36 protein-coding genes and 5 tRNA genes are annotated in these 41,589 nt (G+C 43.2%); 22 read left to right on the top strand and 19 right to left on the bottom strand.

The genetic code is table 11. The annotated features are described in order from the left end of the window. The first annotated feature begins 312 nt into the window (after positions 1-312). Both F6K49_RS16875 and secA read left to right on the top strand, forming a co-directional pair. Complete coding sequence (locus tag F6K49_RS16875; protein ID WP_293019821.1) at positions 313-1,389, top strand: hypothetical protein; 1,077 nt, start codon at positions 313-315, stop codon at positions 1,387-1,389. A 347-nt stretch (positions 1,390-1,736) separates the two neighbouring features. Beyond that, entirely contained in the window at positions 1,737-4,553 is a 2,817-nt protein-coding gene (gene secA, locus F6K49_RS16870) for a preprotein translocase subunit SecA (protein WP_293098468.1), read from the top strand. A 142-nt stretch (positions 4,554-4,695) separates the two neighbouring features. Here the strand turns inward: secA and F6K49_RS16865 are convergent, their stop codons facing one another. Both F6K49_RS16865 and F6K49_RS16860 read right to left on the bottom strand, forming a co-directional pair. Beyond that, the gene (locus F6K49_RS16865; RefSeq protein WP_293098465.1) at positions 4,696-4,857 is read right to left on the bottom strand and encodes a hypothetical protein; all 162 of its coding nucleotides are present in this window, start codon (positions 4,855-4,857) and stop codon (positions 4,696-4,698) included. Positions 4,858-5,000: 143 nt separating this feature from the next. After that, positions 5,001-5,834 carry a DUF3153 domain-containing protein gene (locus tag F6K49_RS16860; RefSeq protein WP_293098462.1) on the bottom strand — a complete coding sequence of 278 codons (834 nt, stop codon included), beginning with the start codon at positions 5,832-5,834 and terminating at the stop codon, positions 5,001-5,003. Between the two features lie 137 nt (positions 5,835-5,971). Here F6K49_RS16860 and F6K49_RS16855 point away from each other — a divergent pair, with 137 nt between their 5' ends. Beyond that, the gene (locus tag F6K49_RS16855; protein ID WP_293019827.1) at positions 5,972-6,295 is read left to right on the top strand and encodes a PepSY-associated TM helix domain-containing protein; all 324 of its coding nucleotides are present in this window, start codon (positions 5,972-5,974) and stop codon (positions 6,293-6,295) included. A gap of 158 nt (positions 6,296-6,453) precedes the next feature. Here F6K49_RS16855 and F6K49_RS16850 read toward each other — a convergent pair whose 3' ends face one another. From F6K49_RS16850 to argB, 3 genes are all read right to left on the bottom strand, one after another. Continuing rightward, complete coding sequence (locus tag F6K49_RS16850; RefSeq protein WP_293098459.1) at positions 6,454-6,969, bottom strand: hypothetical protein; 516 nt, start codon at positions 6,967-6,969, stop codon at positions 6,454-6,456. Beyond that, on the bottom strand, positions 6,969-7,100 hold the full coding sequence (locus F6K49_RS16845) for a hypothetical protein (protein WP_293098456.1): 132 nt from the start codon (positions 7,098-7,100) through the stop codon (positions 6,969-6,971). Before F6K49_RS16845 ends, F6K49_RS16850 begins: the two co-directional genes overlap by 1 nt. A gap of 79 nt (positions 7,101-7,179) precedes the next feature. After that, positions 7,180-8,073, bottom strand: coding sequence for an acetylglutamate kinase (gene argB / locus F6K49_RS16840; RefSeq protein WP_293082671.1), 894 nt, complete (start codon positions 8,071-8,073; stop codon positions 7,180-7,182). A 71-nt stretch (positions 8,074-8,144) separates the two neighbouring features. Here argB and F6K49_RS16835 point away from each other — a divergent pair, with 71 nt between their 5' ends. The 5 genes from F6K49_RS16835 (at position 8,145) to F6K49_RS16815 (ending at position 13,388) form a co-directional block, all read left to right on the top strand. Continuing rightward, positions 8,145-8,375, top strand: coding sequence for a hypothetical protein (locus F6K49_RS16835; RefSeq protein WP_293098452.1), 231 nt, complete (start codon positions 8,145-8,147; stop codon positions 8,373-8,375). 239 nt (positions 8,376-8,614) lie between these two features. Then, positions 8,615-9,268 (top strand): hypothetical protein, encoded by a 654-nt coding sequence (locus tag F6K49_RS16830; RefSeq protein ID WP_293069400.1) that lies wholly within the window; start codon positions 8,615-8,617, stop codon positions 9,266-9,268. Between the two features lie 297 nt (positions 9,269-9,565). Then, positions 9,566-11,602 carry a PAS domain S-box protein gene (locus tag F6K49_RS16825; RefSeq protein ID WP_293082668.1) on the top strand — a complete coding sequence of 679 codons (2,037 nt, stop codon included), beginning with the start codon at positions 9,566-9,568 and terminating at the stop codon, positions 11,600-11,602. Between the two features lie 20 nt (positions 11,603-11,622). Continuing rightward, positions 11,623-12,072, top strand: a complete 450-nt coding sequence (locus F6K49_RS16820) for a response regulator (RefSeq protein ID WP_293019839.1) — start codon at positions 11,623-11,625, stop codon at positions 12,070-12,072. Between the two features lie 2 nt (positions 12,073-12,074). Next, positions 12,075-13,388 (top strand): ATP-binding protein, encoded by a 1,314-nt coding sequence (locus tag F6K49_RS16815; protein ID WP_293098445.1) that lies wholly within the window; start codon positions 12,075-12,077, stop codon positions 13,386-13,388. Between the two features lie 22 nt (positions 13,389-13,410). On the opposite strand, the gene F6K49_RS16810 is transcribed toward F6K49_RS16815, so the two are convergent. After that, positions 13,411-14,238 (bottom strand): ABC transporter permease, encoded by an 828-nt coding sequence (locus tag F6K49_RS16810; protein WP_293098442.1) that lies wholly within the window; start codon positions 14,236-14,238, stop codon positions 13,411-13,413. 81 nt (positions 14,239-14,319) lie between these two features. Between F6K49_RS16810 and F6K49_RS16805 the strand changes: the two genes are divergently transcribed. Beyond that, complete coding sequence (locus F6K49_RS16805) at positions 14,320-14,499, top strand: hypothetical protein (RefSeq protein ID WP_293069395.1); 180 nt, start codon at positions 14,320-14,322, stop codon at positions 14,497-14,499. A gap of 14 nt (positions 14,500-14,513) precedes the next feature. On the opposite strand, the gene F6K49_RS16800 is transcribed toward F6K49_RS16805, so the two are convergent. The 3 genes from F6K49_RS16800 to F6K49_RS16790 all read right to left on the bottom strand — a co-directional run bounded on the left by F6K49_RS16800 (position 14,514) and on the right by F6K49_RS16790 (position 16,628). Beyond that, the gene (locus F6K49_RS16800) at positions 14,514-15,845 is read right to left on the bottom strand and encodes a TRAP transporter large permease subunit (RefSeq protein WP_293069393.1); all 1,332 of its coding nucleotides are present in this window, start codon (positions 15,843-15,845) and stop codon (positions 14,514-14,516) included. Positions 15,846-15,849: 4 nt separating this feature from the next. Then, positions 15,850-16,389 (bottom strand): TRAP transporter small permease subunit, encoded by a 540-nt coding sequence (locus tag F6K49_RS16795; protein WP_293069391.1) that lies wholly within the window; start codon positions 16,387-16,389, stop codon positions 15,850-15,852. 71 nt (positions 16,390-16,460) lie between these two features. Continuing rightward, entirely contained in the window at positions 16,461-16,628 is a 168-nt protein-coding gene (locus tag F6K49_RS16790) for a hypothetical protein (protein ID WP_293069389.1), read from the bottom strand. Positions 16,629-16,713: 85 nt separating this feature from the next. Between F6K49_RS16790 and F6K49_RS16785 the strand changes: the two genes are divergently transcribed. Then, positions 16,714-16,926, top strand: coding sequence for a DUF2281 domain-containing protein (locus F6K49_RS16785; RefSeq protein ID WP_293069387.1), 213 nt, complete (start codon positions 16,714-16,716; stop codon positions 16,924-16,926). A gap of 358 nt (positions 16,927-17,284) precedes the next feature. Here F6K49_RS16785 and F6K49_RS16780 read toward each other — a convergent pair whose 3' ends face one another. Then, positions 17,285-17,686, bottom strand: a complete 402-nt coding sequence (locus F6K49_RS16780; RefSeq protein ID WP_293098437.1) for a hypothetical protein — start codon at positions 17,684-17,686, stop codon at positions 17,285-17,287. Between the two features lie 1,320 nt (positions 17,687-19,006). Between F6K49_RS16780 and F6K49_RS16775 the strand changes: the two genes are divergently transcribed. The 6 genes from F6K49_RS16775 to F6K49_RS16750 all read left to right on the top strand — a co-directional run bounded on the left by F6K49_RS16775 (position 19,007) and on the right by F6K49_RS16750 (position 33,771). Then, on the top strand, positions 19,007-23,020 hold the full coding sequence (locus F6K49_RS16775; RefSeq protein ID WP_293098434.1) for a hypothetical protein: 4,014 nt from the start codon (positions 19,007-19,009) through the stop codon (positions 23,018-23,020). Between the two features lie 324 nt (positions 23,021-23,344). Continuing rightward, positions 23,345-26,602, top strand: a complete 3,258-nt coding sequence (locus F6K49_RS16770; RefSeq protein WP_293098431.1) for a DUF6603 domain-containing protein — start codon at positions 23,345-23,347, stop codon at positions 26,600-26,602. A 454-nt stretch (positions 26,603-27,056) separates the two neighbouring features. After that, positions 27,057-27,428: a four helix bundle protein gene (locus F6K49_RS16765; RefSeq protein WP_293026405.1), complete on the top strand. Its 372-nt coding sequence runs from the start codon at positions 27,057-27,059 to the stop codon at positions 27,426-27,428. Positions 27,429-28,061: 633 nt separating this feature from the next. Continuing rightward, positions 28,062-30,044: a tail fiber protein gene (locus tag F6K49_RS16760; protein ID WP_293026403.1), complete on the top strand. Its 1,983-nt coding sequence runs from the start codon at positions 28,062-28,064 to the stop codon at positions 30,042-30,044. Positions 30,045-30,515: 471 nt separating this feature from the next. Next, complete coding sequence (locus F6K49_RS16755; RefSeq protein WP_293098428.1) at positions 30,516-32,498, top strand: hypothetical protein; 1,983 nt, start codon at positions 30,516-30,518, stop codon at positions 32,496-32,498. A 424-nt stretch (positions 32,499-32,922) separates the two neighbouring features. Next, positions 32,923-33,771, top strand: a complete 849-nt coding sequence (locus F6K49_RS16750; RefSeq protein WP_293026399.1) for a hypothetical protein — start codon at positions 32,923-32,925, stop codon at positions 33,769-33,771. Positions 33,772-33,811: 40 nt separating this feature from the next. Here the strand turns inward: F6K49_RS16750 and F6K49_RS16745 are convergent, their stop codons facing one another. Then, the gene (locus F6K49_RS16745; RefSeq protein WP_293026397.1) at positions 33,812-34,219 is read right to left on the bottom strand and encodes a hypothetical protein; all 408 of its coding nucleotides are present in this window, start codon (positions 34,217-34,219) and stop codon (positions 33,812-33,814) included. A 276-nt stretch (positions 34,220-34,495) separates the two neighbouring features. Here F6K49_RS16745 and F6K49_RS16740 point away from each other — a divergent pair, with 276 nt between their 5' ends. Further along, a complete protein-coding gene (locus tag F6K49_RS16740) occupies positions 34,496-34,666 on the top strand; it encodes a CopG family transcriptional regulator (RefSeq protein ID WP_293026395.1) in 171 nt (56 codons plus the stop codon). An 11-nt stretch (positions 34,667-34,677) separates the two neighbouring features. On the opposite strand, the gene F6K49_RS16735 is transcribed toward F6K49_RS16740, so the two are convergent. From F6K49_RS16735 to F6K49_RS16720, 4 genes are all read right to left on the bottom strand, one after another. Beyond that, complete coding sequence (locus tag F6K49_RS16735) at positions 34,678-34,833, bottom strand: hypothetical protein (protein ID WP_293098425.1); 156 nt, start codon at positions 34,831-34,833, stop codon at positions 34,678-34,680. 287 nt (positions 34,834-35,120) lie between these two features. Then, on the bottom strand, positions 35,121-35,861 hold the full coding sequence (locus F6K49_RS16730) for a calcium-binding protein (protein WP_293026391.1): 741 nt from the start codon (positions 35,859-35,861) through the stop codon (positions 35,121-35,123). Positions 35,862-36,327: 466 nt separating this feature from the next. Beyond that, complete coding sequence (locus tag F6K49_RS16725) at positions 36,328-36,522, bottom strand: hypothetical protein (RefSeq protein ID WP_293026389.1); 195 nt, start codon at positions 36,520-36,522, stop codon at positions 36,328-36,330. Between the two features lie 671 nt (positions 36,523-37,193). Next, positions 37,194-37,367: a hypothetical protein gene (locus F6K49_RS16720; protein ID WP_293098422.1), complete on the bottom strand. Its 174-nt coding sequence runs from the start codon at positions 37,365-37,367 to the stop codon at positions 37,194-37,196. A gap of 283 nt (positions 37,368-37,650) precedes the next feature. On the opposite strand from F6K49_RS16720, the gene F6K49_RS16715 reads away from it, so the two are divergent. The 5 genes from F6K49_RS16715 to F6K49_RS16695 all read left to right on the top strand — a co-directional run bounded on the left by F6K49_RS16715 (position 37,651) and on the right by F6K49_RS16695 (position 38,105). Beyond that, positions 37,651-37,721, top strand: a tRNA-Cys gene (locus tag F6K49_RS16715). A 51-nt stretch (positions 37,722-37,772) separates the two neighbouring features. Further along, positions 37,773-37,856: transfer RNA gene (locus F6K49_RS16710), tRNA-Tyr, on the top strand. Between the two features lie 4 nt (positions 37,857-37,860). Beyond that, positions 37,861-37,945 (top strand) — tRNA-Ser (locus F6K49_RS16705). Positions 37,946-37,951: 6 nt separating this feature from the next. Further along, positions 37,952-38,024 (top strand) — tRNA-Arg (locus F6K49_RS16700). Positions 38,025-38,032: 8 nt separating this feature from the next. Beyond that, a tRNA-Arg gene (locus F6K49_RS16695) sits at positions 38,033-38,105 on the top strand. 48 nt (positions 38,106-38,153) lie between these two features. Here the strand turns inward: F6K49_RS16695 and F6K49_RS16690 are convergent. From F6K49_RS16690 to F6K49_RS16675, 4 genes are all read right to left on the bottom strand, one after another. Continuing rightward, positions 38,154-38,933, bottom strand: a complete 780-nt coding sequence (locus tag F6K49_RS16690; RefSeq protein WP_293098419.1) for a DNA-binding domain-containing protein — start codon at positions 38,931-38,933, stop codon at positions 38,154-38,156. Then, positions 38,887-39,114, bottom strand: coding sequence for a hypothetical protein (locus tag F6K49_RS16685; RefSeq protein ID WP_293026384.1), 228 nt, complete (start codon positions 39,112-39,114; stop codon positions 38,887-38,889). Before F6K49_RS16685 ends, F6K49_RS16690 begins: the two co-directional genes overlap by 47 nt. Positions 39,115-39,296: 182 nt before the next feature. After that, entirely contained in the window at positions 39,297-40,157 is an 861-nt protein-coding gene (locus F6K49_RS16680) for a DUF692 domain-containing protein (RefSeq protein WP_293026382.1), read from the bottom strand. 717 nt (positions 40,158-40,874) lie between these two features. After that, on the bottom strand, positions 40,875-41,276 hold the full coding sequence (locus F6K49_RS16675; RefSeq protein ID WP_293028472.1) for a DUF2282 domain-containing protein: 402 nt from the start codon (positions 41,274-41,276) through the stop codon (positions 40,875-40,877). Between the last annotated feature and the right edge of the window lie 313 nt (positions 41,277-41,589).

The following is a 41,589-nucleotide window of genomic DNA, read 5'->3' as shown; positions in this document are numbered from 1 at the left end:
TAACGGCCTTGGTGTAAGGGAACGATAAATTTGCCCAAAATCCCGAGTATTAGTCCAAAATTCTCCCCATCTCCCCATCTCCCCATCTCCCCATCTATTTTTTGCGAGAATGAAACAGCCCTGCCCTTAAAAAAGGGGGGAGCCATACTCAAAGTCCCCCTTTTTTAAGGGGGATAATGGGGGATCTCCGAGGCAAGAAAACACGCCCTAACCCTCACCCCTCACTCAAACAGTTAAGAAGTGTGAAGTTTAGAGCTCAAAGATGGTTAAAACAGTAGATAATAATAAATTTGGCAGAAAAAGGATAAAACTATGGCAGATTACCAGCACTGGGAGGAATCACTCGTCGCACCAATTATACGTCAGGCTCAGCAAAAACTGATGTCTCCCAGGAAATTTCATGCTCTCTGCCAACAGGTGATCAAATCAACTGGTCAAAAAAAGCTATACTTTTATCCACCACCTTCCGAGCTACTGGATGTAACTAACGGGATTACCATCAAAGAGTTAAGACAATTTTTAGATAAATTAGCCAAGTATGTCAGTAGTACCTCCTCAGAAGGACACCGCGTCACACTCTACCTAAAAAGAGTGCGGCTTAGATTAGGTAGGGTAAACAAGACAGTTGTTTTAGTAAAAAAAACCAGAGTATGTCAGCACACTCCAAAATCTGTTGTAGAGGCGAAGCCTTCTAGGAAAAAATTAGAGGTCAACTCCAAAGGGTTGTATGCCAAGGCCATGCTTTCCCAGGATTTGCCCTCCCAGGATTTGCCTACACAACCAGCTCCAATTCATCCTGAAATGCTATCTACAGGGGGAATGAAGGTTGAGGTAGAAATAGCTGGAGCTGGCATGGTTGGTCGGGTAGCTCGCCTGAGAATTAATGGCAAAGACCTGGCATTTAAAGCATTTTTTGACCCAGATTTCGTATGGCAACATGGTCCTTGGGCTGAAATTCCCATTGGGATTAGATTGAAATATGCTCAGGTAACGAAAAACTGTGCAGAATTCTTGTTTGCTAGTCAAGATTGGATGGTATCGGAATGGATTTATCCCGATACTAATCCCGAGTTTCGGCACAATGGCATCACTTATGAACAGTTTGCAGAGCAAGAAGGTCTAACTCAACTCAATTCATTAAATATATATAATTACAATCCATACAATATACGTCTTGATCCAGGGGGAATTCAGAAAGAATACTGGGGCAGACGCTGGCAGGATTTTTTAAGAGGAATTGTCTTTTACCTCAGAAAAGTCCAGCGAGAAGGATTAAAATCCCTGACACCATACCTTTCAAAAAGAATGATTACTTACCTATTCCGGCGATTAATTGTTTTAATTTCTCCTTGGAAGAGTGGCTCGATCGGAGGAAGGGAAAAGCGATGATGAGATGATGGGATAATGAGATGATGGAATGATGAGAGAATCGGTATCCCAAGTCAGACAATCAAGCCAGAGAATAAGGTATAGTTGGATCAGTATTCAATTATCTATTAGAGTCAGACTAATTAACCTTAATAAAAATCTCCCCATCTCCCCATCTCCCCATCTCCCCACACCTCCCACCCTCCCCACCCTTCCCACACTTTCATTTTTATTGACAAATATCTTCACCCTTGCCCATTACCCGATCTTCCCCCATCTTTTGACACAGGAGTTTGGTAGGATATCTATAAAAGTGTCCCTAAACGCACAACTATACATCCCACAACTATACATCTCCCTCTCCTGCTATGCTTAAGAGACTAATTGGTGATCCCAACGCACGTAAACTCAAACGGTACCAACCTGATGTTGTAGAAGTTAACCTCCTCGAAGAAGACATCCAGCACCTATCGGATGAACAACTCAGAGGCAAAACCGCAGAGTTCAAACAGCAGCTGGAGAAAGCCAACACTAGTCAAGAGCGTGATGAAATTCTTGATCAAATTCTGCCAGAAGCCTTTGCTGTAGTGCGGGAAGCAGGAAAGCGAGTTCTGGGAATGCGTCACTATGATGTCCAAGTCATGGGTGGCATTGTCCTGCACAAAGGGCAAATCGCAGAGATGAAAACTGGTGAAGGAAAAACCCTGGTGGCTACTCTACCAGCTTACCTCAATGCCATCGATAGTAAAGGGGTTCACATTGTAACCGTTAACGACTACTTAGCCCGTCGGGACGCGGAATGGATGGGACAAGTTCATCGCTTCCTAGGTCTGAGTGTCGGGCTGATTCAATCGGGAATGTCCCCGGTCGAGCGGCAAAAGAACTATGCCTGTGATATTACCTATAGCACCAACAGTGAATTAGGCTTTGACTATCTCCGGGACAACATGGCCACAGCAATGTCAGATGTGGTGCAACGTCCATTTAACTATTGCATCATTGACGAAGTAGACTCAGTACTGATTGATGAGGCCCGAACCCCACTGATTATTTCTGGGCAAGTGGAGCGACCGACTGAGAAGTACATTAAGGCAGCAGACATTGCCCGCATGCTCTATCCAGAAGATCCAGACAATGGTGAACAACTAGGACACTACGAAGTTGATGAAAAAGCCCGTAACATCTTGATGACCGATGAAGGCTTTATCCGAGCGGAGCAACTTCTAGGGGTTAAAGATTTGTACGACCCCAAAGACCCTTGGGCTCATTATATTTCCAATGCCCTCAAGGCTAAGGAACTGTTTCAGAAAGATGTCAACTATATCGTGCGGAATGGGGAAGTAGTGATTGTAGACGAGTTCACTGGCCGAGTGTTGGCAGGACGCCGGTGGAGTGATGGTCTACACCAAGCCATAGAAGCCAAGGAACGGGTAGACATTCAAAATGAAACCCAAACCCTGGCAACCATTACCTATCAGAATTTCTTCTTGCTCTATCCCAAACTCGCCGGTATGACAGGTACCGCGAAAACAGAAGAAGCGGAATTTGAAAAAATCTACAACTTGCAAGTTACCATTATTCCCACTAACAAACCCTCTAAACGTCGAGACGTCTCTGATGTGGTTTACAAGACCGAGCCAGCTAAGTGGAGGGCAGTAGCAGAAGAATGTGCTGAACTCCATGAACAAGGACGTCCGGTGCTAGTGGGAACCACGAGTGTAGAAAAATCCGAGTTGTTGTCCGGTCTGTTAGCCGAAAAGGGCGTACCCCATAACCTGCTCAATGCTAAACCCGAAAATGTGGAGCGGGAATCAGAAATTGTGGCTCAGGCAGGACGGAAAGGAGCCTTGACTATTTCCACCAACATGGCCGGGCGAGGAACAGATATTATTTTGGGAGGTAATGCTGACTTCATGGCACGGCTGAAGCTACGGGAATATTTTATGCCCAAAATAGTGCAGCCCGAGGAAGACGAAGCCTTTTCCCCCATAGCGGTAACTACTGCCAAGCCTAAATCGGACGCTGTTGGGTTTGCTCCAGGAAAGAAACCGAAAAGCTGGAAGGTTAGCCCTCAGATTTTCCCTACCAAATTGTCCCGGGAAACGGAACAACTCCTAAAAGAGGCAGTAACTTTTGCAGTTGAACAGTATGGACAGCAGAGTTTACCGGAATTAGAAGCAGAAGAGAAATTAGCGATCGCTTCAGAAAATGCTCCCACCAATGACCCAGTGATTCAAAAGCTGCGGGAAGTCTATAAAGCAATTCAAGGGGAATATGACGCATTCACCACCCGAGAACATGATGAAGTGGTAGAAAAAGGTGGCCTGCACGTTGTTGGTACTGAACGTCATGAATCCCGCCGTATTGATAACCAGCTCAGAGGACGAGCGGGACGGCAAGGGGACCCCGGTTCTACCCGATTTTTCCTCAGTTTGGAAGACAATCTTCTGCGAATCTTCGGAGGCGATCGCGTAGCAAGGATGATGGATATGTTCCGGGTTGAGGAAGATATGCCCATCGAATCCGGGATGCTCACCAGCTCCTTAGAAAATGCCCAGAAAAAAGTGGAAACCTTCTACTACGATACCCGGAAGCAGGTATTTGAGTATGACGAGGTCATGAACAACCAACGGCGGGCAATTTATGCAGAAAGACGGCGAGTTCTGGAAGGACTAGACCTCAAAGAACAAGTCATCCAGTATGCCGAAAAGACCATGAGTGATATTGTAGATGCCTACGTTAACCCAGAGTTACCACCAGAAGAGTGGGATTTACAGAGCTTGGTAGGAAAGGTCAAAGAATTTGTCTACTTACTGCAAGATCTAGAACCACAGCATCTAGAAGATATGACGGTCGGGGAAATCAAAACCTTCCTCCATGAAGAAGTCCGGAAAGCCTATGATATCAAGGAAGCTCAAGTCGATCAAATCCAGCCAGGACTAATGCGACAAGCTGAGCGATTCTTTATCTTGAATCAAATCGATAACCTCTGGCGAGAGCATTTACAATCCATGGACGCCCTACGGGAGTCAGTGGGATTACGAGGTTATGGCCAAAAAGACCCCCTGATTGAGTATAAGCAGGAAGGCTATGAGATGTTCTTGGAAATGATGATCGATATCCGCCGCAATGTGGTATACTCCCTGTTCCAGTTCCAGCCACAAATGCAACCCCAAGCAGTTTGATGCCTTATGTAGAATTAAGAATGTAGAATTAAGAATGTAGAATGTAGAATGTAGAATTCCTTATGTAGAATGTAGAATGTAGAATTACAAATTCTTAATTCTTAATTCTTAATTCCAAATTCTTTATTCTTAATTCTTAACTCTACGGTTTAATCAACTTCCGTTGAATGCTTAGATGGGCTTTTACCCAGACTTTCAATTTGATAAAATCTCGAACTCTTAAATTTTTTGGTTCGAGGTTTATTTTAAGCATTAGGCTGTTCGCGTAGCGTGAGCCATTCGCGTAGCGTGGCCCAAAGGCCAAGGCTCACGGCTGACAGCATTAGGCTGTTCGCGCAGCGTGCGCGTAGCGCATATGCTTACCAGTTAATGTTGATAAATTTAGTCCTTAAGAAACCAATAGCTATTACTAGTTTCTCTAACTGGTATAACTCTAACTGGTTTAAACTACATCACCTTTGATGGTATTGCTGGTTGATTAGTTTCAGTTCTTTCCCAGGGGAAAGACTTGTATTTTATGTAGAAACCACCTAATACCACCAGTATGATAATAATCATACCAATACCTAGGGAGCTGGGTAGCCAAAATGCCACTTCGATATGGTTGATTTGACCAGGTTGCAGTGTCCAAACTAGCTGATGTCCATCATCGTAAATCGTGGGACGAATGGCATTGGGGGATTTCTCAATACTGTTTGCTCCCCAAGGGGTCTCTAGGCTAAACTGCAAATCGAATAGTGAAGCAGCAGTAACCACAATCTTGCCGTTATCAGAGTTGATTACCCCTAGGCTACGCAAATCCAGGTCATAGCTTAAGTGATTTCGTTGCACCACAAAAAAGTTGTTTTGATCTAGGCGTAAATTAGAGTTAAAACTTGGGTTACTATCACTCTCTGCTGCTAATGGGGAATCTTCTGGGTGACCAACTGGGTTAAAAAACTGCTCAAACTTGGATACTAATTCCTTACCGTTGTTAAAGGGAATTGCGATCGCAATTTCTCGGTCTGAGAGGCGCTGAGTTTTGCCCTGAAGCTGCTTTGCCCGACTTTCGAGACTTCTGAGCCATTCGGTCGCCTCAGCATCGCTCAACTTTGTCAGCTGTTCTCCAAGCTTGATCTGCTGGACAATCTTGCCATGGTGTTCACCGTCAAACCTGACCCCAAGATCATATTTGACACAACCAGACAGTAGCACTGATGCCAGCACAATCACCCCCAGAACCCGTAAATGCCTCAGAGTTCCACTAACCAACTGCCTTAAACTCACAAAATTTAACTTCACCAACCCTTCTCCTTTTTTTCTTAGTGTCCTTAGGGATTTATGAAACAATAGGTCGATTTGTTACATATATAACCTAAAACCAATACAATAGCATGTTGTAATCATGTTATAGAATCTCAAAAACCAGCCCAAATCCTATGAATAAGCCTACTTTACGTAAACTGCATAGTACCTTAGCTCCAATCATCGTACTGCCTTTCATGATCACAGCAATCACCGGGATAGCCTATAGATTAGGGAGAGCCTGGTTTGGGCTTTCTAAAGATCAAACCCACTTTTTAATGGCGATTCACGAAGGAGAATATCTTGGTGATCAACTGAGGCCGATTTATGTACTTTTAAATGGTTTAGGATTAATTTTTATGTTAGTTACAGGTATAGTAATGTATTGGAAAAGTATCAGCAAGAAAGGTATTTTTTCTAGCAAAGTGACAGATAAAAAAACCGCCCCAGATAGTTAATTAACTGACTCTAGCAGTTTTTAATTCGGTGAGGGACTTACTAGAAGTGGGTTTGAGGGAGTCGGGAGCGGTGCGACCCCGCGCTTTTTGCGACGCGGTGCGACCCACCCAACCCTTGGATTTAAGCAAAGTTCAAGAAACAGTCTCTGCTAGTGATATCAAAGCCCAAACCAAATCAATCCACCCAGGGTTAAACTCACCAAACCAACAGCTAGCCAGACAAATTGATTATCCTTAGTGTTAATCTCAGCAGGATCTAGGGGTTCTGGTACCAATCCTAGGTTAGGCTGCTTGCGATCGCTAAAAGACCTATACACATAACTCTCCCGGTCGTCACTTTCTGCGATCGCACCTAAGTCAGGAATGTTGGTCATCCATTCTGCTGGTCTAGTAAGCTGAGGAGCTTGCAGAATATAGAGTAAATCTTTACCTTGTTTGGAGGTGTCTAGGTCAGGATGGCTAGTCAACTGTTGGCAAAGTGCGATCGCTTCCGCTTTTTGCCCAGCTGCCTCATAAGCCATCACCAACCACATTTGCACCTCTCCCCCGAGCCGAGAGGATAGATTTACCAGATTTCTGGCTGTGGTCAAATGCTCTATAGAAGCACGATATTCTCCTCGTTCAAATGCGGCTTTTCCTGACTGGTACTCAAGGGAAAATTTTTCATTAGCCATTAGTCATTTGTTAATATAGCAATTCTACGACTTGTGAGGTACAAATTTCGGGTTTTTAGGGAGCAGGGAGCAGGGAGCAGGGAACAGGTAAGAGAGAAGAGGGAAGAGGTAAAAAATAATGTGTACCTCATAGCTACGAGAAACGCTATCATTAATTATTAATTGACATTTTCAATTAACAATTTCCTAGTTGCCATTTTCCCTGTGTCCTTAGTTAGTAAATTCTGATGCCACGATCATCGAACCGATTCCTTCATCGGTGAAGATTTCCAGGAGCAGGGCATGGGGAATGCGACCATCAATAATATGAGCCGCACGTACCCCTTGAGCAAGCGATCGCACGCAGCAGTTCACCTTAGGAATCATCCCACCAGAGACTACCCCACTCTCAATCAACTGCCGTGATTGTTGAATATCTAGCTGACGAATCAGGCTAGATGGGTCTTTAGGATCCTTCAAAACCCCAGGGGTATCAGTCAGCAAGATCAGCTTTTCTGCTTCTAAAGCAGCTGCGATCGCACCGGCCACCGTGTCAGCATTGATATTGTAAGCTTGGCCAGTATCATCAGCCGCCACACTAGACACTACTGGAATGTAGCCACTATTGACCAAAGACTCTACTAGCCGCACATCCACAGTGCTCACTTCCCCAACAAAGCCAATACCCTCTTGACCTTCTGGGCGTGCTACGAATAAGTTACCATCTTTGCCACACAGCCCGACAGCATTACCACCGGCGTAGTTAATCCCAGAGACCAACTCTTTATTCACCCGACCCACCAGCACCATCTCCACTACATCCATCGTGGCAGCATCGGTAACCCGCAGACCATTCTTAAATTGTGGCTCAATCCCTAATTTCCCCAGCCAGCTATTGATTTCCGGACCACCACCGTGGATAAGGACTGGTCGTACACCTACACAAGCTAAGAATACAATATCCCGGATCACCTGTTCTTTGAGATTGCTGTCTTTCATTGCCGCACCACCATACTTAACCACGACTGTGCGACCAGCAAACTTTTGGATGTAGGGTAGTGCTTCACTGAGTACCCGCACACGGGTTGCTTCAGTTTCCCTTATGTACTCTTGAGTATAGAGCATAGGCAATCACTCAAATCTATAATCACATCCACAGCAGTGTAAATCATTTTCATAGCTTAGGGCTAGATAGAATGGCTCGTTTCTTAAGAATTGGAACAGACAAAGCTTCAGGGGAACAGAGGTATAGCTGTTTTCTTCTCCTAAAAAATAGATGGGTCAAATGGTCAGATGGTGATATAGGTATAATTTTCGACCCGACTCCCGACTCCCGACTCCCGACTCCCGACTCCCGACTCCCGACTCCCTACTCCCTACTCCCTACTCCAATTAACCTAGGACCAGGTACCTCACCCAGATATTGAAATCAGATAGTTTTTAGGAAAAATTGCGGATTTAGAAGCAAAAGCCCAGACTAATTTAACAGAATCAAACAAGGCTACTAGCTTCAAGCAGGGCTTTATCTTAGATTTACCTTAATGGGTAATTAGTAATCAGTAATTTTACCTCACTACTACCCACCAATGACCGATTACCATGAGCTCCTGTGTTAGCTTAAGTATATAGCCCAACAAACAATTGCTTATTTACCTGTTTCACCTCGATGCTGAAAATCCTTCTCAAGCAGCTGCGCCACGATCATTATATTCTTTGGTATAACAGCTTAATTATTATACTATTTTTAATTTTAAGTATTTATGTCAAGATTCAGGACAGGGGTTATATAGTCGTAGGACTTTTTGATGATCCTTTTCTTATCAATCGCCCCTACATCGGCACGTTATCAGCTGTCTCTGAATTAATGTGGTGCGTAGTAGTAACCATTTGTTTATGGTGCTGGTTATTGCTGAACAAAATCCAGCCTAATCAAAAAATAAATCGATTTATTTTTTCCTCTGCAATTGGCATTGGAATATTATTAATTGATGATGTTTTCAGGATTAATTTAATACTAGTAAATCAAGGGATTTCCAAAGCGCCGGTGTATTTTATGTATGGCATAGGTGCCATCCTGTATGGATTAGCTTTTTGGAGGATAATTCGAGCTACACCATATATACTGCTGATGATTGCGGCAATTTTATTTGTAATATCTGGTTTGGTAGACTCGTCCCATTTGTCAGGACAAGGAACCAGAGCCATGCTAGAAGATGCCACTCGGTTATTGGGTATTATGAACATCACTCTCTATTTCAGCCAGGTATGCTGGCAGGTGATGCTGCAATCTTTGGATAGAAAGATAAATCGAGCTACCTAAGTCCCAAATTGGGATTTAAAGTTCTCTGGGCAAAGACTTGTTGTGGGGCAATTTTAAATTCCGTAATTTCACAGATTTACAGTGGGTGGTCAAAAGGTTAACAATATAAGAACTAAGTGTGTCTTAGTGTCGTGGGAGGTGATTACCTTCTTGATACCCAGTTCCACTTCAAAAGGGAATTAACTCCAACGGATAAGTGGGAGATCTGCTACTTGGTACGAAACCAAGCTGGTTAATCTGACCATTGCTGTTACCATCGGTGCTGCTGGAAATTGTTGCCCAATTGACCAACGGCATATGCTCAAAACCTTACAATACATGTTCTCTGGTCATTATATATCCCACGAGCATTGCTATGTCTGGAAGCCTGAATTAGTTGGACTTCATGCTGGATCGGACTTGCTAATTGCCCTATCCTATTACTCTATTCTGCTGTTGCTGATCTATTTTTGGTCTCAAAACCAAGATCTGCCATTACTGAAGATTTTCTTACTATTGAGTGCCTTGGTTTTGTGCTGTGGCACCAGTCACTTGCTGGAGGTCTGGACAATTTGGCATCCAGATTATTGGCTCTCTGGTTTAGTCAAAGGCACTAGTGCCATACTTTCTCTGTCTAGCGCTATCGCACTAGTAGTATTGATGCCAAAAGTCTTAGCATTCTCCAGTAGAGCTGCACTGGAAGCGACTAACACAGCTCTGGAAAAGGAAATTGCTGAACGTAAGCAAACCCTAGAAGAACTACTGAGATCCCAACAAACCTTGTCCCTCCTGGTAGAGCAAACTCCCCTTGGTTTCATTGAGTGGAGCCTGGATGGTGAAGTGATGCAGTGGAACCATGTAGCCGAAAAAATTTTTGGCTATAAGAAGATGGAAGCCTTTGGGCATCGTGCCCATGAATTGATGAAGCCGCAATCTTCCGTAGAGCAGTTCCAGCGAGTTCTGCAAGACTGTTTGAATTTTCAGTGTAGCAACTGCATTACGGAAAACTACCATCCACAAGATGGCAGTAGTATATTTTGCCAGTGGCACAATGCTCCCTTAATTGAATCTGATGGCACCATCATCGGAGTGGTGTCCGTGGTAGAGGATATCACGAAGCGCAAGCTAGAGGATGATGTCCTCAGCCAAGCCTATGAAGAGTTAGAACAACGAGTATTAGAACGGACAAAGCAACTAGCAGAAGCCAATGAAGTCTTAACAGCTGAAATCAGGGAGCGCCGCCAGGTTGAGTCCGAATTAGGCAACAACCTGGAGCTGCTCAACCGATTTTTGGAATATGTACCCGCAGCTATTGCCATGTTCGATCAGCAGATGAGGTACCAGTTTGTTAGTCGCCACTGGTACTCAGAGTACAACATATATGATGACAACATCATTGGCAAAAGCTACTACGACGTATTTCCAGAAACTCCTGAGGGTTGGAAGAAAATACACCAACGGTGCTTAGAGGGTTATTCAGCAGAGTGTGAAGAAGATTTGTTTATTCGCGCTAATGGTGAACAACAGTGGCTCAAGTGGGAAATCCGTCCTTGGGTTGACATTAGTGGGAAGATTAGCGGTATCATTATGAGTACTGAGGTGATTACAGAGCGTAAGGAAGCTCAAGAGGCCCTCAAACGACTTAATCAAGATTTATCCCGATCTAACCGTGAGTTAGAACAGTTTGCTTACGTGGCTTCCCATGATTTACAAGAACCACTGCGAGCGATTAGTAGCTACACCCAACTCTTAGCTAAAAAATACCAGAGTAACCTGGATGCTCAAGCGGATAAGTATATTCATTACATCGTAGATGGCGCTACTAACATGCAGCAGTTAATCCAGGATCTGCTGAGTTTTTCTCGGGTGGGAACCCATGGTAAAGAATTAGCAGCTACTGACTGCGAGGTAGTACTGAATCGGGTTTTAGACAATTTAAATGTGGCGATTATCGAGAGCGATGTCATAGTTACCCATGACTCCTTACCTGTAGTTATGGGGGATGATATACAACTGAGTCAACTTCTGCAAAATCTCATCGGTAATGCTATTAAGTTTCGCAGCCAAGAGCTACCCAGAGTCCATATTTCAGCGGAACTGAAGGGTAAGGAATGGATCTTTTCAGTTCGTGATAATGGTATTGGTATTGAGCCTGAGTACTTTGAGCGCATCTTTACTATTTTCCAGCGCTTGCATACCCGCCGTGAGTATCCCGGCACAGGCATTGGTCTAGCAGTTTGTAAGAAGATTGTAGAGCGTCATGGCGGAAAAATTTGGGTAGAGTCAGAGCTAGGAGTAGGCACAAAATTTTACTTCTCAATACCACAGCATCATCATGAGTTAAACATTATCTAGAAATTTCAGGAACTGGCATCATGAACATTATGACAAATACTCAACCAATTGATATTCTGCTGGTAGAAGATTCGTCGAGTGATGCCGAACTCATTTTAGAGGCATTATGTGATAGCAAGCTATCCAGTAAGTTTCACTGGGTTGATGATGGAGCTAAAGCGATCGCATTTCTCCGTAAGCAGGGAAAATATCAGGAAGCCCCACGTCCAGCTTTAATTGTTCTGGATCTTAATTTACCAAAAAAAGATGGTCGCGAGGTTCTCCAAGAAATCAAGGAAGACCCCCAGATAAGTACAATCCCAATTATTATATTAACCACATCTGACTCTCAGCAAGATATTATCAATACTTACAGACTAAAAGCTAACTGCTACATTTGTAAACCCATAGATTGGGAAAGTTTTATGTCGATGGTGAAGCGGATTGAAGAATTTTGGTTAGACCTTGTTAGACTGCCATTATATCAATAAATATGGACACCAATTCCCTGAAAATACTGCTAGTAGAAGATAACCCAGCTGATGCGGATCTTCTCCAAATCATTTTAACTGATGCTCAAGAGATTCAGTGGTCACTGGTGCAGGTAGAAAAGTTACAAGATGCTATTGATTCCCTCAGTAAACATCATTTTGATATAGTCTTGTTAGACCTATCGTTACCGGATAAACAGGGATTGATTACGGTAACAAAAACCCACGAGGTAGTACCGGATTTACCCATTGTGGTGTTAACGGGTCTTAATGATAGAGTTACTGCCCTAGAAGCATTACGAAAAGGAGCACAAGATTATTTAGTCAAGGGCAAAATTGATAGTGAATTGCTGATGCGCACAATTCGCTACGCTATTGAGCGAGCCAATACTATGAAGCAGCTTCGACAAAGTGAGGAGCAATTGCAACGACTCAATGAAGAATTAGAACATCGCGTTGCAGAACAAACCGATGAATTAAGGCAAAAAAATCAGTACCTGCAAGAGGAAATTTCAAATCGGAAGTCCTTGGAAGAAGAACTTCGTCAGGCGTTGAATAAAGAAAAAGAACTCAATGACCTCAAATCTCGGATTGTTTCAGTCGTTTCTCATGAATATCGCACCCCACTGGCCACAATCCTCTCTTCGGCAGAATTATTAGAACATTACAGTCATAAATGGTCTTCCGAAAAAAAGCGACGTTATTTTCAGCGGATTCAAACGACGGTTCAACATCTGACTAAGTTAGTGAGTGATGTACTGCTATTCAGTAAAGCTGAGGCAGGAAAATTGGAATTCAAACCATTACCTATAGATGTGGTAGCCTTATGTAAGGAAATTGTGGAAGAATTTAAACTAACAGCTAAGACTGGGTTTACTATTAACTTTAACTGTATAGATAATTCAAAGGAAACTTCCTGCTGTAGTAATCAGGGTTGGTTTTGCAAAGCTGATCTAGATGAAAAACTATTGCGGCAAATTCTGTCTAATTTGCTCTCCAATGGGATTAAGTATTCACCGGATGGGGGTGATATCCAATTTGATCTGATCATGAGTGATGATAGTACGATGTTCCGGATCCAAGATTCTGGCATTGGCATCCCCCCAGAAGACCAAGAACGGTTATTTGAGGCTTTCCAGCGCAGTAGTAATGTTGGTATTATCTCTGGTACCGGACTAGGATTAGCAATTGTCAAAAAATGTGTTAACCTCCACGGTGGTGAGATTTGTGTAGAGAGTGAAGTGGGAGTTGGTACAGCCTTTACGGTCACATTGCCATTACACTCATCCCATTATTCAGCAAAGCCTAATACCTAGGTAAGGGTGTAAGTATGCCTAATTAGTCTTGCTGGTGAGCAAATTGGTGAGCACCAAATAGAGAAAGTGCGATCGCAAACCCCAGCAGAATCGGTATCGCATACCAGGGAAACTCAGACAGGGGTAAGTAAGCAGCAGCCCGGAGTCCAGTGCTGGTATAACTTAGAGGCAATAGATAGACAATCACTTTTAGGGCTGTAGGTAAGGTCCCTGGGTCAAAAAACGTCCCACCTAGGAAGGACATTGGAACAATTAAGAAGTTGTTGAAAAGACCAACCATTTCCAGGGATTTGACATTCAATCCCACTATCACCCCTAAACCGGCAAACACAGCACAATTAAGCACTAGCAACAAGAAAAATAAGGGATTGAGAAAACTCCATACTTTCCCAGTAAACAGCACTGCTACCAAAATAACTGAAGCAGATGTCATTAATCCCCGCAAAATCCCCGCCATCATTTTGCCCACATGCAAGGCTAAGGGATGAACTGGCATCAACAAGGTTTCCTCAAAGGTTTTGGTGTATAGCCGATCACCGCAAATGGAAAAGGTAGTGCCAGCAAAGCTAATGGTCATAGACGACAGCGCCACCATTCCTGGCAGAATAAATTCTAAATAGGATTCACCAACTGGGGGAGTCATTGTCCGATCTAAGGTACTCCCTAGGCCGAGACCAAATGCCAATATGTAGATCACTGGGGAGATTAGCCCACTAGCAACGACTTGGGTGGCTCGCACCCGTAACTTTAGCCAGTCCCCCCACAAAACCGTGAGGCTATCTGTGACTATAGTCGGTAACTGGGACGCTTTTAAGGTGTTGTGATGGGGCAGTGATAGATTGGATTTCACAGTATCGGTTTAAATTAAGTTAATTTTCCTTTACATTAGTCAATATTACTACCGACTACCACCAGAGTCATTAATCGTAGGGTGGGCAGTGCCTACCAACTTTGCAAGCTTCATTATCTGTCTGCTGCACTGCCCACCCTACATCAACTACTCCCGACTGGGAATTGTAACAGGCAAGATGCCTGTTCCACTCCCGACTCCCGACTCCCGACTGGGAATTGTAACAGGCAAGATGCCTGTTCCACTCCCGACTCCCATTAACCTAGATTTTCAAATCAAGTACTCAAAGAGGGCAAGAAACTGACTATACCAGGAAAGGCAATAATCAACACTAGCACCAGCAGTTGCAACAGAATAAAGGGAATCGCACCTCGGTAAATTTCCATGGTTTTCACCTCTGGTGGGGCAACACCCCGTAAATAAAACAGAGCAAAGCCAAAGGGTGGTGTCAGAAATGAGGCTTGGAGATTCGCTCCGATAATTACCCCGTACCAGACCAAGTCAAGGTTAAGCTGTTGGGCGACTGGAGCAAACAGCGGTACTACAATAAAGGCAATCTCAAAAAAGTCAATAAAGAAGCCTAGTAGGAAAATAGTTAACATACTGACTACTAGGAAGCCAATGTAACCGCCGGGAAGGTTTAACAGCATCGCTTCCATGACGCGATCGCCATTCAAGCCACGAAACACTAAACTAAATGCTGTTGAACCCAGCAATATAAAAATCACCATGCTGGTAATCCGCATCGTCGCATCAGAGCTCTGTCGCAGGGATGGCAAATTCAACTGACCATTCACACCAGCCAATACCATTGCGCCGAGGCAACCCACAGCCCCTGCTTCTGTTGGAGTGGCAATGCCAAAAAATATACTGCCCAATACTAGCAGAATTAACAATAACGGCGGTATCATTGATTGGATTACCCGCTTTCCCAACGCTTTTCCACTGATATCTCGGACTTCTAGTGGTAGGGCTGGTGCTGCGTCTGGTTTGAGCCATGCTACGATGATCACATGAATGGCAAACGCCCCAGCCATCATTAAACCAGGAATCACGGAACCGATAAACAGGTCTCCTACGGATATTCCTAACTGATCTGCTAATACCACCAGGACTACACTCGGGGGGATAATCTGTCCTAATGTCCCCGATGCTACGATTACCCCAGTGGCTAGTTCCTTGTTATAACCGTAGCGCAACATAATTGGGAGGGAAATCAGTCCCATTGCCACTACTGTTGCGGCAACGACTCCAGTAGATGCCGCCAGCAACGCACCCACAATCACCACCGCTAAGGCCAATCCCCCTCGCAGCCGTCCAAACAGAATTCCCATGGTTTCCAACAGCTGCTCAGCAATGCCAGATTTTTCTAGCATGGAACCCATAAAAATAAAGTAGGGCACGGCTAGGAGAGTGTAGTTGGCCATGATACCGAAAATCCGCTGGGGCATAGCGGTCAGGAAAATCGGGTCAAAGATACCCAAACTCACTCCTATGATGGCAAACAAAATTGCCACCCCACCTAGGGAGAAAGCCACCGGGTAGCCAAGCGAAAGTAATACCAAGGCACCGCCAAACATGGCTGGACCTAACCAGTCATAACCCATGGTTTTAGTCCTCCTCCTGGGGTGCCAAATATCCGGCAAAAATTGCCCAGTTTTTGATCGCTTCTGAGATTCCTTGAAGAATCAGCAACCCAAAGCTGACAATAATCATGGATTTAATTGGATAACGGGGTAACCCTCCTGGATCTGGGGACATTTCTTGAATCGTCCAGGAATTAACAATTGCTCCCCAAGAAAAATAAATTACCATGATGCAGAAGGGAATTAAGAACAATAATGTCCCAATTAAATTAGCGATCGCTTGAGCCTTTGGCTTCAAACTCTTATAAAAAACATCCACTCGCACATGGCCATTATGCTTGAGAGTGTAAGCCGCCCCCAACAGGAATACTAAGTCAAACAAGTACCATTGAGTTTCGATAAACCCATTAGAACTCAAATTTTCTCCTATAAAACGTCCCAAGTAGCGACCAACTACATTCCACACACCAATCAGGATCATCAGTGGCAAAATCCAGTAGGTTAAGCGACCGATTCTCTCATTGAAGCTATCAATTACTCTAGAGATACGTAATAGTTGTTGCAATAGCTACACTCCTCACTTACCAGCTATTGGAATGATATTTTAACATAGCAATTACCCATGACTGCGCTGCATCAAGACATTGTGCTTAAGAATAGATAAGATTGGATAAGTTCTATCCAAGCATTGCTGAATCTTTGAATGAATATGAGTAGAGTGGGCATCCTGCCCGCTCGAAAATAAGGAGGAAACTGGCAAGATGCCAGTTCTACCAAGATGCCAGTTCCACGCAAGATGCCCATTCCACAAAACTCTTAAAATCATTCCATTATTCAGCAACGCCTTCTATCAAGTCAGCAGCTATTAGTGTTTGATGAAAGGATAGTGATGAATTACCAGACGATAGGTTTACCTAAAGATTTTCTCAGAAGCTTGCAGGCATTACCACCACAGCAACAACGCATGGTGTTTGATTTTGTCGAGTTTCTGGCTCTCAAGTATGTTAAATCTGAGCCCAGTCAATCTCAGGCTCCTCGGATTTCAGGCTTGCTAGAAGGACAAGGATGGATCAGTGATGATTTTAACGAGCCTCTATCTTGAGAATTAAGAATTAAGAATGAAGAATTTAGAATGTAGAATGTAGAATGTAGAATGTAGAATTTAGAATTTAGAATTTAGAATTGGGAATTCTGACTTCGGCGTTGCTGAATCAAGGAATGAATATGAGTGGGGTGGGCATCCTGCCTGGGGTGAAAATATCAGAAGCAAGATGCCCGTTCCACAAAATTCATAAAATTATTCCATTATTAAGCAACGCCCGGCCTTCTGCCTTCTGCCTTCTGACTTCACCATTCTTAATTCTCCATTCTTAATTCTTAATTCTCCATTCTCCATTCTCCATTCTTAATTCTTAATTCTCCATTCTACATTCTACATTCTTAATTCTCCATTCTACATTCTACATTCTCTCCTCCTTCAAGCACAATCGCTCCAATAACTCCTTCGGAATAGTCTCAAAATCCTCCAACAAAAAATCCATAATCGCTAGATGGCGCAAGTGACCAGCAGTGGGAGGATAACAGCGACGACTAGTGGAAAACCAGCCATTAACGGTTTGAACGGAACAGGAGCAGATCAAAGCCATATCTTCGCGAGTCAGGTCCCACTTCTGGTAAAACCGTTGCGGTGTCATGCCCAATTGGCAGTAACTGTACAGTAGGATTAGGATTTGCTCTCGTTCCGTGATGGGATAGGGATAGATATTTTCCTCCCTTGGCTCCCTCTGTTGTCCAAGCTGTTCAAGACGCTCCATCCCTTCGTGATAATTGATGGGATGATGAACAAATCGTTTTTTTGCCATATTATAGAGTTACCTAAACTGTGGTTTGGGAAAGAGCCGCGCTTGTGCCGGGTCAAGCAAGAAGCGCGGCTCTTTTTCCAATGATTATATTATAAACATTGGCTAGTATTGTTGTCAAGTGGAAAATCAAAAAAATCGAGATAATTTTTTAATTGTCATAATTATTTACAATTAAAAAATTAGGAGATAGGAGATAGGAGTTAGGAGGTAGGAGTTAGGAGTTAGGAGTTAGGAGTTAGGAGGTGGGAGTTAGGAGATAGGAGTTAGGAGGTAGGAGTTAGGAGTTAGGAGTTAGGAGGTGGGAGTTAGGAGTTAGGAGTTAGGAGGTAGGAGTTAGGAGTTAGGAGTTAGGAGTTAGGAGGTAGGAGTTAGGAGTTAGGAGGTAGGAGTTAGGAGTTAGGAGTTAGGAGTTAGGAGTTAGGAGTTAGGAGTTAGGAGGTAGGAGTTAGGAGTTAGGAGTTAGGAGGTGGGAGTTAGGAGTTAGGAGTTAGGAGGTAGGAGTTAGGAGTTAGGAGGTAGGAGTTAGGAGTTAGGAGGTAGGAGTTAGGAGTTAGGAGTTAGGAGACAGAATATTTTTTAATTCAATTTGGCGACTTCTAACTACTGGTACAATCATTTTTAACTTATGCATCAAACAGTATAGAGAAAAATTGAATTAGAAAACATAATATTTTTTAATTCAATTTGGCGACTTATGACTAACTACTGGTACAATCATTTTTAACTTATAACTTATAACTTATAACTTATAACTTATAACTTATAACTTATAACTCCTCCCTCCTCCCTCCTAACTCCTAACTCCTAACTCCTAACTCCTAACTCCTAACTCCTAACTCCTTACCTCCTATCTCCTTACCTCCTGTCTCCTTACCTCCTTACCTCCTCCAAAGAGTTAGGAGTAAAGACTATTAAAGAAAGAGATGACATTAATCCCATGATCAAAACAATTTTCTTATCATCTCACAATTGGCTGAACCCAAAACTAAAAAAAAGATTAATTATAATTCTGACTTTTATTTACAAAAATTTATACATTAACGTTTCTTTTTGTCCGAGTATTTATATAAGGCTTTGATGCCAATGATATCATGGAAGATACAGTCCAAAATTCACCATCGATTCATTTAATGGCAAGCTCAAAGCCTTATAACTATGTTCAATTTAAGGTCAAAAAAAAAATTATTTTTTTTTAACTTATAAGCTGAAATTATTCCCCAGTAAGGATTTCAGATTGCATGTCACTCCCCCAGCAAAAACACCTATTTTTTTTTGTCACAAAAAAATAGTAAACTGCAAATCGTGTGTAAATAACTACCCATGAGCAACACTCTACTTGTTCCCATTAATCTTGATGCTCTGTGTCTGGCAAACGACCAGGAAGTCCTTGATACCATGGCAGACTACAGCCTACTACCCTATAAATATCAAGGGGAAACCCATGGTTCTGGACAAGCAAACCTCAGTGAACAGGCTCTCGCCCCCTTATTTAACCACCAATTGACTCTGGAAGCGGGTATCCATCTCCATTGGTCTATACCCGATGCCCTCACTACTGGAACCCATAATACCTTCACTACTTTCCCTCAAGTTCCCAATCGTTGGCTGATTATCCGCCAAGGAGGAGACAAGGGAGATAAACAGTGGGTGCTCGAAAGTGACTATCTCTATCCTGAGCGTCCAGTAGAGGATAATAGCCCACCACCAAAGGCGATTAATATTCTCATTGACCCACCGGATGTAGTGGATACAGATCCTGATGATGCCAGCACTTATCAATATCAACGTTACCGCTATATGGGTAAAAGTTGGGAACTGGGAGAATGGGATTCGGATGATGCTAGTAAAGAGTATGCTGCAGCTTTAACTGCCGTGGGCACCAATGCCAATGTACCCGTATTGGATCATGTTAAAGTCACCTTTGCTGCATTTTATCCTAATTCCTATAGCGTTTTTGGCTTCCACGACCCCGATTACCCCACGGAGACTCCTGGGTCAGGTTTACAGTATGATGTGGTGGGTTGGTACAGCGATGGTGGACAGGATTGTATCCAAAAGTTTTTAGAAGAAAATAGTGGGGTTACTGACTCCGAAGAATTACTGGCACTTCTACAAGAAGAATTTAGTTGGACGATTGAGTCAGGAGCAGCCATACCACCCCAGACTATCTATCATTCTCGCATTACCTTCAGTGGGAATGGTGGTTCCGCAGATTTATCCCAACCTAACCTAGCCGTGGGAGATTCTCCCGCCGAAGCCCTGGCTGCTTACTTAGCAAATTCCTATCCCAATAAGGATCAGACTATTGGTGGCAACTCTAACAATACCATTGGCAAAATCGTTGAAGAACAGTTAGAAGCCCTGCAAATATTAGAAAGGTTAGAGTTTAACAAGCTCGATATGTATGCCAAATTCCGAGCAGGAAGACATGAAGTGGGGTTTGGTACGGAGAAAAATGGCTATCTGTGGTCAATTATGCCCCAGGTTTCCAAGAATGAGTCAGACACTACGGATACTTCTTCACAGAATGACTTAACCTTACCAGATGATTTAGCCCAATCACTGAATGAACTGAACATCATCCAAGAGCAATATAATCAGGCTCAGCTAGACATAGAATCCTTGCAGCGTCGGTTATATAGCCAATGGTACCTTTACATGAGGGACGATCCCAACTTCTACGGAGATGTCAATGATTACAGCCTGGTGCCTTTGCGAACAGCCATGGCTACTGCGGGAGAAATAGAATTTTCTGGACAGGGAACCAGCACCACAGTGACAGCGAAAACCTTGCCCTTTGAAGTTGTATCGAGGTTAAGTAGCTACTTCAATGATTACATAGCTGCGATAGATCAGGCCGTTGAGGGAAGTTATAGCAATTTTTCTGATTATATCAAGCCAGAATTTAGAAACTGTGGGATTGAACTATCTGATAATCCAACTGTTAGCATAACTAATCAAGGAGAAGCAAACTTCTATGAAGGAAGGGCTTGGAATATTGAGGATGGAGGACAAACCTATCCCGTTAACGTAGAAGGGGGGATTTTTACCATCTATATTCCCCCTACAGCCTCTCAAATCGCTTATAACCTGGTTGGTGCTATTCGTAACTTAGGAAGTGCGATCGCAAACTACACAACTTCCACCACCCAATACCGCCTCTGCCAAGTTCCTAGTGACAATTACTGGCGTCCTAGCGATCCCTTTGTCCTCTTGACCGGAGACGCAGCCAAAGCTTCCAATCGTTTTGGACAAGATGGACGGTTGCGGGAGGATGGTTTCTTAGAATGCTACCCGATAGATTTTGATGTTACTAACATTACCAATGATGTGGATGGGCTTTTAGCAAAAATTGATAGCCTTAAACCCTCATCAGGAGAAGACTCCATTAACTTTAATACCTGGAGTCAGCAACCTTGGAATCCCTTTGCTTTCCAGTGGAATGTCTTGAACTATCCTAGTCGTGAGATGACGGGGGGAGTGGTTCAAGATTATCAACCCAATCAAATCCTGGATAACTATAGCTTAGAACCCAATGCCATCGACCTCCAACTGAAACCTGGCAAGGAAAGCAGTTTTACCCCAGATGGTAATAGTTATAAGGGGTTCAGCATTTTAACCCCGTCGGCGGGAGAAGAGTTAAGCGGACAACTGACTAGTTATTTAAACGCACAACTTTTGCCCACTTACTACTATCAAAATAATATTCCCGAAGACGAGCAAACCCCAGACTACCTGAGTGAAAATTTTGAGGCGGTTAAATCCTGGTATGAGGGTACGGACGATGTACAAGGAATGACCGAAGAGCAAAAAGCCCAAGATACCATTTACGTAGCCTTGTGGGCTTATGAACAGATGGAAGATTTAGACTGTCAAGCCCAAACTATCGGTGGGTTTAACGACACCATCATGCTCTCCCAACCCACTCTGTCACTAGAAGTGGACGATCCCCTCACTACCAATAACACAGCAAAATTGGTAACGGATCAGGTGCGTTGGACTTTAGGCGATAGCAGCATTCAATACGAATTCCTCTCAGGAGACATTTTCAACCCGATCCGCAGTGGAGGAATGACCATCGATCAATTGTGGTTAGTGGATAGTTATGGACGACATTTTACCGTCATTGACCCAGATGCAGGACAAGCGGATTTGGTAACTAGTAGCCGGATGACTCCCCCTGATAACGTTGACTATCAATTTTTATTGGCACCTCGTTTCGCCCAAAATGCCCGTCTCAACTTCCACTGGTTAGCAGCCGATGCTCCCAGTGAGATTGAAATGACTACCAAGCCAGCCCGAAATCCCGTTTGTGGTTGGATTGTCCCCAATAATCTCGACAGCACCTTGAGTATTTATGACCAGCAAGGAAAAACTTTGGGTTCCTTAGATCGAGCTGGTAATTGGAGGCCTGCCCCTGGAGGCTTTGGTATTCCTGATGTCGCCAGCATCTCTAATCCTCATCTGCGCAAGCTGGTAGACTATCTCCTCAATCAAGGACAAAGTTTTCAACAACAGTTTCTTTCTACCTTAGACAATTCCCTAGCCACCATCGATCCCGAAGGGTTTGCCCTCCATAGCACTCTGGCATTATTAATTGGACGACCCATGGCTGTGGTACGTGCCACCTTTAGCTTAGAGGTTAAAGGGTTACCTGTGTGCGATCCTACGGTGAAAATTGAGAGCGCTGACCAAGAAGTACCCACCTACGGGTATACCGAAGTTAAAGTTCCTATTCGTTTAGGGGATTATCAACAACTCAACGATGGGTTAGTGGGTTATTGGCGAGAAACCCCCGTGGGCACTGATGGGGATTATGACTATGAAGGAAATATTTTCTATGCACCCCAAAGTAACTTAGCAAATGACAGTTTGATTCAAACGGAAGCAGAAGGGTTGGTGTATTTCGAGCAAACCGTGGATGCACCACCCCAAGGAGTGACCATGTTAATCGATCCTCGGGGCACAATTCATGCTACCTGTGGTTTCTTACCCAACCGAGAATTGACCTTACCGTCGGAAAACTACACGACCGCATTACAGTCAATGGAGGTGAATTTCCTGGCTACCCCAATGTTATGCGATCGCCAAACTGATATGACAATTGACATCCACGATGGCGAGCAACTCGATCCCCCAGCCTTTGATGCTAGCAGTGGTTTAGCAATTCCTGTCCCCCAACAAGCTAATGCTGTGTGGTCTTGGGTATCCCTAAGTGGTGAGGAGTGGTCAGAAACCACGGAAATTGAAGGGGTTAACCCGACAGCAACGTTTTCTGAACCCCAACAACTGTATGAGGGTTGGTTGCAACTGAGTCGAGCACAGGAGGAGTAGTTAGGAGTTAGGAGGTAAGGAGTTAGGAGTTAGGAGGTAAGGAGTCAGGAGGTTAGGAGACAGGAGGTAAGGAGGTAAGGAGGTAAGGAGTTAGGAGGTAAGGAGTCAGGAGTCAGGAGTCAGGAGGTAGAAGTGACCAAAGTCCTCACTATACTACATGTAGTCAGAAAAGATTCAATTGTATTCTATCTCCTGTCTTCTTATCTCCTAACCTCCTAAATTCTGTCTTCTTATCTCCTAACCTCCTAACCTCCTAACCTCCTAACCTCCTAAATTCTGATACAAATCATATTTTTCAACCATCAATTCTAAGGAGTCGAAATAATGGGAGCATTAGGTCAAGCTGCACTAGAGACATTAAGTACTATCGTTGATGTTAGTAGTTTCAGAGGTTTTTTAAGTAGCGAACTTGGTATTACCCTAACTAATGATGTTGTTTTAGCAACCATTGCCAATGAATTTAACCTTGGTACAATAGAGTACTACTATGTCGATATAGATGGAACTTTTTTCCATCAATTTGTTTGGTCAGCAACGATTAATGTCGCACCGGATGATGAGGTTTCCGATACCTCAGAAGAACCCCAAAATGTAAATGCAGTAAATGCCAATATCCTAATTCAGGTTGAGGATGCGCCAAATACTGAACAAGACGGGCTCTATGGTGGGACAATTGACATTCCTCTAGATGATTCAGTTACCTATACTCCTACAACCTCTGATGATGGCGAGACAGAATATATCGCACAATATGACGATGGTACCCTCGTCCTAAGATTTACCTTATTCTTCCAAAATAAAAAGTATCCAGGTCAATCCCAGACCTCATCCATTATTACGGCAAGTCTCGCTGCTGACAAAAGTCTAGAGATTGCCCTCCAAGACCTAATTCGTACAATTTCCTTCGGACTCAGTGATTTAATTCCCCTGGAGTTATTGAGTTATTTCAAGGTGAACAGCAGCATCGTGATGGTGATTGATTGCCCTGCTAACCCAAATAATGCTGGTAATTCCAACACCGCAGTTGCTAAGAAACGCTCAATGCTCTTTAGTATTGGTTTCAATGGTGTCGTCAGATTCAACGAGATTCCCTTAGTTTGCGAAGTATTACCTCCTGAACTAATCGACAGTGAGTTTGCCTTTGAATTTTTAGTGGCACTACAAGAATTCTCTCGCAAACAGCTAATGCAAGTTAACTATTTCCTCGAAGAAATAGGAGTACCTCTAAGAATAAAACCCCCCTGCAACAGCACAAATGTCCTGAAACGGGGTGCTTCTATTGGCGCTCACTTTGAAATTGGTCCCTATGCCAAAGCTTGGTTAACCCCCTTATCCCGTCCTAAGACTACTACTCCTCCTCCTGCGAAACCGAGTAGTAGTTTAGTCCCAACTAGCGATGTGCAAGTACTTGCTGCTTCCAGTTCCAATGTCAGCTCCAATGACGAAGAACTTCCCGTTACTATCACCGAAAATGGTGTTTGGTTAACAGTACAAAAATCCTTTGGCCCCCTGCATTTCGAGAAAGTAGGACTCACCTATAAAAATCAAAAAATCAACCTAACGCCTCAATTGGTTGTAGAGGTATCCCGTATGGTAATGACCCTTAATGGGTTGTCCATAGGTTCTCCTTTAATGGAGTTTTCTCCTTCGTTTAACCTGGATGGTTTTGGCTTAGAAGTAATCACCAGTGGACTAGAAATAGGTGGCACTTTCCTACTAGTTGAGGACAGCAACTACGATGGATTTTTAGGAACAGCCGTTATTGGCTTGAAAATTGGTAAGGGGGGCAAAAAATGTCTCTCCCTATCTTCCATTGGGGCTTTTGCTAAATTTACTGACAGCGACAATTTTGGTCTCTTTCTCTACCTAGCACTCAACTATCCCTTGGGAGGACCACCTTTCTTCTTCGTTACCGGCATATCAGGGGGATTTGGTTATAACTACCGACTAATTGTTCCCACCTTGGATGAACTAGTAGCCTTTCCTTTCGTGGATGAGGCAGTTCATGATCAAAAAGCACCGGATCCTGCTGAGAGTGCCCAGGTTCTGGCTGATGAGTTGCTGATTTTGTCTAACTATATGCCTCCGGAAGTTGGGGCTTGGTTTGGGGCAGCAGGGATTAAATTCACCTGCTTTAAGATCATGGATGGCTTTGGACTGTTGAACATTGCCCTGGATTCCAGTGGGTTTGAGATCGATTTCATTGCCATTGTCACTTTAATGCTGCCTACCACCATAACTGGTCCGTTTGAACCAATTGCCGTGGCAGAAATGGTGATGGAATCAAGATTTGCTCCTAGTGAAGGGGTGCTCATGGTGCGGGGACAACTAACCCCTAGTTCCTATGTGTTTAGCCGAGAGTGTCATTTAACAGGGGGTTATGCTTTCGGGCTGTGGTTTGCTGGAGATCGGGCAGGGGATTTTGTCATTACCCAAGGGGGCTACCATCCCCGTTTTTATGCTGCGGATCGTTATCCTGATGTACCTCGCTTAGGCTACAGTTGGCAGATTGACGATAATGCCTTTACCACCGCCCAGGTCTATTTTGCTCTGTGTGGCTATGGAGTAATGGTGGGTGGACTTTTTGCCATTGCCTTTAGGGCGGGGGCTCTGTGGGCTGAGTTTGATGCGGGGATTGATTTCTTAATCAGTTGGAAACCCTACCATTATGATGTTTCCTGGCACTTCTTTGTGCGGGCGGGGATTGGTGCCCTTGCCGTGGGTCTGGGGGTCAATGTTCGTTTTTGGGGTCCAGACTTCGGTTGTAAATTCAAGATCAGAATTATCATTATTACCGTCACCATCAAGATTGGGGATCAAACGTCTCAATATCCCAATCCCATTGACTGGGATGAGTTTAGGGGAGCTTTCTTGCCCCCTGATGATGAAGTGTGCAGCATTGCAGTGGTTGATGGTTTAAGCAAGCAGATCATCCGCGAAACAGACGGCGCAGAAATCTGGGTGATTAATCCTAAAGACTTGGAATTGACCACCGATAGTATTATTCCTGCGAAACAGGTACAAACTTGGGGTGCTGACCAATCTGTGGGTACACAGATGGCATTTGGAATTAATTCCATGGGAATTAAGAAAGATGAATTAACCACCGTCCACAATGTTACTATTACCAGGAATGGTGACGAAGAGGGTGCTAAAGGGAAATTCAAGTTTATACCCATCACCAAATATGCACCCGTTGCTGCTTGGGGTGATCCTATTTCTTCAGAACACATTGTTCCCCCGGAACCTAATGATGACCCATTTATCGAAGATGTGTTCTTTAGTTTCCAGATTGTTCCTGCCGAACAGCCCAAACCTGGAGAAACCGATGTAATCGGCGTTGAACATTTACTCTATGACACTTTACCCATCGATAATTCTTACATTTGGGAAACCATCGCAGCATTTATCCCCGATGCCAGCTTAACAACGGAAGAGGAAAAACGCGATCGCATTAACGAAACTGTGGAGAGTAATTCCCAACGGGATGACCTTTTAACAGCATTAGGCTTTGACACTAGCAAAGTCAGTATCGATCCTGCTGTTTCGGATAGTTTTATCTTTGCACCGCAGGTTAGTTAGGAGGTAAGGAGGTAAGGAGGTAAGGAGGTAAGGAGGTAAGGAGTTTTAGGAGGTAAGGAGGTAAGGAGGTAAGGAGGTAAGGAGGTAAGGAGACAGGAGGTAAGGAGACAGGAGGTAAGGAGATAGAATACAGAGTTTAGGAGATAGAATACAGAATTTAGGAGGTAAGGAGTTAGGAGGTAAAGAGACAGAATAAAACTGAATCTTTCCTGACTAAATGTAGTAGACTAAGGTAGGGGATTTAGTAAATCCCGACTCCTCAACTCCTAATATCCTAACTCCTTATCTCCTTATCTCCTTATCTCCTTATCTCCTTACCTCCTAACTCCTAAACTCCTAACTCCTAACTCCTAACTCCTAACTCCTAACCTCCTACCTCCTAACTCCTAACTCCTTACCTCCTTACCTCCTAACTCCTTACCTCCTTACCTCCTGTTTAAGTTAGGAGGGAAGAATGACAAATCAACCAGCTAAAAGTTTTCAAGATTTGATTGTCTGGCGCAAAGCCCATGAATTCGTTTTGTTGATTTACCCTTTTAGTCAAAGTTTTCCTAACTCTGAAACCTATGGATTAACTTCTCAGTTGAGACGAGCTTCTGTTTCTGTTCCAGCAAATATAGCTGAGGGCTTTAGAAGAAAAACTCTGCCTGATAAGCTGCGGTTTTTGAATATAGCCCAAAGTTCATTGGAAGAATGCCGATACTACTTAATTTTGGCAAAAGACCTTAATTATGGTGACAGCACTAAACTGATGCAGCACTTAGACGAAGTAGGTAAGCTACTAAATTCTTATTCCTACAAAATTGAGCAAAGGAATAGGAGATAGGAGGGAAGGAGGGAAGGAGGTAAGGAGTTAGGAGGTAAGGAGTTAGGAGGTAAGGAGGTAAGGAGACAGGAGGTAAGGAGACAGGAGGTAAGGAGACAGGAGGTAAGGAGGTAAAAAGTAAGGAGACAGAATACAGAATTTAGGAGGTTAGGAGTTAGGAGGTTAGGAGTTAGGAGTTAGGAGGTAAGGAGACAGAAGAAAGAATTTAGGAGGTAAAAAGTTAGGAGGTAAGGAGTTAGGAGGTTAGGAGTTAGGAGGGAGGTAAAAAGTTAGGAGGTAAAAAGTAAGGAGGTAAAAAGTAAGGAGACAGGAGACAGGAGATAGAAAACAGAAGAAAGAATAAAGAATAAAAATAATTCTTTCCTGACTACATGTGGCGAACTATAATCTTTGGTAACTCCCACCTCCAAACTCCTGACTCCTCAACTCCTCAACTCCAAACTCCCAACTCCTCAACTCCTAACTCCTAAACTCCTAACTCCTAACTCCCAACTCCCAACTCCAAACTCCTAAACTCCAAACTCCTAACTCCAAACTCCTAACTCCAAACTCCTTACCTCCTAACCTCCTAACTCCTTACCTCCTAACCTCCTTACCTCCTAAAAATAACCATTCACAACAGGAAATAAAATTATGAGCGAAATGCCCTTTGGGTTTACCTGGTGTTATCAAGAAACGGAGGATGATGATCAACAATGTCTGGTATTAGTTATTGGGGAACCGGAGGATGTTCCCCCACTGGATATCGAGATCAGCAATATCCTCTCAGACAAAACTATCGCTATTCGTCCTATGGGCGGGGTAAGTCAAGCCGATGGGGACAATTACCATTTTAAGTTGGCTTTTTTACCTGGCATCTTAGCCGATCCTAGTGCGATCGCTGTGGAGAGCGCAGATTGGTCAATTAGCTTTGTTTCCAATGCAGATGGAGTCAGTATTTACCTACTCTGGACAGGGACAGAAACTTGGCTGTCTGACCAAGACACGATGAAGGTTATTTTAACCGGAGTTGCGGCTCAATCTTTTGATAAAATAACCTCCGCTGATGTGACAATTAGTTGGGAATTTGACCAGGGAGGTATTGAGGTAATGAGCCCGGCGAAAATCCCTGAAGGCGGTGATTACGATGAAAACATTACTCTGGAATTAACCATGGTTCAATCAAGCGGAAAATCAAACATCCCTCTTTATGTTGGTTTTGTGAATTGTAACAAGGTTCTCAATACCTATGATGAAGCTAGCAGTTTACAACTGCGCCTGACTAATACCAACCTTCCCACTTCAGCAGCTCCTGATATTATCTTCCACTATGATGCAGATATTAATCTTTGCTCTCAGTTGGTAGTAACTTTAGAAGTGGGAACAGCAGCGGATGTACCCTGGGCCTTAGGAACACGAGACCAAGTTAACAATATTACCATCTCCATTGCGGGAGACCAATGGCAACAAAATGGCGATATCGAAACCATTGAAGTAGAGGGAGTTGTTCAAGCTTTGCAGTGGACTTTTATTCCCCAAAGTGCTGATGTGGTATTGGCGGCAAGAAAAACCATGTTAATCAACTTGGATAATATTATTACCTCCCATCCCACAGGAGAGGCTAACCTCTATTTAAGTTATCAGTATGTTCCAGGATATAAGGATGGGCAATTTGTCTGTCAAATTGAAAAAGCACCTCTAGTTGTTGATACGAAAGTGCGTATGGGAACGAGAAAAGAATTAGACGGTTTGCTCAATGTTCAAGATGGCATCACTCTCGATGGCGGTGAAATTCAAAATACAGGTCTTCTAAGATTCCGTTCTGATCTAGGTAAAACCGGCGAAAATTATCCTGTCGTGTTTTACAACCAAGATGATAATTCTAGATACATGCGTTTGGATAGTAACTTTAAACTAGAAATCGCCGGTTTACCAGCAACACCCGAGATTGAAACTGAAGAAATGTTAAAGTTGCGGCGAATTGCAGTTACGGGGGTTAAGAACTCTAACACAGTAGCTTTCAGAGTAGGGGCTTTTGAAACGGAAGAAGGCGGAAGGACTCAACTCGATATTGCCCTTTCTGGGCACCCGGACGACCACAACCATTATGGTACCGATGCCGATATGACGGTGATGAGTTTGTGCGCTGACGGCAATGTAAAAGTTACTGGACGAATTAAAGATAAAACTGGATATGTAATTCCTGTGGGAACAGTTGTCCCTTATGCTGGAAGTTCAGCCCCAGAAGGATGGTTGATGTGTAATGGTGAATCTTTTAAGCAGAGTGACTATCCAGAATTGCATGAGGTTCTGGGAAAAGAGAATTTGCCAAATCTTCAGAATCGATTTATCACTGGTGCTGGCGACCATTACACTCTGAATGCGACAGGAGGAGAAGAAACAGTTCTCTTAGAAGTTAAACACATGCCAAAGCATGATCACTCTCCTGATAATGTTTTCAACCGGCTTTTAATGCATAATGGTTACTATACTAAAGGAGACTACACTGATTCCAACGATGGTTCTGGAAGTGAGCCAAACTTGAGGTATTCTAAAGCTATGGCAACTAAAGGTGGTGATCAACGTCATGAAAATCGACCACCTTTTTACGCCCTTAACTACATCATCAAATGTTAGAGGAAATTAGGAGTTAGGAGACAGAATTCAGGAGGTAAGGAGACAGAATACAGAATTTAGGAGGTAAGGAGACAGGAGGTGAGGAGAGAGAATACAGAATTTAGGAGGTAAGGAGTAAGGAGGTAAGGAGTAAGGAGGTAAGGAGTAAGGAGGTAAGGAGAGAGAATTCAGGAGAGAGAATTCAGAATAAACAGTCAATTTTATTCTTTCCTAATAACTACTAAACTCCTAACTCCTCAACTCCTAATCTCCTAACTCCTCAACTCCTAATCTCCTAACTCCTCAACTCCTAATCTCCTGACTCCTCAACTCCTAATCTCCTAACTCCTCAACTCCTTATCTTCTTAACTCCTCAACTCCTAATCTCCTAACTCCTCAACTCCTAACCTCCTAACTCCTTATCTCCTTATCTCCTGACTCCTCAACTCCTGACTCCCTCCAAGCACTACAAATATCAACAGGAAAAATATCATGACTACAACCACCTCAGGACAACAAGTAAAATTCATTCAGTACCATCAACCAGCCTTAGAAAGTGGGGAATACCACATCAAAGTGGAGCAAACTATTTCTGACACCAAAGGCAGGATTCCTGATGGTGTCTCCTATAGCAAGGAATTAATCTTTTCTGTAATTGGGGAACGATTTGAACCCCTCACTCCCCAAGACATTTACGCCGTTTTCCCTCCACCGGAAAGCTTAGGTGACCATTCCAACGTACTACCCCATATCACTGTTAACCGGAGTACTCTTCCTTGGGAACGTTATCCTGGTCAAAGTGATGAAAATTTAACTTGGCTGGTTTTACTATTATTCCGGGACTCGGATTTTGAGGATGACAATGATAAACCCAAACTAAAAACTATTACCCTGGGAGAATTAGTAGCGGGGGAATCTGGGGTGAAGTTCCCCAGCTATGTCCTTGATGGCGTAGGACAGACAGCAGAGGAGCAAACAGCAGTATTCGATATCAAAAAGAAATATGTAGCTGATATTTTGCCTACTAAAGCTGATATTGCCTATATTTCCCATGTTCGGAAAGCAGAAGACTTAACAGTTTCAGAAGACGCTACCCCGGAAGAGGCGGAGGAAGAAAAGGAATTTGCCACTGTTGTCTGTAGCCGTCTACCCCAACCCAATGGCACAAGTTACGTCCATTTAGTTTCCGTCGAGGGACGCTATAAAGATGACGGTACGTTTGACTTCCAAGGGGCAGGGGATGAAGACCTGATCCGTTTTGTGAGTTTAGCAAATTGGAGTTTTTCTTGTGTAGATCCTAAACAAACCTTTTCCGAAATACTCAAGAATCTGAATCGTACCCCCAGCACTCCCAGACTCCCGGTTAATGAGAATTCCACTGCGGAAAAATCCTTAGCCATGGGCTATGTTCCTTTATCCCATTCCCTCCGGGAAGGAAGTCAAACGGTTTCCTGGTATCATGGTCCTTTAGCAACGGGTTTTCACTCCGATACCTATGAATTTCCTGCCAAAGCTGCGGATGAATTATTACGTTATGATCCTGAGTTAGGACTGTTTGATACTTCCTATGCAGCAGCTTGGCAATTAGGGAGGATGTTAACTCTGCAAAATTCCACCATAGCCACCAGCTTGTATAACTGGAAAAGGGCATTTAGCCAAAGACTGAAACAGCTAGAAAACATTTTAATTCACTTGCCCTTAACTCCCAAGCAGAGTGCAGCACCGATAGACCTTCCCCTCTATGTCTTCAAGTGGTTCAGAGATTTGGAATTGTTGAAAGGTATACCTTTTAACTATTTAGTTCCTGATGAAAAACTACTCCCCTCAGAATCAATCCGGTTCTTCTGTGTAGATTCTTTATGGGTAGACTGTTTACAGGATGGTGCCTTTAGTATCGGTCGGGTAACAGGGGCAGATGTCACCGAAGATAGTGTAACCCGTTCTAGCAACAGTGGTTTAACCCGCAGTGATGATCAAAAGCTTACCGGAATTATTATGCGATCGCAAGTGGTGGCGGGATGGCCCGGATTACTGGTGGATGGTTATGATACAGCAGTGGCGGATGCGGATTCTATTGACGAGACAGAAGGTAATCTTTTACCCCTATTACGGATGGAGAAATTAGCTAAAGATGTTTTAATTTGTATCTTTAAAGGGGAAGTTAAAACCGTCGATATTCACCAAAAACCTGAAGCTATGCATTCTGGGGTCGATCCTTTTGGGATAGATGATACGGAGATTACCAAAGATTTAAGGAATGCACAAGGAGAACTGATTGTAGGTTCACAAATATCTGTACCTTGGAATAATTTTGACACCAGGTTAATTAATTTTGTGCAACTTGCTGAGAATATGAAAACTTGGTTTAATAGCAGTAGTGGGGGAGGGGGTTCTGTAGATAACTTTACCTCGGCTCAATTTGGCTTGCAGATGATGGAAGGGGTGCAAAAAGTTAGGTTTGTAAAGGAGGAATAGGAGTCAGGAGTCAGGAGTTAGAGGAGGGAGCATGTCAACTTTGTAATTAGGTACATAGATCCCCCCTAACCCCCCTTAAAAAAGGGGGGAATTAGATTGAAAAGTCCCCCTTATTAAGGGGGATTTAGGGGGATCAAAATCAGGGGTTAACAAAATTGACATGCACCCGTTAGAGGATATCTCCCAAGTTTTTTTATACTGAGTTTTGCCCCCCTAGGGCGTGTTTTCTTGCCTCGGAGATCCCCCATTATCCCCCTTAAAAAAGGGGGACTTTGAGAATGGCTCCCCCCTTCCGCGCGGGGGGCTGGGGGGGATCTAAATCTTGCGGAAAACTTTGAAAACACGCCCTAGGCTCTTTCTAGAATGTTTATAGGTGTATTGTGGTACTAGTATGATTAACTAGAGACAAATTAGGAAACAAACAATGAGCAACATCTACGTATTTCATCAGGGGCGAGGAGATAGTGGCTGGCTCTGGTATAACGTTTTTGATGGCAATGAGTGGCTTGGAGATGAAAAAGTTCATAAAACTGGGATGACAGGAGATCCATCAGCAGTAGTATACAATGACCTTTTATATGTGTTCCACCAAGGACGGGGAGATAGTGGCTGGCTCTGGTATAACGTTTTTGATGGCAATGAGTGGGCTGGAGATCAAGAAATTGGTAATACTGGTATAAGTGCTGGCCCATCAGCAGTAGTATACAATGACCTTCTCTATGTGTTCCACCAAGGACGAGGAGATAGTGGTTGGCTCTGGTATAACGTTTTTGATGGCAATGAGTGGGCTGGGGATCAAAAAGTTCCTAAGACCGGAATTACCTCTAGTCCATCAGCAGTAGTATACAATGACCTTCTCTATGTGTTCCACCAAGGACGAGGAGATAGTGGTTGGCTCTGGTATAACGTTTTTGATGGCAATGAGTGGGCTGGAGATAAAGAGGTACGGGGCACAGGTTTAACCGATGATCCAGATGCATTAGTCTACAACGGTCAAATATACGTGTTTCACGAGGGCAGAGGTGATAACGGTTGGCTCTGGTGCAATGTCTTCGATGGCAATGAGTGGGCTGGAGATCACAAGATACATAAAACTGGGATAACTGCTGGACCATCAGCAGTAGTCTATAATGACCAAATTTACCTGTTACATCAAGGGCGAGAAGACAGTGGATGGATGTGGTGTAATGTGTTTAATGGCTCTGAATGGGTTGGAGACGAAGAAGTCCCCAATACTGGTATTTCTGAAGGACCAGGTGCAGTGATTTACTAATTAGTTGCGCCTTGCTGAATTAAGAATTAATTCTTAATTCTTAATTCACCATTCTCTCCTCCTTCAAGCACAATCGCTCCAATAACTCCTTCGGAATTGTCTCAAAATCTTCCAACAAAAAATCCATAATCGCCAGATGGCGCAAGTGACCAGCAGTGGGAGGGTAACAGCGACGACTAGTGTTAAACCAGCCATTAACCGTGTGAGCGGAACAAGAACAGATCAAAGCTATATCGTTCTGCGTTACGTCCCACTTTTGGTAAAACCGTTGTGGTGTCATACCCAATTGGTAGTAACTGTACAGTCGGATTAGAATTTGCTCTCGTTCTGTGATCGGATAGGGACACAAATTTTCCTGCTTCGGTTCCCTCTGTTGTCCAAGCTGCTCAAGACGCTCCATGGCTTCGTGATATTCGATGGGGTGATGAAAGGATTGTTTTTTTGGCATGATAGAGTTACCTAAACTGTGGTTTGGGAGAGAGCCGCGCTTGTGCCGGGTCAAGCAAGAAGCGCGGCTCTTTTTCCAATGATTATATTATAAACATTGGCTAGTATTGTTGTCAAGTGGAAAATCAAAAAAATTATTACAATTTATATAAAAGGTAATAATTGGTTACAATTAAATAGTTAGAATGGTAACAGGTTTAGCTAATAGCAACTTAAGGATAGTTTAAGACATAGTATGTAAGCTATCAGCTATCAGTTATCAGTTATTAGCTTTTGAATGAAAGAGGTAAGCATTATCCCAAAGAGGGAGTGGGAAGCATTGGATGCCTATTGCAAAATAGCCAATCTAAATAAAACCGAGTTATTTAGGGAGTTTGTTCGCTCCCTGCTGACTTACCAACCTCCAACTCCCGACAGTGACGAAGATAGTTCTAGCGGGGAGAGTTAGGGATGGTGTCTTTACCGTGAGCTGAGTACAGATGGGGTTTGGCTATGCGATCGCGTAGCGTCTCTGTAGGAGAATCGCAGCTGTACTGGATGGGATAATCCAGGGGATGTAGAGATGGGGTTTGGGTTTGCGATCGCGTAGCGTCTCTGTAGGAGAATCGCAGCCATCAAAAAAACAGATCCAACCACCGGACTAGTCATTACAAAAAAAAAGACCCATTATCGGGTCTAGAAACAATATAGTTGGAAGTGCATCGGACTATTGAACTTCCAGAAAAGATTTGTGAACAACTTCTATTTCAGGACTTACGCACAGACTCCATGGGTAGGGTGGGCAAGGTTTTGCCCACCCTACAGGTAGCGTTAAATTGAGGGATTTGCGTAAGTCCTATATTTTTAGTTTTTCCCCATAAATGAAGAGCAACTACCAAATAGGTGAAGCTGACAATCACAAATTAGAATAATACTGAATCGGTAAAGAGATCAGGATTATCGATTTGACTAGCCTGAACTCCAACTACAACTGCTAGAAGGTCACCATCGTTAACTATTTGAGTTCCTTGGTTTGTATCAAAAAAGTCCAAGTTTTGAAAATCTGAGTCTACTCCAAAAAATCCTATAACAAATTTAGCTTGACTAAGATCAAAGTTAAAGATAGTATCAAACCCTTCACCTGTAGCTAAAACGACTTGAGCAGCACCTGTCCCTAAAAAGACTTGGTCTAAACCTGGGCTATCAAAAATTATATCATCTCCACCATTAGCAAAAATAATATCATCGCCAGTGCCATCAACAAATATCTCTTGGTCTGAAGATCCTGTTAAAGTGTCATTTCCATCAAAACCAACAAGTAAATCATTGCCATCATTGCTACCGTTGCCATTCAGTTGATCATCACCAGCACCGCCAAAAATTGTATCAGCTTGGGAACCACCATTGATTTGGTTGTTGCCAGTACTACTTCCCATAAAATCACCCTCATCACCAGCTCTAAGATTATCATTGCCACCGTTGCCATTCACTTGATCATCGCCAGCACCGCTAAAAATTGTATCATCTCCCGAACCACCATTGATTTGGTCATTGCCAGCAAAACCTTTAAGAGTATCATCTCCACCGTTACCATTAATCTGGTCATCACCAGGAGTACCCTCAAGCAATTCATTCAATGGTGTTCCATTTATCGTATTAGTCATGTTTATATTCCTTGATAGTAAATACCATCCTTGATAACTAAAAAAATTATCCCAAAAAAAAACCTTGTTTAAATCCTGAGCAGAAAAATTCAGTAATTTGTCTTATCAACCACGGATTATTGACTATTAAATTGCTTAAAATTATAGAATTATCAACAAATTAATTGACTATTAAAGCGTTTTTGGGCTATTTTAATCGTGTCTGAAAATTATACTTTAACGAGAGAATAAAAGTCCAAGTATTAGTGGTCAGATAGTGTTACTGACTACCGGTGTAAAAGCACGATCGCCTTTGGCACAGCAAAGCTGAACGCCTGATTTTAAAAAAAGCCCCCTTAGTCCCCCGAGCGAGCAATCCCTCGCTCGGGGGACTTTTAGAGTTTTATTCCTCCCAAGATTGGGGAATTAGGGGGTAAAACTATACCGATAATCAGCAACTAGTACTAATCATCTACAGCATCAAACTCTACTTAGAGCGACGCAATTGTTTAGCAGCCTGTAATCCCTGATTAACAGTAGTAGTGCTAAAGGCTGCTACCTGAAGCCATGGGACAATAGCTTTGATGCTCTGTTGGACATCACTACTCGTAGTGCAAGTAGCGACAACAGCAAGAGCTATAGGAACGCAGAAATGCCCCATAGTCTGAAGATAATTCTTCATTCTAATTTTCTCCTTAATTTTTTTTAGGAACCAAAGGAGATTAAGCTTAATACCGTTAAGACAAGCACAATATTAAACCTAACCCTAATCTCGAACTATGCATAAGGCTGTGTCACAGTTCAATAACAGTCTAAACTGTTAAAACTCCTATTAGAGTATTGTGATTTTAAAGCTTTTGTTAATTTTACGCTTTTCTATGAATTTTTGGTAAATTTAATTGGTTTCTGGATTTTTTATCTGGAATCCCAGGCTCCTTATTTGTAGAAGCTGTTAGAATATAAAAGACAAGCACAATATTATACTTAACCGCTAATGTCGGATAATCTCGGACTATGAATAAGGCTGTGTCATAGTCCGATTATTCTCAACTTATTGAGCAAAGGCAGCATTACCACAAATATGCCCTTGCCCTAGAATCAACCACCATCCCTTACATCAAGAGTAATTTCAGCAGTGATCACCCGGTCTGTCTGAGAAACAATCTTCACCCGTCTCACCCGACCAGCATAGGGCGTTCGCGCAGCGTCTCCCTAGGAGAATCGCACAATACTCAACTCTGCCAGCTCCTTCTCCACCTCTTGGGATTGCTTCACCAAAGATGCCAGCTGGTACTGCTGCCGCTGTAGATTAGTTTGATACGTCATCATCTCCAGAGAATGCCGGTAAATCTGCTATTGGTAACGAGTTTTTGCAGCATTTAACCGAGCAATAGCAGAATCGATCGCAATCTGTGTTTTAATCCGTTTTTCCTGTAACTGTTGTCGTTTCTGGATTTTATCTTGGTCGTGGATGATATTGAGATAATCCACCTTGAACCGCAGTGGTGGAGCTGCTTCAATTTCCATTTCGACCAATGCTAAATCATTCCGAGTTTTTGCGATCGCAGCCTCCTCCTCACTGAAAGAAGGTGTTGGTGGTTGTTGGATGGGAGGTCACACTGATTTACTGATCAGAAGGGGGTTGAAAAGTAGTTATTTCACACATTGAGCCACTTAACCCTCTAAGGGAATCACTATTTTGTATTACACCCTTGACACTTTGTATTATCATATGTAGTATATATATAACAGAGTAATACAGGCCGCAAACCTGCTTGCTCATCTGAACCTTGAAAATTTCAGAAAATGTGTCCAGGTCGCCTAATGGTAGGGCATTGGTCTGCAAAACCGATTGTGTGAGTTCAATTCTCACCCTGGACTTAAAATATTGCAGTTCCAGGGCGGGTTCAATTCCCGTCGGCACTGCAAATTGGGTTGGTATCCAAGTCAGGTTAAGGAAGCCGTCTGTAAAACGGATGCCTCTGTGCGCCGTAGGTTCAAATCCTACCCAACCCATTCTGGAGAGGTCGCTATTGGCAAAGCAAGCTGTTTGCTAAACAGTTGTGGATGTAAATCTACTGAGGGTTCGACTCCCTCTCTCTCCGCCTTCTGGGAGTGTAGTGTAATGGATCAACACGCTGGTCTTCGGAACCAGAAATCGGGGTTCAAATCCCTGCATTCTCGCTAATCCTGGGAGTGTAGCCTAACGGACAAGGCCTCAGTCTTCTAAACTGATCGATGTAGGTTCAAATCCTACCACTCCTGTTCTACTTCTACAGAAATAAGCTGAAATCCTTCTGTATAAGGATCTGTCTAAATCGAAAACCTGGCAATCCATCCACGTTGTACAAATCGCGGTAACTCAGATGCTACATCAATAGCTAATTCATCAGCAGCCAGGTCTTGACAAATGGCTTCAAATCGATTTTCCCCTTGAAAAGCCTTCAGCAGTTGCCATTCTGCTTTTGTTGGCAGCTCAATGCGCATATCATAACCATTGCGCCAGAGGAATAGTTGTATCCCCCCTTCATCCAAATTCACTTGCTGATCACCTTGGTATTCAGCCTGATTAACCTCCCAAATGCGATGGATAGGGTAAGCCGACTCAATCAGAACACTATTTTTAGGTAAATGGAAAATCAGTTCTCCCCATTTTTCTTGGGGAACTGTACTCAATGCTTGGACATCTAACCTGGTAGCCTCTTCACCATTAAACACCCGATGCCAGTGCCACTCTAACCGCGCCACATCCGGTAAATAGGGTAACTGTTTGGCTGGCTCAAAATTTGCCAGAAAATCAGCAAAGTGCTCGCCATAATCCCCTAAATCCATAGATAGAGAAGGAAAGCGTTGGATATATCTTACTGCTGTTGCATCAAAAAATTTCTCTCCCACCAAACAACAGCAGACTGGATAAATTGACATTAAGGTTTGGCTCAGGTTGCCTAAGACACTGCCACGATAAATGGCTAACCCTTCAGCAGGGGTCAATTGTTTAGCTGCTTTGATGTGTTGAGCAATGGTTTGTGTACTGGCAGGATTATTTTCAAAAACAGCATCGTAAAATAGCTGTTGTAGTGTCCTTAATTCCATGATTATATCGGTTTTTAAGGTTATAGCAAAGGGAATCGGGAACAGGGAACAGGGAACAGGGAGTAGGGAGTAGGGAGTAGGGAGTAGGGAATAGGGAATAGGGAACAGGGAACAGTAGTAAAGAGCTCCGAATAGTTTTTGATGTTATAGCGCTACGCGCAACGCAAGAGGCAAGAGGCATGCATGCTAAAGTTTACTACAAAAGCTTTTCAGCTTGTATTAATGTCCTAACCTTAATGCGTAGTGCTATATGAGAAATCAGCAAGAGTGTTCATGACCTATTTAAAAATGCTATATATAGGTATCCTAAATAAATTGTGATAATTTTTGATCCGAAGTTCCCGACTCCCGACTCCCGACTCCCTACTCCCGACTCCCTACTCCCTTTGTTATACTTACCTGATCTAAATACTCCTGAGCTTTACTCGCTTGAGTCATTAATACCTCAAAAGCTGGGATATCAGTATCCCATTCAATCAGAGTAGGCACCGGACCAAAGCGCTCTAATGTTGCTTGATACAATTCCCACACTGGAGGATGAACAGGATAACCGTGGGTATCAAATAGATACTCTTCCCGTTCTTCATACCCTGCTAAGTGAATTTGTTTGACCCTGGTTGCTGGTATTGTATTCAGGTAATCAAGGGGGTCAAATCCCTGATTAGTAGCAGTGACATAAAGATTGTTGACATCTAGCAACAAGTAACAATCTGCTTTTTCTAACAATTGTTGGATAAATACCCATTCTGGCATGGTTGAATCTGTGAAGCTCACGTAAGCCGATGGGTTTTCTATCAAAATCCGACAACCTAGAAATTCCTGAGCTTGCAAAATCCGTTGGGCTACATGTTCCATCACTGCTTCGGTATAAGGAAGAGGAATTAAATCGTTAAGATAGTGACCATTAACGGAAATCCAGGATAGGTGATCGGAAATGTATGCTGGTTCAATCTGCTGGGCTAACTCTTTTAAATTTGTCAAATACTCTAAATCTAAAGGGTCCGTTGACCCCAAAGACATACCGACGCCATGCAACGTAACCGGATAGTTTTGGCGAACTTTTTCTAAATAGTGGAGTGGTAAACCCTGAGACGTTAAATAATTATCTAATAATACCTCAAACCAAGGTATAGTATGTTTATGAGTAAGGATATCTTGATAATGGGCGGAGCGTAAACCGATTCCAGCACCGTTAATTGAAGCTGAAGAAATATGAGTTGTCATAGGATTGTTGTCATGGCATTATTTTTAGGATTTATCCATGGTAGTGGTGAGTTGACTCTAATTCCCCCCTTTCTTAAGGGGGGTCAGGGGGGATCTTTGTACATAACGCTACTCAGCTGAATCTAATTCCCCCCTTTCTTAAGGGGGGTTAGGGGGGATATGTGTACATAACGCTACTCAACTGAATCTAATTCCCCCCTTTCTTAAGGCAGGGCTGTTTCAAACTTTAATAAGTTAACGATTATTGGAGATAGGGGGATAGGGGGATAGGGGGATAGGGAAATAAACTAAAATTTCCCGAAAAATCCGCCAATTTAGTCATTAAAATCTGACAAATTAGTTGGGAGGAAGCAACTCCAATGACTAACAATTCGTGATTCGGCCTTCGAGGAGGGTTAGATAAATTTGGCCAAAATTCCGACTATTCGCGCTCCTTTTCTCCCCATCTCCCCATCTCCCCATCTCCCCATCTATTTTCTAGAGAATGAAACAGCCCTACCTTTCTTAAGGGGGATATGTGTACATAACGCTACTCAGCTGAATCTAATTCCCCCCTTTCTTAAGGGGGGTTAGGGGGGATCTTTGTACATAACGCTACTCAGCTGAATCTAATTCCCCCCTTTCTTAAGGGGGGTTAGGGGGGATCTTTGTACATAAAACTACTCAGCCATGATTCATAAGCTGATAGCTGAGTGCCAAGCGTGCTGAATGCTTCCTTTAATTGGCTTGCGCACTCTCGGTTGGCTTTTCAGTTTCCTGGCTGGAGGTTGGTTCTCCTACAATAGTTCCACCAACAATCTTGTTGCAAGTGCCTTCAGGAACGTAGATCCACTCATTAGGATCGCTATCTACCTTAGCCATCCCGCCGCAACTATGGCCGTTGGCTGCACAATCGTTCTTACCCGCCTTAACGATACCAGCACATTTTTCCATTCCTTCCTTACCGGCCAAGGCGTTTTCAGATGCTACACCTAAACCTAGAGCCAAGACACTAGTCAAGGCAGCGCCTACCATTACGGTTTTTTTGATATCTTTCATCACAGAATTCTCCCGAATATCAGAACTGACTCCTAAGTCCGTAGACAGAATTAAACTAAAACAGTATTGGTTTAATTCCAATCTATGTAATTATTATTTAAAGTATTTAACCTATCTTAACCGAGTCTTTGAAAAGTATGAGATAACCCTGAGAAAGTTATTAAAATAGGATAGGACATTTGAAAACCTTTGGAAACAAAGGACTTAAGCTATCAGCTATCAGTCATCAGCCATCAGCTTTTTGTTTTGACACTCCCCGTCCTATAAGCTATGCTTTATAAACATATTTCTTTACAAAAAACTTGACAAAAGTAACTTGATATGATTAGTGTGATCAAAAAACTTGACGTCCCACGTTCTCGCTCAGTTTGTATAGGAAAAGCCTTTTGCCAAA

The sequence above is a fragment of the Moorena sp. SIO3I6 genome, from assembly GCF_010672095.1.
The sequence above is the reverse complement of the archived record's forward strand: the minus strand, read 5'-3'. Positions and strand labels throughout refer to the sequence as shown.

Excerpts from the sequence above, each read along its gene's own strand:
- F6K49_RS16690 (WP_293098419.1), bottom strand. The coding sequence starts at position 38,933 with ATGGAATTAAGGACACTACAACAGCTATTTTACGATGCTGTTTTTGAA.
- F6K49_RS16740 (WP_293026395.1), top strand. The coding sequence starts at position 34,496 with ATGAAAGAGGTAAGCATTATCCCAAAGAGGGAGTGGGAAGCATTGGAT.
- F6K49_RS16820 (WP_293019839.1), top strand. The coding sequence starts at position 11,623 with ATGAACATTATGACAAATACTCAACCAATTGATATTCTGCTGGTAGAA.
- F6K49_RS16850 (WP_293098459.1), bottom strand. The coding sequence starts at position 6,969 with ATGGCTAATGAAAAATTTTCCCTTGAGTACCAGTCAGGAAAAGCCGCA.
- F6K49_RS16780 (WP_293098437.1), bottom strand. The coding sequence starts at position 17,686 with ATGGCAAAAAAACGATTTGTTCATCATCCCATCAATTATCACGAAGGG.
- F6K49_RS16725 (WP_293026389.1), bottom strand. The coding sequence starts at position 36,522 with ATGAAGAATTATCTTCAGACTATGGGGCATTTCTGCGTTCCTATAGCT.
- F6K49_RS16825 (WP_293082668.1), top strand. The coding sequence starts at position 9,566 with ATGCTCAAAACCTTACAATACATGTTCTCTGGTCATTATATATCCCAC.
- F6K49_RS16875 (WP_293019821.1), top strand. The coding sequence starts at position 313 with ATGGCAGATTACCAGCACTGGGAGGAATCACTCGTCGCACCAATTATA.
- F6K49_RS16765 (WP_293026405.1), top strand. The coding sequence starts at position 27,057 with ATGACAAATCAACCAGCTAAAAGTTTTCAAGATTTGATTGTCTGGCGC.
- argB (WP_293082671.1), bottom strand. The coding sequence starts at position 8,073 with ATGCTCTATACTCAAGAGTACATAAGGGAAACTGAAGCAACCCGTGTG.
- F6K49_RS16775 (WP_293098434.1), top strand. The coding sequence starts at position 19,007 with ATGAGCAACACTCTACTTGTTCCCATTAATCTTGATGCTCTGTGTCTG.
- F6K49_RS16755 (WP_293098428.1), top strand. The coding sequence starts at position 30,516 with ATGACTACAACCACCTCAGGACAACAAGTAAAATTCATTCAGTACCAT.
- F6K49_RS16735 (WP_293098425.1), bottom strand. The coding sequence starts at position 34,833 with ATGGCTGCGATTCTCCTACAGAGACGCTACGCGATCGCAAACCCAAAC.
- F6K49_RS16685 (WP_293026384.1), bottom strand. The coding sequence starts at position 39,114 with ATGCCTCTTGCCTCTTGCGTTGCGCGTAGCGCTATAACATCAAAAACT.
- F6K49_RS16760 (WP_293026403.1), top strand. The coding sequence starts at position 28,062 with ATGAGCGAAATGCCCTTTGGGTTTACCTGGTGTTATCAAGAAACGGAG.
- F6K49_RS16720 (WP_293098422.1), bottom strand. The coding sequence starts at position 37,367 with ATGGAAATTGAAGCAGCTCCACCACTGCGGTTCAAGGTGGATTATCTC.
- secA (WP_293098468.1), top strand. The coding sequence starts at position 1,737 with ATGCTTAAGAGACTAATTGGTGATCCCAACGCACGTAAACTCAAACGG.
- F6K49_RS16855 (WP_293019827.1), top strand. The coding sequence starts at position 5,972 with ATGAATAAGCCTACTTTACGTAAACTGCATAGTACCTTAGCTCCAATC.
- F6K49_RS16680 (WP_293026382.1), bottom strand. The coding sequence starts at position 40,157 with ATGACAACTCATATTTCTTCAGCTTCAATTAACGGTGCTGGAATCGGT.
- F6K49_RS16845 (WP_293098456.1), bottom strand. The coding sequence starts at position 7,100 with ATGAGGTACACATTATTTTTTACCTCTTCCCTCTTCTCTCTTACCTGT.
- F6K49_RS16785 (WP_293069387.1), top strand. The coding sequence starts at position 16,714 with ATGAATTACCAGACGATAGGTTTACCTAAAGATTTTCTCAGAAGCTTG.
- F6K49_RS16815 (WP_293098445.1), top strand. The coding sequence starts at position 12,075 with ATGGACACCAATTCCCTGAAAATACTGCTAGTAGAAGATAACCCAGCT.
- F6K49_RS16730 (WP_293026391.1), bottom strand. The coding sequence starts at position 35,861 with ATGACTAATACGATAAATGGAACACCATTGAATGAATTGCTTGAGGGT.
- F6K49_RS16750 (WP_293026399.1), top strand. The coding sequence starts at position 32,923 with ATGAGCAACATCTACGTATTTCATCAGGGGCGAGGAGATAGTGGCTGG.
- F6K49_RS16770 (WP_293098431.1), top strand. The coding sequence starts at position 23,345 with ATGGGAGCATTAGGTCAAGCTGCACTAGAGACATTAAGTACTATCGTT.
- F6K49_RS16745 (WP_293026397.1), bottom strand. The coding sequence starts at position 34,219 with ATGCCAAAAAAACAATCCTTTCATCACCCCATCGAATATCACGAAGCC.
- F6K49_RS16790 (WP_293069389.1), bottom strand. The coding sequence starts at position 16,628 with ATGGGCATCTTGCGTGGAACTGGCATCTTGGTAGAACTGGCATCTTGC.
- F6K49_RS16800 (WP_293069393.1), bottom strand. The coding sequence starts at position 15,845 with ATGGGTTATGACTGGTTAGGTCCAGCCATGTTTGGCGGTGCCTTGGTA.
- F6K49_RS16835 (WP_293098452.1), top strand. The coding sequence starts at position 8,145 with ATGGCTCGTTTCTTAAGAATTGGAACAGACAAAGCTTCAGGGGAACAG.
- F6K49_RS16830 (WP_293069400.1), top strand. The coding sequence starts at position 8,615 with ATGCTGAAAATCCTTCTCAAGCAGCTGCGCCACGATCATTATATTCTT.